The organism is Nostoc sp., assembly GCF_036917195.1.
GTDB lineage: Bacteria > Cyanobacteriota > Cyanobacteriia > Cyanobacteriales > Nostocaceae > Nostoc.
The window spans coordinates 230,686-288,356 of sequence record NZ_JBALDG010000073.1; the positions used below are offsets into that span (position 1 = coordinate 230,686).

The 57,671-nt window shown below is 42.4% G+C and carries 49 protein-coding genes, 4 tRNA genes and 1 pseudogene (2 of these 54 only partly in view); 29 read left to right on the plus strand and 25 right to left on the minus strand.

The window, feature by feature from the left end; all coding sequences use genetic code 11:
• Window positions 1–646, minus strand: the 5' portion of a protein-coding gene (locus tag V7K40_RS25005) for a hypothetical protein (RefSeq protein ID WP_334964507.1). 83 nt of this gene lie to the left of the window's left edge; only the first 646 of its 729 coding nucleotides appear in the window; it begins with the start codon at window positions 644–646; the stop codon falls past the left edge of the window.
• Between the two features lie 398 nt (window positions 647–1,044).
• Here V7K40_RS25005 and V7K40_RS25010 point away from each other — a divergent pair.
• The 7 genes from V7K40_RS25010 (at window position 1,045) to gorA (ending at window position 7,600) form a co-directional block, all read left to right on the plus strand.
• A tRNA-OTHER gene (locus V7K40_RS25010) sits at window positions 1,045–1,177 on the plus strand.
• A 62-nt stretch (window positions 1,178–1,239) separates the two neighbouring features.
• Window positions 1,240–1,366, plus strand: a tRNA-OTHER gene (locus tag V7K40_RS25015).
• Between the two features lie 155 nt (window positions 1,367–1,521).
• Window positions 1,522–1,648: transfer RNA gene (locus tag V7K40_RS25020), tRNA-OTHER, on the plus strand.
• A gap of 46 nt (window positions 1,649–1,694) precedes the next feature.
• Window positions 1,695–1,820: transfer RNA gene (locus V7K40_RS25025), tRNA-OTHER, on the plus strand.
• A 37-nt stretch (window positions 1,821–1,857) separates the two neighbouring features.
• Window positions 1,858–3,459: a TROVE domain-containing protein gene (locus tag V7K40_RS25030; RefSeq protein ID WP_334964509.1), complete on the plus strand. Its 1,602-nt coding sequence runs from the start codon at window positions 1,858–1,860 to the stop codon at window positions 3,457–3,459.
• Between the two features lie 454 nt (window positions 3,460–3,913).
• A complete protein-coding gene (locus V7K40_RS25035) occupies window positions 3,914–5,704 on the plus strand; it encodes a bifunctional serine/threonine-protein kinase/formylglycine-generating enzyme family protein (RefSeq protein ID WP_334964627.1) in 1,791 nt (596 codons plus the stop codon).
• 549 nt (window positions 5,705–6,253) lie between these two features.
• A complete protein-coding gene (gorA, locus tag V7K40_RS25040; RefSeq protein ID WP_334964511.1) occupies window positions 6,254–7,600 on the plus strand; it encodes a glutathione-disulfide reductase in 1,347 nt (448 codons plus the stop codon).
• A 207-nt stretch (window positions 7,601–7,807) separates the two neighbouring features.
• Here gorA and V7K40_RS25045 read toward each other — a convergent pair whose 3' ends face one another.
• Window positions 7,808–10,177 carry a CHASE2 domain-containing protein gene (locus V7K40_RS25045; RefSeq protein WP_334964513.1) on the minus strand — a complete coding sequence of 790 codons (2,370 nt, stop codon included), beginning with the start codon at window positions 10,175–10,177 and terminating at the stop codon, window positions 7,808–7,810.
• Window positions 10,178–10,915: 738 nt separating this feature from the next.
• Here V7K40_RS25045 and V7K40_RS25050 point away from each other — a divergent pair.
• From V7K40_RS25050 to V7K40_RS25060, 3 genes are all read left to right on the plus strand, one after another.
• Window positions 10,916–11,437 carry an NYN domain-containing protein gene (locus V7K40_RS25050; protein ID WP_273766051.1) on the plus strand — a complete coding sequence of 174 codons (522 nt, stop codon included), beginning with the start codon at window positions 10,916–10,918 and terminating at the stop codon, window positions 11,435–11,437.
• 95 nt (window positions 11,438–11,532) lie between these two features.
• Window positions 11,533–13,137: a 2-isopropylmalate synthase gene (locus V7K40_RS25055; RefSeq protein WP_334964515.1), complete on the plus strand. Its 1,605-nt coding sequence runs from the start codon at window positions 11,533–11,535 to the stop codon at window positions 13,135–13,137.
• 187 nt (window positions 13,138–13,324) lie between these two features.
• The gene (locus tag V7K40_RS25060; protein WP_334964517.1) at window positions 13,325–14,005 is read left to right on the plus strand and encodes a SnoaL-like polyketide cyclase; all 681 of its coding nucleotides are present in this window, start codon (window positions 13,325–13,327) and stop codon (window positions 14,003–14,005) included.
• A gap of 244 nt (window positions 14,006–14,249) precedes the next feature.
• On the opposite strand, the gene V7K40_RS25065 is transcribed toward V7K40_RS25060, so the two are convergent.
• A complete protein-coding gene (locus V7K40_RS25065) occupies window positions 14,250–14,687 on the minus strand; it encodes a GNAT family N-acetyltransferase (protein WP_334964519.1) in 438 nt (145 codons plus the stop codon).
• A gap of 163 nt (window positions 14,688–14,850) precedes the next feature.
• Here V7K40_RS25065 and V7K40_RS25070 point away from each other — a divergent pair, with 163 nt between their 5' ends.
• Entirely contained in the window at window positions 14,851–16,296 is a 1,446-nt protein-coding gene (locus V7K40_RS25070) for an ATP-dependent DNA helicase RecQ (RefSeq protein ID WP_334964521.1), read from the plus strand.
• 120 nt (window positions 16,297–16,416) lie between these two features.
• Here the strand turns inward: V7K40_RS25070 and V7K40_RS25075 are convergent, their stop codons facing one another.
• A complete protein-coding gene (locus tag V7K40_RS25075) occupies window positions 16,417–16,692 on the minus strand; it encodes a hypothetical protein (protein WP_334964523.1) in 276 nt (91 codons plus the stop codon).
• Between the two features lie 252 nt (window positions 16,693–16,944).
• Here V7K40_RS25075 and V7K40_RS25080 point away from each other — a divergent pair, with 252 nt between their 5' ends.
• Window positions 16,945–18,834: a S9 family peptidase gene (locus V7K40_RS25080; protein WP_334964525.1), complete on the plus strand. Its 1,890-nt coding sequence runs from the start codon at window positions 16,945–16,947 to the stop codon at window positions 18,832–18,834.
• A 77-nt stretch (window positions 18,835–18,911) separates the two neighbouring features.
• Here V7K40_RS25080 and V7K40_RS25085 read toward each other — a convergent pair whose 3' ends face one another.
• The 4 genes from V7K40_RS25085 to pheS form a co-directional block, all read right to left on the minus strand.
• The gene (locus tag V7K40_RS25085) at window positions 18,912–19,568 is read right to left on the minus strand and encodes a hypothetical protein (RefSeq protein ID WP_334964527.1); all 657 of its coding nucleotides are present in this window, start codon (window positions 19,566–19,568) and stop codon (window positions 18,912–18,914) included.
• A 191-nt stretch (window positions 19,569–19,759) separates the two neighbouring features.
• Window positions 19,760–20,101 carry a DUF4926 domain-containing protein gene (locus tag V7K40_RS25090; protein ID WP_334964529.1) on the minus strand — a complete coding sequence of 114 codons (342 nt, stop codon included), beginning with the start codon at window positions 20,099–20,101 and terminating at the stop codon, window positions 19,760–19,762.
• Window positions 20,098–20,430 (minus strand): DUF6883 domain-containing protein, encoded by a 333-nt coding sequence (locus V7K40_RS25095; RefSeq protein WP_334964531.1) that lies wholly within the window; start codon window positions 20,428–20,430, stop codon window positions 20,098–20,100. The genes V7K40_RS25090 and V7K40_RS25095 overlap by 4 nt, the downstream gene beginning before the upstream one ends.
• A gap of 269 nt (window positions 20,431–20,699) precedes the next feature.
• Window positions 20,700–21,692: a phenylalanine--tRNA ligase subunit alpha gene (pheS, locus tag V7K40_RS25100; protein WP_298906140.1), complete on the minus strand. Its 993-nt coding sequence runs from the start codon at window positions 21,690–21,692 to the stop codon at window positions 20,700–20,702.
• 463 nt (window positions 21,693–22,155) lie between these two features.
• Here pheS and surE point away from each other — a divergent pair, with 463 nt between their 5' ends.
• The 6 genes from surE (at window position 22,156) to V7K40_RS25130 (ending at window position 29,306) form a co-directional block, all read left to right on the plus strand.
• Entirely contained in the window at window positions 22,156–22,953 is a 798-nt protein-coding gene (surE, locus tag V7K40_RS25105) for a 5'/3'-nucleotidase SurE (RefSeq protein ID WP_334964534.1), read from the plus strand.
• A 286-nt stretch (window positions 22,954–23,239) separates the two neighbouring features.
• A complete protein-coding gene (locus V7K40_RS25110) occupies window positions 23,240–24,136 on the plus strand; it encodes an MBL fold metallo-hydrolase (protein ID WP_334964536.1) in 897 nt (298 codons plus the stop codon).
• A gap of 978 nt (window positions 24,137–25,114) precedes the next feature.
• Window positions 25,115–26,215, plus strand: coding sequence for a bifunctional riboflavin kinase/FAD synthetase (locus V7K40_RS25115; protein ID WP_334964538.1), 1,101 nt, complete (start codon window positions 25,115–25,117; stop codon window positions 26,213–26,215).
• Between the two features lie 187 nt (window positions 26,216–26,402).
• Window positions 26,403–27,311, plus strand: coding sequence for a MoxR family ATPase (locus tag V7K40_RS25120; RefSeq protein WP_334964628.1), 909 nt, complete (start codon window positions 26,403–26,405; stop codon window positions 27,309–27,311).
• 649 nt (window positions 27,312–27,960) lie between these two features.
• Window positions 27,961–28,617: a DUF2301 domain-containing membrane protein gene (locus V7K40_RS25125; protein WP_334964540.1), complete on the plus strand. Its 657-nt coding sequence runs from the start codon at window positions 27,961–27,963 to the stop codon at window positions 28,615–28,617.
• Window positions 28,617–29,306, plus strand: a complete 690-nt coding sequence (locus tag V7K40_RS25130) for a YdcF family protein (RefSeq protein ID WP_334964542.1) — start codon at window positions 28,617–28,619, stop codon at window positions 29,304–29,306. Before V7K40_RS25125 ends, V7K40_RS25130 begins: the two co-directional genes overlap by 1 nt.
• Before the next feature lie 128 nt (window positions 29,307–29,434).
• Here the strand turns inward: V7K40_RS25130 and V7K40_RS25135 are convergent, their stop codons facing one another.
• Window positions 29,435–30,619 carry an alpha/beta hydrolase gene (locus V7K40_RS25135; protein ID WP_334964543.1) on the minus strand — a complete coding sequence of 395 codons (1,185 nt, stop codon included), beginning with the start codon at window positions 30,617–30,619 and terminating at the stop codon, window positions 29,435–29,437.
• A 217-nt stretch (window positions 30,620–30,836) separates the two neighbouring features.
• Between V7K40_RS25135 and dprA the strand changes: the two genes are divergently transcribed.
• A complete protein-coding gene (gene dprA, locus V7K40_RS25140; protein WP_334964545.1) occupies window positions 30,837–31,952 on the plus strand; it encodes a DNA-processing protein DprA in 1,116 nt (371 codons plus the stop codon).
• Between the two features lie 223 nt (window positions 31,953–32,175).
• Here the strand turns inward: dprA and V7K40_RS25145 are convergent, their stop codons facing one another.
• Window positions 32,176–33,009 carry a DeoR/GlpR family DNA-binding transcription regulator gene (locus V7K40_RS25145; RefSeq protein ID WP_334964547.1) on the minus strand — a complete coding sequence of 278 codons (834 nt, stop codon included), beginning with the start codon at window positions 33,007–33,009 and terminating at the stop codon, window positions 32,176–32,178.
• Window positions 33,010–33,320: 311 nt separating this feature from the next.
• On the opposite strand from V7K40_RS25145, the gene V7K40_RS25150 reads away from it, so the two are divergent.
• Window positions 33,321–35,234 (plus strand): transketolase C-terminal domain-containing protein, encoded by a 1,914-nt coding sequence (locus V7K40_RS25150; RefSeq protein WP_334964549.1) that lies wholly within the window; start codon window positions 33,321–33,323, stop codon window positions 35,232–35,234.
• Window positions 35,235–35,485: 251 nt separating this feature from the next.
• Here the strand turns inward: V7K40_RS25150 and V7K40_RS25155 are convergent, their stop codons facing one another.
• From V7K40_RS25155 to V7K40_RS25165, 3 genes are all read right to left on the minus strand, one after another.
• Window positions 35,486–37,048: a serine hydrolase gene (locus tag V7K40_RS25155; RefSeq protein WP_334964551.1), complete on the minus strand. Its 1,563-nt coding sequence runs from the start codon at window positions 37,046–37,048 to the stop codon at window positions 35,486–35,488.
• A 173-nt stretch (window positions 37,049–37,221) separates the two neighbouring features.
• Window positions 37,222–37,962: an RNA methyltransferase gene (locus tag V7K40_RS25160; protein ID WP_334964553.1), complete on the minus strand. Its 741-nt coding sequence runs from the start codon at window positions 37,960–37,962 to the stop codon at window positions 37,222–37,224.
• A gap of 319 nt (window positions 37,963–38,281) precedes the next feature.
• Window positions 38,282–39,214 carry an alpha/beta fold hydrolase gene (locus V7K40_RS25165; protein WP_334964555.1) on the minus strand — a complete coding sequence of 311 codons (933 nt, stop codon included), beginning with the start codon at window positions 39,212–39,214 and terminating at the stop codon, window positions 38,282–38,284.
• An 83-nt stretch (window positions 39,215–39,297) separates the two neighbouring features.
• On the opposite strand from V7K40_RS25165, the gene V7K40_RS25170 reads away from it, so the two are divergent.
• Window positions 39,298–40,185, plus strand: a complete 888-nt coding sequence (locus tag V7K40_RS25170; RefSeq protein ID WP_334964556.1) for a shikimate dehydrogenase — start codon at window positions 39,298–39,300, stop codon at window positions 40,183–40,185.
• A gap of 231 nt (window positions 40,186–40,416) precedes the next feature.
• Entirely contained in the window at window positions 40,417–41,619 is a 1,203-nt protein-coding gene (locus V7K40_RS25175) for an alpha/beta hydrolase (protein WP_334964558.1), read from the plus strand.
• An 84-nt stretch (window positions 41,620–41,703) separates the two neighbouring features.
• Here the strand turns inward: V7K40_RS25175 and V7K40_RS25180 are convergent, their stop codons facing one another.
• Together V7K40_RS25180 and V7K40_RS25185 are read right to left on the minus strand one after the other, a co-directional pair.
• Entirely contained in the window at window positions 41,704–42,009 is a 306-nt protein-coding gene (locus tag V7K40_RS25180; RefSeq protein WP_334964560.1) for a hypothetical protein, read from the minus strand.
• Between the two features lie 203 nt (window positions 42,010–42,212).
• Window positions 42,213–42,821: a hypothetical protein gene (locus V7K40_RS25185; protein ID WP_334964562.1), complete on the minus strand. Its 609-nt coding sequence runs from the start codon at window positions 42,819–42,821 to the stop codon at window positions 42,213–42,215.
• A 136-nt stretch (window positions 42,822–42,957) separates the two neighbouring features.
• On the opposite strand from V7K40_RS25185, the gene V7K40_RS25190 reads away from it, so the two are divergent.
• Window positions 42,958–43,389 carry a biotin carboxylase gene (locus tag V7K40_RS25190; protein ID WP_334964564.1) on the plus strand — a complete coding sequence of 144 codons (432 nt, stop codon included), beginning with the start codon at window positions 42,958–42,960 and terminating at the stop codon, window positions 43,387–43,389.
• A gap of 82 nt (window positions 43,390–43,471) precedes the next feature.
• On the opposite strand, the gene V7K40_RS25195 is transcribed toward V7K40_RS25190, so the two are convergent.
• The 3 genes from V7K40_RS25195 to upp all read right to left on the minus strand — a co-directional run bounded on the left by V7K40_RS25195 (window position 43,472) and on the right by upp (window position 44,942).
• A complete protein-coding gene (locus V7K40_RS25195; protein ID WP_334964566.1) occupies window positions 43,472–43,735 on the minus strand; it encodes a YggT family protein in 264 nt (87 codons plus the stop codon).
• Between the two features lie 127 nt (window positions 43,736–43,862).
• Entirely contained in the window at window positions 43,863–44,216 is a 354-nt protein-coding gene (locus tag V7K40_RS25200; RefSeq protein WP_334964630.1) for a hypothetical protein, read from the minus strand.
• 75 nt (window positions 44,217–44,291) lie between these two features.
• Complete coding sequence (gene upp / locus V7K40_RS25205) at window positions 44,292–44,942, minus strand: uracil phosphoribosyltransferase (RefSeq protein WP_334964568.1); 651 nt, start codon at window positions 44,940–44,942, stop codon at window positions 44,292–44,294.
• 277 nt (window positions 44,943–45,219) lie between these two features.
• Between upp and crtH the strand changes: the two genes are divergently transcribed.
• A complete protein-coding gene (gene crtH / locus V7K40_RS25210; protein ID WP_334964570.1) occupies window positions 45,220–46,713 on the plus strand; it encodes a carotenoid isomerase in 1,494 nt (497 codons plus the stop codon).
• 386 nt (window positions 46,714–47,099) lie between these two features.
• On the opposite strand, the gene V7K40_RS25215 is transcribed toward crtH, so the two are convergent.
• Complete coding sequence (locus V7K40_RS25215) at window positions 47,100–47,558, minus strand: hypothetical protein (protein ID WP_334964572.1); 459 nt, start codon at window positions 47,556–47,558, stop codon at window positions 47,100–47,102.
• Window positions 47,559–47,934: 376 nt separating this feature from the next.
• On the opposite strand from V7K40_RS25215, the gene V7K40_RS25220 reads away from it, so the two are divergent.
• The 3 genes from V7K40_RS25220 (at window position 47,935) to V7K40_RS25230 (ending at window position 49,852) form a co-directional block, all read left to right on the plus strand.
• Window positions 47,935–48,129 carry a hypothetical protein gene (locus V7K40_RS25220; protein ID WP_334964574.1) on the plus strand — a complete coding sequence of 65 codons (195 nt, stop codon included), beginning with the start codon at window positions 47,935–47,937 and terminating at the stop codon, window positions 48,127–48,129.
• 63 nt (window positions 48,130–48,192) lie between these two features.
• Window positions 48,193–48,369: a hypothetical protein gene (locus V7K40_RS25225; RefSeq protein ID WP_334964576.1), complete on the plus strand. Its 177-nt coding sequence runs from the start codon at window positions 48,193–48,195 to the stop codon at window positions 48,367–48,369.
• Between the two features lie 145 nt (window positions 48,370–48,514).
• Window positions 48,515–49,852 carry a serine hydrolase gene (locus V7K40_RS25230; protein ID WP_334964578.1) on the plus strand — a complete coding sequence of 446 codons (1,338 nt, stop codon included), beginning with the start codon at window positions 48,515–48,517 and terminating at the stop codon, window positions 49,850–49,852.
• 52 nt (window positions 49,853–49,904) lie between these two features.
• Here V7K40_RS25230 and purT read toward each other — a convergent pair whose 3' ends face one another.
• The 4 genes and pseudogenes from purT to V7K40_RS25250 all read right to left on the minus strand — a co-directional run bounded on the left by purT (window position 49,905) and on the right by V7K40_RS25250 (window position 54,631).
• On the minus strand, window positions 49,905–51,068 hold the full coding sequence (purT, locus tag V7K40_RS25235) for a formate-dependent phosphoribosylglycinamide formyltransferase (RefSeq protein ID WP_334964580.1): 1,164 nt from the start codon (window positions 51,066–51,068) through the stop codon (window positions 49,905–49,907).
• Between the two features lie 65 nt (window positions 51,069–51,133).
• Window positions 51,134–51,717: pseudogene (locus V7K40_RS25240) on the minus strand (pentapeptide repeat-containing protein).
• A 152-nt stretch (window positions 51,718–51,869) separates the two neighbouring features.
• Window positions 51,870–53,636: an ABC transporter permease gene (locus V7K40_RS25245; RefSeq protein ID WP_334964582.1), complete on the minus strand. Its 1,767-nt coding sequence runs from the start codon at window positions 53,634–53,636 to the stop codon at window positions 51,870–51,872.
• Window positions 53,637–53,680: 44 nt separating this feature from the next.
• Complete coding sequence (locus V7K40_RS25250) at window positions 53,681–54,631, minus strand: ABC transporter ATP-binding protein (protein WP_334964631.1); 951 nt, start codon at window positions 54,629–54,631, stop codon at window positions 53,681–53,683.
• 233 nt (window positions 54,632–54,864) lie between these two features.
• Between V7K40_RS25250 and V7K40_RS25255 the strand changes: the two genes are divergently transcribed.
• A complete protein-coding gene (locus V7K40_RS25255; RefSeq protein WP_334964584.1) occupies window positions 54,865–55,002 on the plus strand; it encodes a hypothetical protein in 138 nt (45 codons plus the stop codon).
• 114 nt (window positions 55,003–55,116) lie between these two features.
• Here the strand turns inward: V7K40_RS25255 and V7K40_RS25260 are convergent, their stop codons facing one another.
• Entirely contained in the window at window positions 55,117–55,368 is a 252-nt protein-coding gene (locus V7K40_RS25260) for a hypothetical protein (RefSeq protein ID WP_334964586.1), read from the minus strand.
• A gap of 269 nt (window positions 55,369–55,637) precedes the next feature.
• Window positions 55,638–56,558, minus strand: a complete 921-nt coding sequence (locus V7K40_RS25265) for an NADP-dependent oxidoreductase (protein ID WP_334964588.1) — start codon at window positions 56,556–56,558, stop codon at window positions 55,638–55,640.
• A 122-nt stretch (window positions 56,559–56,680) separates the two neighbouring features.
• Between V7K40_RS25265 and V7K40_RS25270 the strand changes: the two genes are divergently transcribed.
• Window positions 56,681–57,671, plus strand: the 5' portion of a protein-coding gene (locus V7K40_RS25270; RefSeq protein WP_334964590.1) for an APC family permease. It continues 284 nt past the right edge of the window; only the first 991 of its 1,275 coding nucleotides appear in the window; its start codon is at window positions 56,681–56,683; its stop codon lies off the right edge, out of view.

Genomic DNA, 57,671 nt, shown 5'->3' on the forward strand with positions numbered 1-57,671 from the left:
TCCACTCTGGAAACTCTGGATCATTTCGCCGTTTATAAACCGTACTGGAATAGACATTTAGCCGTTTGGCAAGTTCAGACTGGATCAGAGAGCCAAAAACTAACTGTTTTTCCAGCGATCGTTTAGCTGATTCAGGGTTTGGCTGAGGGAGTGATTCGGTTTCTACTTCTTCCTCCTGTGGGATTGGTGGTAGTGGTGCTAGGAGCGAACGCGCAGTTTTAGTAACTGGTTGAGTAGGAAGTTCTTTGACAGGCTCACTACTATCAAGAATATTCCCAAGAATGCTGGCAGTTATAAAGTAATAAGACTGCCCCGCTTCTTCAGAGTTGAGTATACTGGCACCAAATTCCGAGGCTTTACTATCCAAGTAGCGTTTTGCCGTTGTTCCAGGAAAATTGCCCCTGATCGCCAAGTCCATTGGCGTAAGTCTGCCCTGATTTTCGCGAACCAATTGATGAAAAATTGGGTTAACTCGCACAGTCCACTGTTGCCATTGATATTCCTGCCAAAGCTTGAAGCCAATTACCAGGAAAATTACCGCCAGTAAAATTCTCCAAGTAGCAACCAGGAAAATAATCAAAAACGAGATGGGCAAAAGTAGAACGAGAAAAGCCTTGCCGTTATCTTCTATGGGTTTTTCACTCATGCCGATTTTTGCCAAGTGAATTTTGGGAAATAATATTATTATCTTGGCAAAAATTGGGACACTTTTTTGTATATTTTGGCCAAGTTGTGGCAAATATGCCGGCAAAACCTTTATTTACTGGGTGTTATAACCTTCTGATCCTGCAACTTATCTAATATTGGTCTGCGATCAGGCAAAAGTTTTTTCCAGAGAAAATAAGCAAGTTTTGACCAGAGCGATCGCAATCCAGTGTGGATAATATTCCCCCAAAATTCTGAGTAGCAGCTTGCTTGTGCTGCTCAGACCTCTCTTTCCAAAGTAATAATTCTAAATTAGCTTTCTAGCCCCTTGACAACAAATAATACATATACTACATTAATAATACAAGTCAACTTTCATTAGGGAGTTAGCTTTCACCAGTAGCGGATAGCTCAAATGACAGAGCGCCCACCTTGCCCGGAAAGGCCGACATATCGAGGGTTATCGTATATAACTAAAACACCCTTGATAAACTTCTGGAGGTGCAGGTAAAAATCCTGTTCCGCTACACCAAACTAATTTCAGATAATGGAATTGAATCTAAAATCTAAAATTTAAAATCTAAAATTTTTCATGTGGTGGGTAGCTCAGTGGTTAGAGCGCCTAAACCTTATTCACCCCTTGCCTGAAAAGGCCGACGAATTGAGGGTTATCGCCTGCCAAGCGGGAGGTCGCGGGTTCGATTCCCGCTCCACTACACCAATTAATTTTAGATTTTGGACTTCGGCTCCTTTCGGCAACTCTTGGAGACGCTGCGCGTAGCTTGCTTAAGAGCAGGGGTAGGCTCAAGGCAAGTCGCTTAGTCGAACGATTTTGGATTTTGGATTTAATTTAAAATCTCAAATCCAAAATTTTATGTGGCGGGTAGCTCAGTGGTAGAGCGCTAAACATCCTTGTTCACCCCTTGCCTGAAAAGGCCGACGAATTAGGGTTATCGAATCGGGTTCGAGAGGTCGCGGGTTCAAATCCCGCTCCGCTACACCAAATAGTTTTGGATTAAATTTAAAATCCAAAATCCAAAATTTTCATGTGGCAGATAGCTCAGTTGGTAGAGCGCCGAAAAACATCCTTGTTCACACCTTGCCTGAGAAGGCCGACGAATTAGGGTTATCGCCTCTTAAGCCGGATGTCGCGGGTTCGATTCCTGCTCTGCCACCTTTCATTTTTGCCCGCAAGGGCCGGGAGATGAAGCGATGAATTACAATTTTTTCACTAAAAAGAAAACAACTACACCACAAAATCAACCTATCCCCGGACGAGAAGCAGAAATGGTTCAGGGACGTTCCGGCGGCTTTATGTTTGATGCTGGTATTTGGAAGATGCTGCGCCGTTGTTTGTTGGTTGGCACAGCAAAAAGCACTTACTACGCTGGTAAACAGGAATTAACTGAAGATTTTGTGACAGTTGTCAGACAAGCTGTTGCCGAAAATCCCAGCCGTGCAGCAGAAGAAATTCTGTATGCTAGCGATGGACGCGCCATCAATAACAGTGCGCCTATCTTAGCTTTGGTGCTGTTGTCGATGGGTGAAGCACCAGAAGCAAAACAAGCTTTTGGTGAAATCTTCCCGCAAGTTGTCCGCACTGGTAGCCACTTCTACGAATGGTTGAACTACACCAAATCTCTGCGGGGATTTGGCAAGGTGGTGCGGGAAGCTGGTAAAACTTGGCTATCGCGGGAAGATGTCAAGGGTTTAGCTTATCAACTGTTGAAATATCAACAGCGTCAAGGCTTCTCCCACCGAGATGCGTTGCGGTTATTTCATGTCAAACCGCCTACAGAAAATCACCGTCAACTATTTGAGTGGGTAGTTAGAGGCTGGGAAGAATTGCCAGCAGACATCCCCTCGGAGGCGTTGGCGCAGATTTGCTGGTATGAGTGGCTGAAGCGAAATCCAACCCAAACCCATGAAGCTATTTCCGAAGGACGTTTAACCCACGAAATGGCTGCACCTGTGGGCAAAATGGACGAGCTTGCTTGGCAGTTATTATTTCAGGAAATGCCAATAGGTGCAATGCTGCGTAACTTGGGTTCTTTAACTGAACTAGGTGTGTTGCGAGCTGATGAAAGCGCCAATTTGCTGCAAGTGGAAGCAGTTCTTAATCGCAGAGAACATCTGCGTAAAGGTCGCATCCATCCGATTGATGTTTTGAAAGCACTCAAAACTTATCAATCTGGTGGAACATTAGGACGCAGTAAGAAAACTTGGAACCCAGTTCCTCGGATTGTGGACATTTTAGAAAAGGCGGTTGAACTGTCTTTTGATGTTGTGCAACCCACAGGTAAAGTGTTCATGCACGCTGTAGATGTTTCTGGTTCTATGGGTAGCTTGGTTGCAGATATGGGACTAAGTTGTTGTGAAATTGCCACTACAATGGCACTGGTAACAGCAAAAGCAGAGAAAAACTACATGATTCGCGGCTTTGCTACGGAATTCCGTGAATTAGGTATCACCGCCAAAGATAGTTTTAGTTCTGCGGTTCGCAAAGCTAGCAACCAAAACTTCGGTGGAACTGATGCATCTGTGGCTTACGACTGGATGATTAAGAATAAGTTCAAGGCAGATGTAGTCTGCTTTTGGACTGACTCGGAAAGCTGGACGGGATATAAGCATCCAAGTCAAGCGCTGAAGGAGTACCGCAAAAAGGTAAATCCTAACGTTAAGGCGGTGTATGTCACGTTGACACCTTACCAGATTACTTTGGTAGATCCTGAAGATTCACTGTCTTGGGATTTGGCAGGGTTTGATCCGGGTACGCCTCGGATCATCCAGATGCTGGCTACGGATGAATTGTAGATATTACTGAAGGGTAATGGATGAACACTTTATCCTTCATGCTTCATGGCGGGTTATCCCTGTTCGCAACTTGCCTTTCGGGGCCGAAGAATTTAGGGTTATCGGTTACGTCTCCACCATTGTGGGGATTAGCGGGTTCAATCCCCGCACCCGCCTTTGTTTTTGATTTTTACCTGACGGAAAGAAGAAGGCGATTTAATTTTTGAATGGTCGTTTTTCTATTTCAGCGATGGGTAAGAATAGGGTGTCTTCGATGTGCGTAGGCGCAGCCCGTTGTAGACATCGCAGTTTTTTAGAAGTACAACACCAACATTGGGTACACAATAACATAGTTAATAAATTGGTGAGGAATGGAACTATTGTTTTCGCTCTGATCACACGAATGTATTATATATTGTCCTATAGGTGGGAAATTTGGGAGAATTAACTTAATCCATCTTCCTGTCGGGTAAAACTGATGCTGATAGGCGAAATTCTCCGAAATCGCTACAAAATTATCAAACTCTTAGGAAGCGGAGGGTTTAGTAACACATACCTAGCAGAAGATTTGGATTTACCGAACCATCCAGTGTGTGTTGTCAAACACCTGAAGCCAAAAGATTCTTCTCCAAGAGTTTTGCAAATTTCCAGACGATTATTTGATAGTGAAGCACAAACTTTATACCGATTAGGCAATAACCAAGACCAGATTCCGCGACTGTTCGCTCACTTTGAAGAAAAGGGTGAATTCTATCTAGTGCAGGAATTTATTGATGGAGAAGACTTAAGTCGGGAAATTATTCCTGGTAAGCGTTTCAGTGAAAGTGAAGTAACTAAGCTCTTACAGGATATTTTAGAAGTTTTAGCAGTTGTTCATCAACAGAATATCATTCACCGAGATATTAAACCCCAAAATTTAATGCGTCGTCTTGACGGCAAAATTGTACTAATTGACTTTGGTGCGGTTAAGGAAATTAGTACTTTGGTGATGAATACTCAAGGACAAAGTAGCTTCACCGTTGCAATTGGTACTCCTGGTTATATGCCAAGTGAACAGGCAAATAGCGACCCCAAATTCTCCAGCGATATCTACGCTGTTGGGATGTTAGGAATTCAAGCCCTAACTGGTCTACAGCCTCACGAACTGCCTAAAGACCCCACTAATGGTGAAATCATTTGGCGTAATTGGACAAATGTTAGCAGCAAACTGGCAAAGATTTTAACCAAGATGGTGAGTTATCACTTCAACCAGCGCTATCGCACAGCAGCAGAAGCGTTGCAAGCATTTCCACCGCCAGCACAACAGCAACGACAACCACGAAAACCAGCACCAGCAGCGACACCACAACAATCATCAGCACCTAATTTGTCAAGACGACGGGTGATTCAAACTATCGGGTGGACAGTTGCGGGGTTTAGTTTGGCAATTGTAGGAGAACGTCTATTTTTTAAATCTAGTACGGAAGAAAATCCAACTCTTTCACAAAGAATAAATTTACAAACCTTTCAATTTGAAACTGTCACGGTCGATGGGCAGGGAAATATCGCCAACCGCAGTAACTGTGAAACGAAATTTTTTGTTGAAGACTTAGGAAATGGCGTCACTCTGGAAATGGTGCAGATACCAGAGGGAACCTTTACGATGGGTTCACCAGCAGGGGAAGCGCAACGAGAATCAAATGAAAGTCCCCAGCATCAAGTAAAAGTACCTGGGTTCTTCATGGGGAAATATGAAGTCACTCAGGCACAGTATCAAGCAATTATGGGTAATAATCCTTCCAACTTCAAAGGTGAGAAACGACCTGTAGAACAGGTGAGTTGGAATAAAGCAGTAAAATTTTGTCAAAAGTTGAGCCAGAAGACAGGAAAAACCTATCGGCTACCCAGCGAAGCAGAATGGGAATATGCTTGTCGGGCTGGAACCAAGACCACATTTTATTTTGGTGAAACGATTACCACTGAGTTAGTAAATTTTGGCGGTAAAGAAACAAAACCAGTCGGTAGTTTTCCACCCAACGCCTTTGGTTTATACGATATGCACGGTAATGTTTATGAGTGGTGTCAAGATTACTTGCATGACAATTACAACGGCGCACCCACTGATGGCAGTGCTTGGTTAACTGCTGGAGATAATACTCGTCGGCTGCTGCGCGGTGGCTCTTGGCTCGTCAATCTAGGGAACTGTCGTTGTGCTATTCGCCTCAATAGGCTCCCTGCGTTCCGCAACCTCACTCTTGGGTTTCGGGTGGTTGGGGTGGTTGCGTGAGCACTCCCAAAAGTCAGAGCTGATAAATGGGAATTTATCGGGCGTACATCAGGGAGTCCAGACCTGTTCCGGCGACGGGGGCGACTCTGTTCAAAAATTAAACCGAGTCGGATAGCTTGGTAGGTAGAAGTTTAGCGTAATGCTCATGGGTGTCAACTTAAGCCCAAACCGATTTAAAACCTCGTTTCCAGCCTCTGGCCACCGCAACCAAGGTAATTCTCTGTCTAATACAAAATTACCTTGCCAAAATCATGCTGAACATTTGGCTGTTATTTATATGCTTTGCATCAAAAGTGCGATCGCAAACATTTACCTTTTGTAGGATAGACAAGATCCTTTTTTGGCAAGATAATGTAATACAACTTAGCAATATTCGAGCGATCGCTGTTCCTTTTGGATGTAATTGCTATTAAGGCGGCAATCTGCTACATATTAGCCTGATTTCATCCTAAATTGTCCACCCAAAGACAGTAGATGAAGTCTTGTCTGAGTAACTATAAGGGATGAAATAGCTCTGCTTTCCAAAAAGTGAAAAAGGAACAGATTTTTATGACATATGATTACGACCTGTTTGTCATTGGTGCTGGGCCTGGAGGATTGGCAGCAGCTAAAAAAGCAGCTAGTTACGGTGTCCGTGTAGCTGTTGCTGAACAAGAAGCTATCGGTGGAACCTGTGTAAATCGCGGTTGCGTTCCCAAAAAACTGATTGTTTACGCCGCTGACTTCGCCCTGCAAAATCAAATAGCGCAGAGTTATGGGTGGAGTGACTGTCAAACATACTTTGACTGGACATTATTTATTAAGTCAGTACACCAGCATATTGACAAGATTAACCAATCCTATTTTCAGCAATTGCACAAAGCTGGAATTGAACTAATTTCTCAATATGCCACTTTCATCGATACCCATACTATCAATATTGATGGACGCAAAGTTACAGCAGACAAAATTTTAATTGCTGTGGGAGGACAATCCCTCAAGCCCCAAATCCCAGGTATAGAATACGCCATCACATCTCGCGAGATGTTTCAGCTACCTTATCTGCCAAAACGTTTAGCAGTCATTGGCGGCGGCTACATTGGCGTAGAATTTTCCAGCATGATGCACGCTTTTGGCTGCGAGGTGACGCTAATTGAAAAAGACGAGATGATTTTATCGGGGTTTGATAATGACATTCGCTCTGCGGTACAACAAGGTTTGAGCAAACGCGGAATTAAGTTGTTCACCAATAGCACCGTTCAAGAAATCAAATTCTCCGAAGAAGGTTTGTTGTTAATTATTGCTGGTGAGAACCGAGAAATAATTACAGCAGATACCATCTTAGTTGCCACAGGTTACGCTCCAAATACCAAGAATCTTGGTTTGGAAAATGCCCATGTTGAACTTGGTGAAGATGGTGCAATTAAAGTAGATGAATACAGCCGCACCAGCCAAGAAAACATTTTTGCTGTAGGTGACTGCACCAGCCGCCTGCAATTGTCTCCAGTGGCTAAGGCAGAAGGTATTGCCTTTGCCAATACAGTTTTTGGGAACAAGCCACAAAAACTGAATTATGATTATGTGCCCACTGCTGTTTTTTGCCGTCCAGAAGCGGCTAGTGTGGGAATGACAGAAGCGAAAGCACGGGAAAAATTTGGTGAATCTGTACAATGCTACTCCACCCAGTTCCAATCACTGTTGTATCAGTTAATCGAACAGGATGAGCCAACTACTATGAAGATAGTCTTAAATGCTGATTCTGGGCAAGTTTTGGGTGCTCATATGGTGGGTGAACACGCAGCAGATATCATTCAAAGTCTCGGCGTGGCAATTCGCAAGGGCATTACCAAAGAAGATTTGGATGAAACAATAGCCATTCATCCGACGACAGGAGAAGAATTCTTGTCCTTAAATTAAAATCACGTGCAGGATTGAGTGAAGAAGACACGAACAGAGAAGGGGGCGGGGTGTATGGGAGAAAATTCTTCTCTGCTCCCCGCCTTTATGCCTAATTATTCTTAGGGAACTCCAAAAATTAAATTATCCAAATCCTTATATCCAATACAACTATCAGATTCTACTTCCCCTGCTCAAGAACAGCTTCCACAGCAATTGGATATTTTTTTATTTGTCAGTCTCTTGTCCTTCTGAATAAGATTTTGTGGGAGTGCCTAAATCGTCTAAAGTATTCATTAATGAGTCATCCTGTGGCATGGGGTATCTGCTTTGGGAATTTACAACATCATTAAAAGCTTCAAGAGCTTCAAAATCCTTAAGAGCCTCTGATGCAGACTGATATCGCTGTTTAAAGTCCTCCAACACCATTTTACTGAGAATCTGAGCTAGGGAGTGGCTCACTTGGGAGCGTAGTTTACCGCCGTAGGCATCGCTCCATTTTATCTCTCCATCACCATCTCTATCTAACTCACGGGGTGCTATACCAGTCAAGGCTTTAATTCCAACCATGCCGACTGCATAGATATCACTACTGTAGTGTGGCCGCCCAAAACATTGCTCACTTGGTGCGTAACCCTGAGTACCAATGCCAATGGTCAAGGGGATTTGCTCTTGATGATCAAGCTGTTTTGTGCTGACTTCTTTGACAGCTCCAAAGTCAATCAGTACTAGTTTACCGTCTGAATGTCGCCGGATGATATTGCTGGGTTTAATATCCCGGTGAATCACGTTGTTTTTATGGACAAATATTAATGTTTGCAATAAGTCCCTGACAATTTTGATAACTGCAACTTCTTCAATTGCTCTACCTGTTGGAAGTTCCTGATTTAAAGGATGACCAATTATCTGTTCTTGTACTAAATAAAATTCTTCATCTTCTTCAAAATACGCTAAAAGTTGAGGGATTTGACTATGCGTTCCCAATTTTTCTAGTGTTTGCGCCTCTGAGTTAAATAAACGTCTGGCAAGTCGCAAGGCTTCTGGTTTGGTGCTGGCTGGTTTTAGTTGCTTGACAACACATCGCGGATTACCAGGACGTTGGGTATCTACGGCAATGTAGGTTTCGCTGAATCCACCGGAACCGAGAACTTTGACAATTTTGTAGCGTTGAGCCAGGAATTTCCCTGATAAGGCTAAATCTCGTTGCTGGATTAGGTCTTGTAAGTCATCTTGTTGGCTAATGATCTCTTGGACAACGGGGGAAGTTTTATACTTCTGAAATATATCTAATAATTGGCGTTTTCTGATACTTTCCCTTACCAATGAGGTTGTCAGATAACAAAGTCCGGTCATCGCGATCGCGATCATTGGTAAAGTAGTAGGGAAAATTAACTGACCATAGACAAATAACCCATAACTAACTCCTACCCAAGTGCCAGAAAGGGCGAGGCTATATAGAAATCTATTGATACTACGTTTGCGTCTACTAATCATCAAGGCTGTACTGCCAACTAGAATTAGCACAAACAAACCTCGTAATGGTGCACTGTTAATTCCTGGGGCGATCGCTTTACCTTGCATCAAAGTTGCGATCGCATTGGCGTGAATTTCTACGCCCGACATGGGTTGAGTGCTGTTGCTAGCAGCAACTGGATAATAATCATTGTTTAACTTATCTGTCGCACCAATCAGCACTATTTTGTCTTTGAAGACCTTTCCCTGTTGTAAATAGGTGTTCCAGTTTTCCGGGTCGAGTACATGCCAAAAGGGTATTTGCTCAAATGTACCCGCAGGTCCCCAAAAATAAATGTGATCGCCCTTTGGTTGAGGATAATTTACTTGTGCTGCCCTAAGCACTGCTTCATCAAAAGAAGGTAGCTTCTCGAGCAAATTATCTTCAGCTAGCAACTTAGAAAACTCACTCGCCAATCGATCAACTTTACCATCTACCTCTACCGGGAAATTAACTGAGCCAATGGACACTGACCCTTTACGAAACATCTGTTGTGGGTCTATGAGTTGTATAAAAGACCCTTGGTGCGTCTGGGAATTTTCGTAGACCGCCGCTAAAGTAACTTTGCTGCCATATTTTTGTAATACTACCTGGAGTTGGCGATCATCAGTAACTCCATAACTACTTTGCGTGTCAAAAAGGACATCCACTGCTACAGAGCGGACACCGGCTTTGATTAACTTTGTGATTACCTGAGCATATGCAGCACGTTTAAAAGGATAAGATTTCAGTGTTTCTAGGTAGGCATACTGTTTCGGATTTGTTTTATAGTACTGTTCGGGAACTGATATTGACTGATCGTCTATTGCTAAAATTACGATGTCTTCTGGAGGCACAATCGACCCACGCAGTTGAAAAAAGCCAGAAAGCGCCTTATTTTCCATCACTTGAACCAAGTCCCCACCAGAAGCACTCAGCGCTCCTGCACTGATTGCCCAAGCACCAGCCAGGAGATGACCTAAGCGAACCATCCACCTAGATTGGCGAGCCGATGCTGTTGAGGTTACTTTTGTCGGTTTACTTGAATGTCTATTGGCAGCAGAGACATAGTTTTTAGTTAAGGTAGATGTAGGTTCTTCTGCCATATCGTGTTACTGATTGATTTAAGTCCAACACTTTTATTTATTCAGACCACGTTTTAGTACAAGTACATTGAAATAAGACTTAAATGACAATCTTATACATTTGTAAAGTATCTTCTATTGATCAACAAACTTTTATTGGCACTAGTCCCCAAGAGATTCCTACTCAGGTAGTGCTTAAGTTATTCTTTTCCTGTTGAGTGAGTTACAAGTAGTAATTGTCTCACAGATCAGACCCGGATATACTTCGCCTCTGCACTTGGTTGCGGCAAGATTTTACCCTCGCCTAACCAACAACTACGCTCTTAACTGGGTGTTTTACCAGAAGCTGTCCCAAGTCCGTCTTCTGTCTTTAGCGCAATATTGGTACTTCCCACAAAGCGTGTCTTGATACTGAAAGCTTTACTTATAGATAGGCATTAATTTATATCCTACCCTAAGCCTATGCTATACCTCTTTAGGAGTAAACTTTAATGTTATACAGCGATGAATGCTGTTACTGGTTCAATTTTATTGGTAGATTTTGATCACAGGGTGGCTCTTGCAGTGCCGGAGGTGAATAAGGTTTAGCACCCAGGATCTTAACTCCAATTGTTGCATCTGTTTTTATGCCTTGAAAGAGGTAGGATAAAACCTATAGATGAAGAGCTACTTTATAGATATTAGCAAACTTGCTATTTGAAAATTGCTATAATCTATTGTTCCATCTAAATTCATTTATATTATTAGGTGTAAATTTGTATGGGTTCTCCAATGAATCGTCTGTCTATTTTTGTAGACGGAAACAATATGTTCTATGCTCAACAAAAAAATGGCTGGTTTTTTGACCCGCGGCGAGTCTTAGAATACTTAAAACATGAGCAATCAGAAACAACCTTAATTAATGCATTCTGGTACACTGGTTTAAAAGACCCACAAGATCAGCGAGGTTTTAGAGATGCTCTAATTAGTCTGGGATATACAGTCCGAACTAAAATTCTTAAAGAATACTATGATGATACTTCTGGTCGGTACTCGCAAAAAGCGAATTTAGATATTGAAATTGTTGTAGATATGTTTAATACAGTAGACCAGTATGACCGAGTAGTATTATTCAGTGGCGATGGAGATTTTGAAAGAGCAATCGAATTATTACGCTCAAAAAATACACATATTACGGTAGTATCAACAGAAGGAATGATAGCTAGAGAGCTACGCAATGCTACTGACAGATATATAGATTTAAATGATATCAGAGATCAAATAGAAAAAACCGAAGGTTAGTAGCCTTAGCAATTATTTACAAAAGTAAGAGTAAAAGAAAAACTAAGGTTGAAGATATTTTGAGCTACAAGTAACAACTAAACAACAAACGGCAAATGACAAACAAAACTGATCGAATCATCATTTTTGATACTACACTGCGAGATGGAGAGCAATGTCCCGGAGCGACTCTGAATATAGACGAAAAGCTAGTTATTGCCAAGCAATTAGCGCGTCTGGGCGTGGATATAATTGAGGCAGGCTTTGCCTTTGCTAGTCCTGGAGATTTTGAAGCAGTTAAGAAAATTTCCCAAATTGTGGGGACAGAAAATGGCCCAGTAATTTGCAGTTTGGCAAGAGCGATTAAAGCAGATATTGAAGCAGCCGCAGAAGCGTTAAAACCAGCAGTTAACGCCAGAATTCACACATTTATTTCGACTTCTGATATTCATTTAGAGTATCAGTTGCGGAAGTCACGGGCAGAAGTGCTAGCGATCGCCGAGGAAATGGTAGCATATGCCAAATGCTTCATGACAGATATAGAATTTTCACCAATGGATGCGGCTCGTACCGATCCAGAATTTCTTTACCAAGTGTTAGAGCGAGCGATCGCAGCTGGTGCAACAACAGTTAACATTCCCGATACTGTGGGTTACACCACACCTAGCGAATTTGGAGCCATAATTAAGGGCATTATTGAAAATGTCCCCAACATCGACCAAGCGATTATTTCCGTTCACGGTCATAATGATTTAGGCTTGGCAGTTGCTAACTTCTTAGAAGCCGTTAAAAATGGCGCACGGCAACTAGAATGTACGATCAATGGAATTGGTGAACGCGCCGGAAATGCGTCACTAGAAGAATTGGTGATGGCGCTGCATGTGCGGCGACAATATTTTAATCCCTATCTCGGAAGACCAGCAGATTCTCAAGAATCCCTGACAAATATCGACACGAAGCAAATTTACAAAACCTCACGCTTAGTTTCCAATTTGACGGGAATGTTAGTACAACCAAATAAAGCGATCGTCGGGACGAATGCCTTTGCTCATGAGTCTGGGATTCACCAAGATGGTGTGTTAAAAAACAAACTCACTTATGAAATTATGGATGCCCAATTGATTGGCTTAACAGACAATCAAATAGTTTTGGGCAAACATTCAGGTAGAAATGCTTTCCGCACTCGGTTGAAAGAATTGGGCTTTGAACTGTCGGATACTGAGTTAAATAAAGCATTCATCAGATTCAAAGAGGTAGCAGATAAAAAGAAAGAAATTTCTGATTGGGATTTAGAAGCGATCGTTAACGATGAAATTCAACAAGCACCTGATTTGTTCCGGGTAGAGTTGGTGCAAGTTTCCTGTGGTAGTAATGCCAAACCCACCGCTACAGTCACCCTCCGCACCCCAGAAGGTGAAGAATTAACCGATGCTGCTATCGGGACTGGCCCAGTGGATGCAGTTTACAAAGCCATCAACCGGGTGGTGAATGTGCCTAACGAGTTGATTGAGTTTTCTGTGCAGTCAGTAACAGCTGGTATTGATGCCATTGGAGAAGTGACAATTCGTTTACGTTATGAATCTAGAGTGTTTTCTGGTCATGCAGCGAACACAGATATCATCGTGGCATCTGCACAAGCTTATGTAAATGCCCTGAACAGGTTGTATTCTGCATTGCAAACTCAAGAAAAGCAACAGCAAGTAACTGCACAGAAAGTGTAAAAACAATCGAACCACAGATAAACATCAATGTTTATCTGTGGTTCTTTTTGCTCATATTCGGATTTTTGCAAAAAGTCAAGTCTATTGAGTTCATTATGAATATTGTTTACTTTTTTAGATTTTTTGATTTACCTTATATCCATAAAACTTTATTCTGAGAAATGATGTTTATAGTCAGTCAGTTTGTATGAGTAGCGAAAAAACTACAGAATTACCGCTTTGGGTACAAGATAGAGATATAGTCATTGCTCATGATGAAGAAGTACAGTGGCGAGAAGGAATACGCCCGGATTATTCTTACACCAATGAATTTCTTCATCAAGAGAGTAAATTTCAGCATCCTGAAGGTTCTTTAGAAGCGATCGCCCAAAATTTAGTCCGCACTTTTGAGATGGAAGCTTCTAATAAATCTAATCCTCAACAGTGGCTTTCGATTGTTACTGATAAGTTTAGGATGAGTAGCAATGGCGAAGAAAAATACACTGCTGAAGATGTTGCAGTTCAAGGTACTTATAACTTATTTCTGGGTGAAAGTGAGCAGTACAGCTCAAAATCAGAAACCCTTGAATCTTCAGTTAAAATTTTTCATAATACTTTTCGTAATGGCTTTCTTTGGGAATTAACAGAAGTGCTTTCGGGCCCGCCTAATGTTACTTTTAAGTGGCGACATTGGGGAACATTTAATGGTTCCTATAAAGACTATGCACCTACGGGAGAAACAGTAGAAGTAGTGGGAGTTAGTATTGCTCGCGTGACTAAAGATTTAAAAATTGAATCTTTAGAGCATTATTTTGATAGGAGTACCTTTCTTCAGAAATTAACCGCAGGTGGTTGTCCCTTCCATTCCCAAAATCAGAACAGTCATTAATTTTTATATAGCTCACTCCATCAGTGCTTTAAGTAAACAACCAAGAGTGGTTATAGCGCTTCTGTGTTGAGTCCAAGAGACCTAACAAGAACAGCCCCTTCCATACAGAAGGGGAGTAAGATTCAAAGCCTCTCTCCTTTTAGGAGAGAGGTTTGGAGAGAGGTCAAAGTGCATTGCATACAAGCAAGAAGCGCTATATCAAGTGAAACTAGTTTACATAGGCTTTGCCCAATTTAGACATTGCTTATGCTTGATCAGAATTATAATTTAGACGCATCATGATTTTTTCTGGCTCTGTCAAATTTTTAAAACCATAACGGCGATAAAGTCCATGAGCATCTTTTGTGCCTAACATCCACCTTTGAACGTCTTGCAATTCTGGATATTCCAAAATATATTCTACAAACCATTTTCCTAAACCTTGTCCTCGAAAAGGCTCCAAAATAAAAACATCTTTTAACAATGCAGAAGTTGCATAATCAGTTATGACTCTTGCAAAGCCAACTTGCTGATTATCTTCATAAAGTCCAAAACATAAAGAATTTTTTATTGCCTTTTCCACAGTGGCTAATGGTATGTTTTCAGCCCAATAGGAACTTTGTAAAAAATCATGAATCATTTGAACATCTAATTTAGATTTATCGGTGTTGATGTAAAATTTATGTTTTAATTCTTCGTTCATTTGCCTGAATCTTTTATTTAATATATTAATGCGTAATAATTAATTCTAATTCATTCTTGTAGTCAGTGGATTGCAGCCTAAGATGATGAAATTACTGAACCATTAGCTAGATAACAAAGGCTATATTCAGTGTTCAAGTATATGGGTGCATCTACTATTGATTATGAATCAGCCGACAACAAAATCTTGGCAAGAAGTTCGCACAGCTTTTAAAAAAATTTGGGGTTATGAAGATTTTCGTCCACCACAAGGAGAAATTGTCAGCAGTTTATTAGCACAAAAAGATGCGCTGATTATTATGCCTACAGGTGGTGGTAAGTCGATTTGTTTTCAACTTCCTGCACTGCTACAAACAGGATTAACCTTGGTAGTTTCGCCCTTAGTGGCGTTGATGGAAAATCAAGTACAGGAACTACGACAAAGCCATCAGAAAGCAGCGCTTTTACATAGTGAATTATCTTCATCTCAACGCCGTGCAACTCTGCAAGCTTTAGAACATCAACAGCTAAGATTACTTTATTTATCGCCAGAAACTTTGCTAAGTGCGCCAGTCTGGGAAAGATTATGTCAGCCGCAATTGCAAATTAATGGCTTAATTTTGGATGAAGCCCATTGTTTAGTGCAGTGGGGTGATACTTTTCGCCCAGCTTATCGCAGATTAGGGGCGGTGCGTCCTACACTACTAAAATCAAAACCACCAGGAACAAAAATTAGCATTGCTGCTTTTACCGCTACTGCTGACCCCTTAGCCCAAAAGATTATTCAAACAGTTTTACAATTACAGCAACCAGAGATTTTCCGTTTGAATCCCTACCGTCCTAACTTGCATCCCAGCGTTCGCATTGCTTGGACACCACGAGGTAGGAAACAACAATTATTAAAGTTTATTCAAAATAGACCGCAACAATCTGGATTAGTTTATGTTCGCACTCGGAGAGATAGTGAAGATTTAGCCCAATGGTTAGCAGACATGGGTTATGCGACAGCTAGTTATCATGCGGGATTGGGTGCAACAGAACGTCGTGCGGTAGAAGCAAGTTGGTTAGGTGGCAAAATACCCTTTGTTGTGTGTACCTGTGCGTTTGGTATGGGGATAAATAAATCTGATGTGCGTTGGGTAATTCACTTTCACGCACCACATCTGCTTTCGGAATATGTGCAAGAAATTGGCCGGGCTGGAAGGGATGGGAAACCGGCCCAGGCTTTAACATTGGTGAGTGAACCTACGGGGTGGTTAGATCCAGAGGATAAGCAAAGACAACAGTTTTTTCAAGAACAAATGCGATCGCAACAACAAATAGCGCAGCAACTTGTGAAAAAATTACCAAAACAGGGAGAAGTGAATGCAGTAACCCGACAATTTCCCGAAGGTGCTACGGCGCTGGCTTTACTCCACAGCAATGGTCAGTTAAACTGGCTTGACCCTTTTCATTACACCATTGAGCAAAAAGCCGGAAATCAGCCACCGACGCAATTACATGCTGCTAAACAAATGCATCAGTATCTGACTACAAAGCAGTGTCGTTGGCAGTTTTTATTAAACGCCTTTGGTTTTGACAAAGAAGCTGCTAACTTGCGTTGTGGACATTGCGACAATTGCCGTCAATAGGTCACGCCGGGGACTACTCCCCAATCTGCTTGGGTTAACGATTGTTTGTAGTTGGCGCTGTCTTTGCTAAAGCGCCAACTACGAACTATTAAATCAAACTTGACAAATTAGTAGAACACTTCAGAGTGTAGGAAATAAAATATTCCATACAATAACTCCGTTCATGAGTATAAAAGACTCGTTCACGAGTATCAAAGACTCGTCGGCGAGTATAAAAGACTCATTGGCGAGTATAAAAGACTCATTGGCGAGTATCAAAGACTCGTCGGCGAGTATAAAAGACTCATTGGCGAGTATAAAAGACTCGTCGGCGAGTATAAAAGACTCGTCGGCGAGTATAAAAGACTCATTGGCGAGTATCAAAGACTCGTCGGCGAGTATAAAAGATTCGTTCACCAGTATTACTCCCTTCTCGCTGGTTCGCTGTTGGGCGTTCTTGCTAGAATACCTAAATTTTTTTAACCAACCGCAAAGGACGCAAAGGACGCAAAGGAAAAGACAAGTAATCTTATCGGGGGAAGGGAGTAAGATAAAGCTTTTTTCTTTCCCCTGCTCCCCTATGTATTCTCTAGCTAGGTTCATCCAATAGGATGAATTGTCATTTTCACCACTAAGTAACAATAAAGAGGTTAAGTAGAGGATGAAAATATGTCATCTGCTCAAGCGCCCTCGCTAGTACCGCTGATTCCGCGCGAAATTCTGTTTGGGAATCCCGAAAAAACCAGCCCACAACTCTCACCTGATGGCAAGTACTTGGCATATATTGCCCCCGATGAGAAAAATGTCTTGCAGGTTTGGTTGCGAACTGTAGGACAACAAGACGACCAGATACTAACTGCCGACAAAAAGCGCGGTATCCGCATTTTCTTCTGGACTTATAACGCTGACCAGTTGATTTATATGCAGGACTCAGATGGCGACGAGAACTTTCACCTCCACTTGGTTAATATTCACTCCAAGATTGTGCGTGACTTAACGCCATTCCAGGGTGTAAAAGCTGAACTCGTGGAACTGGAACCGAAATTTCCAGAGCAAATGCTGGTAGCGTTGAACTTAAACAATCCCCAAAAGTTTGACGTTTACCGCATCAACCTAAAAAATGGTGCTGTGGAGTTCGACACTGATAACCCCGGTAACATTATCAGTTGGACATCTGATGCCGATTTCCAAGTACGTGCAGCCACAGCTAGTACACCTGATGGTGGTTACGACCTCTTATTACAAAAAACGCCAGATAAACAGTGGGAAATTCTCCGCCACTGGGGGCCAGAGGAGGAAGGGAATTCTATTAGCTTCTCGGCTGATGGTAAAACCCTTTATATTCAAGGGAATCACGATGCTAACGCCAAACGTCTGCTATCTGTTGACCTAGACACCCGTCAAGAAACTGTCATTGCTGAAGACCAACAGTATGATGTTGTGGGGATAATCATTCAGCCCCTGACGCGAGTTATCCAAGCAGTTTCTTTCTACAAAGATAAACAGGAATGGCAAGTAATTGACCAGAGTATCGCCGCTGATTTTGAGGAAATCGCCAAGGTGCGTCCTGGAGAATTCTCTATAATTAGCCGTGACTTAGAAGATAAAACCTGGTTAGTAGCTTATAGAACTGACAATGGGCCAGTTTACTACTATGCCTACAACCGAGACTCCAAAACTAGCACTTTCCTTTTTAGCAACCAACCCAAACTCGAAGCGTTGCAATTGGCATCAATGCAACCGATTTCTTACCAAGCGCGGGATGGCTTGACTATCCACAGTTACCTGACAACTCCTGTAGGAATACTTACCCAGAATCTACCAACAGTACTGCTGGTTCACGGCGGCCCTTGGGCGCGGGATATTTGGGGTTTCTCTCCCACAGCGCAATGGCTAGCTAACCGGGGTTATGCTGTTCTGCAAGTTAACTTTCGCGGTTCCACGGGCTACGGCAAAGCATTTTTGAATGCTGGTAATCGGGAATGGGGTGGCACAATGCACAACGACTTGATTGACAGCGTGAACTGGCTGGTAGAAGAAGGCATTTCTGATCCGGAAAAGATTGCGATTATGGGCGGTTCTTATGGAGGTTACGCCACCCTAGCGGGGTTGACTTTTACACCCGAAATCTTTGCTGCTGGTGTGGATATTGTGGGGCCAAGTAACTTGATTACCCTAATAGAAACTATACCGCCTTATTGGGAACCGATCAAAGCAATGCTTTATCATCGCGTTGGTAATTTAGAGAAAGAAGAGGAGTTTCTCAAATCGCGATCGCCTTTATTTTTCGCTGACCGAATTCAAAAACCTTTACTCATCGGTCAAGGTGCAAACGATCCACGGGTGAAACAATCAGAAAGCGATCAAATTGTCAACGCAATGCAACAGGCTGGTTTACCAGTGCAATATGTACTTTATACAGATGAAGGACATGGTTTTGCCAGACCAGAAAATCGCTTGCACTTTTTTGCGATCGCTGAAGAGTTTCTCGCCAAATACATAGGTGGCAGATTTGAACCTTTGGCAGATATCCCAGGTCATTCAGGAATAGTTAAATAAAATTTCACGCATGGTGGTTAGTGTAATTCATTAACCACCTTAATATTTTTAATTCAGTAAGCATAGATTCATGGAAACTATTTTATCCATTTTCGCCAATCAACATTTGACTCTTCACAAGGGTTGTAGATATTTGGATCGCCTGTAACAAGAACTTTGGCAATCATTTGCATTGACTTAGCATCACTCGGTTGAAAATGCCTATCAGCTTGATAATTACATCCGAAAACATCTGGATGATGCCAATTGTCTAGTTGGATGACTTGTAATAAATCATTCGACGCAATTAACTGTAGCTCTTTTTCAGTAGCTAACATTTTAGTGCGGTACTCAGGTAGTAGATGAACGAGGAGATCAAAACCAAAATTGTGATGTCGTTGGATTGATTGGGTATCTAAGGTCAAAGGTTCGCCACGAATTGTCAAATGTATTGCATTTGTATGCTTCCAGTCGTCCTCATTCTCAATTTCTACCGGGAATAAAGTCTCAACCAGTCCATTTTCTAAGTCTGAACGATTGCTGAAAGCATAGATTGCTAATACAGGTTGGATGCCTGCAAGACTATACCAACTTACGAGTTCCTCGAATACAATAATCCAGTGAGAATCACTGCGAAAGCCTGTCAATCGAGCAGATACCATGTGAAGATTGATGTTATCGAAACCTGGAAAGTCAAGATTTCTATGAGCTTTATCTAAACACTTTAGGATTTGATCAACGGTGTAAGTTACCATACAGCACCTAAAAACAAACCATCAAATTCAATGGGATTTTAGCAAAAGTAAATGTGGGGTTAGTCCTCATAATTATTTGATTTCACAAAGCTTAAGTATTGCTTTCTCCAGGGTTGAGTACTTGCTCTGCGGTTAACTGTAATTCTGGGAAGATAGTAGAAGCGATCGCAGAGAATTTTCTTGCCAAATACTTAGGTGGGAGATTTGAACCTACTCTGATGCTCAGACTCTTCTTTTTGCAAGAGAAAATCGAGATAATCTTGTAATTGCAACAGCCTCGCTCCCGATAGCTGGCGTAACTTAGCTAAAATCATTTCTTCTTGCTGCCACTGGACAATGGGTATAATTTGAGATGCTGGTACTTCGATCGTTACATTGGGCAGATCAAAACCTTCCAGACTATACCCGTCCTCTTCCCCTTCAGGCATGGGGTAATGTTCCACAATTGTTGCAACACTCCCTCGCTTCAGGTTGTATTCTGGTAAGTCCTGCGTTAAGGCAACTTGGGAGAATAGGGGGTACTGTATCTTCATGAGTTGGCTCCTTGATCTGGCACTAAGGTGACAAATTTGGTTGTATCGTTTGCAACTATCCAAATGGTTAATATATTGAGTTCAACGCCATTAATCCCTCGCATACACGCACGAATGACATACTTTTCACCATAGCGAGTTGTTTCGATCGCCTCGGCAGGTTGCGTTAAAACTTGAGCGCGTAGATCCCTTTCCAGTTGTTGCCAATTGTCTAGTGTGTACCCAGCCCTAGCCAGAAATTTAGATTTATCGTCTTTGGGCAATGGCACAAGCAGATACTTGGTTAGCTTTTCTTCTGCAATTATTGTATCCTGCGGTAAAAAGGCCATCGGCTCATGGCATGAATTTTGAGTAGGAATTATTAACTACCTTTTACTGTTTGAGATGACGAAAGTTTGAAAAGCGATCGCACTTCTCAAATCATTTCGTCTGTCTTCCTTTATCCAGCGTTGAGTACTTGCTCTGTGGTTAGCTGTAATTCTGGAAAAATATTAAAACCACAGATAATTCATGAGTGTTTATCTGTGGTTCCATTTTCATCAAATTGACTTTTGCAAGAGATTTAATAAACGCTTGATTATTTAAAGCGATCGCTTCCCTAAAATTGCTGCAAAAACCGCAAATCGCTAGCATACAAACGACGAATATCATCGATTTGATGTAACACCATTGCAAAGCGTTCTACACCAAAACCGGCAGCAAACCCTGTATAAATTTCTGGGTCATAACCCACAGACTTAAGTACATTTGGATCGACCATACCGCAGCCCATCACCTCCAGCCAGCGCCCATTCCACTGCAAATCCACCTCAGCAGAAGGTTCGGTAAACGGGAAATAACTGGCGCGGAAGCGAATTGGTAACTCGCCAAATATTGCTTGTAAAAATACCTTAATTGTGCCCTTGAGGTCTGTAAAAGTTAGTCCCTCATCAATGGCTAAAAGTTCTATTTGATGGAAAACTGCTGAGTGAGTCGCGTCTACATTATCTCGCCGATAGACTCGCCCTGGAGCCACAACCCGAATCGGTGGTTCCTCTCTTTCCATGTAACGAATTTGCACTGATGAAGTATGAGTCCGTAAAAGATTACCATCTGGGAGGTAGAAGGTATCCTGCATATCACGGGCGGGGTGGTCAGGCGGGGTATTCAGAGCCTCGAAATTGTAGTAATCTGTTTCCATCTCTGGCCCTTGAGCCACGGTGTAGCCCATGCCGACAAAGATATCCAGCGCCCGGTCGATAATACCATTGAGGGGATGAATGCGACCTTGGGGACTGTAAATTCCCGGCATAGTTACATCCAGAGTTTCCGCCTCTAGCAAAGCTTGAATTTGCGCGGCTTCCAAGGCGGCGCGTTGCTGGTCTAGACTAGTTTGCAAGGATTCTTTGACTGTATTGGCGATCGCTCCAATTTTCGGTCGTTCCTCTGCACTCATTTGCCCCATACTTCGCAACAGTGCGCCCAGTTCCCCTTTCTTACCCAGATAGTTAACTCTGAGTTCCTCCAGACGTTCTAGGGTATCAGCGGCTGCGATCGCTTTTTCTCCTTCTTGCCGCAGTGCTAAAAGTTGAGCTTCTAAATTGCTAGTCATTAGTTATTAGTCATTGGTCATTAGTCATTAGTCTATAGTCAAAAGCTGTGAACTGCTCGATAAATAAACTTCCAGCTATGCCATTAACATCAGCTAAAGGTGAGGATCGAAACCAAACTTCTGTTTATCAGTTAGAGACGATTGGGCTAGTACCGCAAGGCGGAAGTCATGCATTCAAAAGTCAAAAGTCAAAATGAATACAGCGTAAGTGTTTCGTTGATTTGGAATGAGTTGTTTATTTCCGCCGCGCTGTACTAGTACAGCGAGCGCATAAATCCAGCTAACATCTCAATTAACTAGACAAGATACCAGACAAGTTGCTCAGAGCAACTTGTTAAAGGTAGGCAAACTGACGCCACAGTGTACTAGTGAGTATAGATGTTTTTTTGCTGCCTGTGACCTCCGACATTGACAAATGGCTAATAACAAATAACAAATAACTAATGACCAATGACCAATGACTATGAAATTACTAATTAGCAACGATGACGGTATTTCTGCCTTGGGTATCCGTACCCTAGCCAACTACTTGGCAGAGGCAGGTCATGATGTTAGTGTAGTTTGCCCAGATCGAGAGCGATCGGCAACTGGACATGGCTTAACTCTACACCAACCAATTCGCGCCGAAATTGTTGAAGAGATTTTTCATCCCGCTGTCAAAGCTTGGGCTTGCGATGGTACACCTTCAGATTGCGTCAAATTGGCGCTGTGGGCTTTGCTAGATACTCCGCCTGATTTGGTTCTCTCTGGCATTAATCAAGGTGGGAATTTAGGAACTGAAATTTTGTATTCCGGCACTGTTTCGGCGGCAATGGAAGGTCTAATTGAAGGCATTCCCAGTGTAGCGCTAAGTCTTATTAGTCACACATCTAAAGACTTTCAACCTGCTGCTAAGTTTGCCAAAATTCTCGTAGACCAGTTAGCCCAAAAACCGCTGCCAGATTTGATGCTACTCAATGTCAATATTCCTGCTGTTAAGTGGGAAGAAATTGCCGGAGTTACTCTTACCCGTCAAGGGGTGCGGCGTTACATTGATGTATTTGATAAACGAGTTGATCCTCGTGGAAAAACGTACTACTGGTTAACCGGAGAGGTAATTGAGGAAGTAGAACCTCCAACCGGATTAAATCTGCCTCAAAATGTACCTACAGACGTGTACGTTGTACGTAAAAACTATATCAGTATTACCCCGTTACAATATAATCTTACTTACGTAACTGGACTAGATAAATTGTCTGAGTTGGAATTCAAGTTTTCGTGAATCATTTGATTAATCAGGATAAAACTGGGGTTATTCAAATGCATCACAGAAAAATGTAGGCTATAACGTAGGGGCGCTCTTGAAATAACTGATACACATCCATCCCAAAAAATTGAGAATTTTAGTTGAGAGTATTTTATCCACATTTACACAATTAGCCAGAAACAGGGTATGCTGTTTTACCAAGAAATCCTTCCTCTATCAAAATCGGTGAGACAGCATAAACTTAGACAAAATAAGTAGCAATTTTTCATTTATCGCCCGCTCAGTCCAGCAAGCAACACCCATGTCTAGGATAGAGAACCAGTTTACCGTACAATTTTGGGGCGTTCGCGGCAGCATCCCCAGTCCAGGGCCACACACCGTTCGTTACGGCGGTAATACCCCTTGCATATCAATGCAAGCGGGCGATAAACGCTTAATTTTCGATGCTGGCACAGGACTACATGTTTTGGGGCAATCTTTGTTGTGCCAAATGCCGTTAGAAGCTCATATATTTTTTACCCACTCTCACTGGGATCACATGCAGGGTTTTCCCTTCTTTACCCCAGGATTTGTAAAGGGGAATAACTTTCATATCTACGGCGCGATCGCTCCTGATGGCTCTACCATAGAACAGCGCCTCAATGACCAGATGTTGCACCCGAACTTTCCTGTACCCTTGCAGATTATGCAAGCCAATTTAAATTTTTACGACATTCGACCGGGGCAACCAATACACATGGATGACGTTACTGTAGAAACAGCACCTTTAAACCATCCAGGTGAAGCCGTAGGATACCGCGTCAACTGGCATGGTGGTGCTGCTGCTTATATTACCGATACCGAACATTTTCCCGACCGACTCGATGACAATGTGTTGTGGCTAGCTCGTAATGCTGACATTCTGATTTACGATTCTACCTATACAGACGAAGAATACCATAGCCCAAAAACTCCAAAAATTGGCTGGGGACATTCTACCTGGCAAGAAGCAGTAAAAGTGGCACAAGCTGCTAACGTCAAAACTCTGGCGATTTACCACCACGACCCCGCGCACAATGACGACTTTTTAGATCATGTAGGGAAACAAGCATCTGCGGAATTTCCTGGGGCTATGATGGCACGGGAAGGAATGGTACTCCAGGTTCCCACCTCAGTTTCTTTATCAGAATCTTTTCCTGTTAGTAAGTTTTCTACCTAAAGATTGCGATCGGAGGAATTGGAGATTTTAGATTAGATTGGTGATCAGAAGCTTTCAGCGCGAGAGCGTACTTGTTGGCTGCACGGTGAGACAGCGCTGCCCAGAGTTGTCACGCCGACCACAGAATAGGAGCGACAACAGGAGGACACACTTTATAGATTCACCAACACAGCCCAGATACCCACAGACGCTCTCTCTTGCGGCTGATGGGAGGGTAAAACCTTGTTGCAGTCTCAACACGAAACTAGAGCCTTTTTAGCTCTCGTATTTGAGGTTATCTGGACTTAGCAATTAGCTGTCAACCAATTTTGGATTTTGGACTTCGACTGAGCGTAGCCGAAGGATTTTAGATTTTGTGAAGCAGCACGGTAAACTAGGCGCGAACAAGTCGGGAAACCGCAAGGGCGCACTGCTTTCTTTATGCCTCTTAACCCGTCCACCGCAGTGGCTCCCCATGAGCGACTGCACCAAGCCGTTCGCGCAGCGTCTCCCCTTGGGAGAAGGGATTAAAAGAAACCAATGTCTTCTTTGCGAGAGGCTTTGCGAACGTAGCAAAACGAAGTCTGGTTGGCTCTGATAGCGCAGCGTTAGCGTTAGCGAAGCGGTAGCGATAGCGCAGCGTTAGCGAGGAACGAGCGTCGGAACGAGCGTCCGTAGGAGCGTCAGATTTTAAATTGAGGATTTTGGATTTGTTTTGCCCTAACATGGCGGGGCATGAACCAAAAAATCTAAAATCTAAAATCTAAAATTCGTAGTTAAGCTAATCGCACAAGAAACCATCTTGGGTGACTTGCCGTGGCTTAGGCTTTTGGCTGATAGTTAAAAGGAGTGACATTAACACCCTGGCTGATAGCATAAGACCTCATGGGCAGTTGGTGGAAGTTCAGACCGTCTACAAAAGCTGTCCTCCTCAAGGCGGTTTACCATAAGGTAGCTTCCTGCTGATAGCTAAAATAAACCTAAAATCTCAGAATCCACGTGCTAAATTTGTCTAAAAATGGGTGTTCTATGTGGGTTGCTTCTTCGAGCGAAGGGCTGCTAATGCCTACTGCTGTTGCCCTTGGCAAGTTTGATGGTGTTCATCTTGGTCATCAAAGGGTAATTCAACCAGTCTTGCACGCTGGTGGTCACTCGTCAGTAGCCACTAGTCCGCAGTCAAAGGAAAATCAACAACTAACAACTGACAACGGGCAATTGACAAATAAAGAATATACTTACTCAACAGTTGTCACCTTTGACCCCCATCCACAAGAGTTTTTTACGGGGCAACTCCGGACTTTGTTAACACCACTGGATGAAAAAGTCCAACAATTGCGATCGCTTGGGGTAGAACAACTGGTACTACTACCCTTTGACAAAGAATTATCTGCCTTGACACCCGAAGAATTCGTACAAAGAATTCTCGTGCAACAACTGCGATGCCAGCAAATTAGTATAGGGGAAGATTTTTGTTTTGGCGAAAAGCGTAGTGGTACTGCCAAGGATTTGCAATTAATCGCCGCCAAGCACAATATCCCCGTTACCATTGTTCCCTTACAAACTTATACAGGTGACTCGCCCACCCAAAGTAATTGCGTCACTACTACTCCGACTCAGAATGCCCGCATTAGCACTTCATTGATCCGCCAAACCCTTGAGCACGGCGACATCGAAAACGCAAATCTTCTACTAGGACGCCCCTACACTCTCATTGGTGTTGTCGTTCAAGGTCAACAATTAGGCAGAACCATTGGCTTTCCCACTGCCAACCTCCAACTACCAAAAGAAAAGTTCTTGCCCCACCAAGGAGTTTACGCTGTCCGCGTTTTCACTCTCAGTGAAACATCAGATGCTACTCCTAGTAAGAGCTTAGGCATAATGAATCTCGGTAACCGCCCAACTGTAAACGGTACTTATTCATCTGCAGAAGTACATTTATTCGATTGGTCTGGTGATTTATATGGTAAAAAACTGGCTGTGCAACTAGTTAAATTTTTGCGCCCTGAACAAAAATTTTCTTCTTTAGAAGCTCTGAAAACACAAATTCAACTTGACTGCATTGTTGCTAAAGAAGTTTTGAGTGCTGGGGCGCAAAGTTAAAAGTTAGGAGACGCGATTAATCGCGTCTGTACAGGAGTTAGGAGCAGACGCGATTAATCGCGTCTGTACAGGAGTTAGGAGTTAGGAGTGGGAACAATGTATTTAGGGAAATTGGGCATTGGAAATAATCCAATTCCCAGTCCCCAGTCCCCATTACCCATTCCCTATTCCCCACTCCCCGCACTGCATGAGAGAAAAAATTGACGTTTTAACACAAAATCTGGCTCTTACCATCGTTGGTAAAACTGAGGCAATACGCTTGGTGCTAGTCGCCCTGCTAGGTGGTGGTCATGCCCTCTTAGAAGATGTCCCTGGCGTTGGTAAAACCCTGCTCGCTAAATCCCTAGCTCGTTCTCTGGATGGCAAGTTTCAACGGCTACAATGTACCCCTGATTTATTGCCAACTGATATCACTGGCACCAACATCTGGAACCCAAAAAGCGGTGAATTTACTTTTCTTCCTGGGCCAGTCTTTGCGAATATCCTCCTAACTGACGAAATCAACCGTGCTACACCCCGCACTCAGTCAGCTTTACTGGAAGTCATGGAAGAGCATCAGGTAACAGTCGATGGTGTCTCTCGTGCAGTTCCCCAGCCCTTCTTTGTTATTGCCACTCAAAACCCTATCGAGTATCAAGGTACTTTTCCCCTGCCGGAAGCGCAAATGGATCGGTTTATGTTGTCGCTGAGTTTGGGCTATCCTTCTGAGGCAGAAGAACTCCAGATGCTGCAAAATCTGCAAAATGGTGTAAAAGTTACTGATTTGCAGCCTTGTATTACCTTGGCAGAAGTACAGGAATTGCGTTACTTCTGCTCTCAAGTAAAAGTGGCAACCTCCTTGCAACAGTACATCCTTGAATTGGTGCGGGCAACACGCCAAGATGAGGAAATAGCCCTTGGTGTCAGTCCGCGTGGCACATTAGCATTACAACGGGCTGCCCAAGCGCTAGCTTTTCTATTAGGGCGTGATTATGCCATTCCCGACGATGTGAAATTTCTCGTCCCTCACGTTCTTTGCCATCGCCTCATCCCTAGAGGAGGACGCAACGCGAGAACTGTTGTTGAGCGGTTATTGCGATCGGTTTCTATTCCTTAAGACCTGAGTTCGACGTGAGAAAAAGTCTCTTAAACAGGTAGAAACGGGAGCAATGCTCCAAAGTTAGATCAGGTTTTAATTCTCAGTTATATAGCTATATTATCAATAAAAATAGCTATTTGGCTGCGATGCCTGCGGTGGTTACTGAGCGGCTGGTGAATGCACTTGTACTGAGCGCGAAGTAGTCGAACCATGCCGTACCCCTACGGGGATCTTGCTAGCAAGAGCGTCTCGTAGAGAAGTGTGGGCTATTCGGCGTCGCACTATTAAATAGGTGATTTATACCCCTAATTATTTAGCACCTGACTTTGGAGCACTGCTCTCGGCAGAAACTGAGTTTTATTCAGTGCGGGTTAGATGACAACGATCGCCAAGGTTTCATCTCTTAAGAAATGTGTCTCTTGTAGTGAATCTAAAGCGTAGAGAGTGCATCTGGGGTTTCCCTAACTAGAGCAACTGGCGTTGGGCACTGCACATAACCTAAAAATAAGGGTTTGAGCGCACGGTAGGCAGTGCCCACCCGACAAAAATTGCCTAAAAATTTAGGGATTGTGACACTAAGTTAGTTTTATTACCCATAATAAAAAGAGTAACTCTTGAGCAATTTCTTAGTGTACTCTACTAGAGAATCATAACTATATTCTTGAATATGACTACGCAAACACTATCTGTACCAAAACTTTATCAAGGTCAGTTTGGGGAATTTACAATTACTCAGAGCGATCGCACTGGTGTAATTATCTATCGGGCTGGGTTATTAGTAGCAGCACTGAGCTTTGCCATAGGCAGTGCTTTAGTTTTGCTCAACAATAACCCGACTGTTTTTACCGCACTTACACCTCTATATGCTTGTTTTAGTCTCGCTCTTGGTGTAAGTTTATTTACCATTCATATTTACATGGCATCACTGCACCGAATGTTGCAAGTTTTTTGGGCGATCGGTAGTATAGCATCAGTGATTCTGGCAATCTCTAGTAGTGAACCTTTGGCTCTCACTATTTACAATCAGCCTGTTACCTTATTTGGAGTTGGTTTTATCTTCGTTGCTTTGACAGGTATTTATTTTAAAGAGGCTTTTTGCTTCAATCGCCTGGAAACCAAAGTATTAACCCTAACAGTACCGCTACTGTTGTTAGGACATTTGGTGGGAATTCTACCAACTCAGGGGGAAAATGTTTTATTAGGAATTTGGGCGACGTTGTTTTTGGTGTTTGCGCTGCGAAAGACAGTGCAAGCAATTCCTGCTGATATTGGAGATAAGTCTGTATTTACTTACTTGAAAGAACAACGTTTAGCTAAAGTTTAATGCAGACAAAAAATCGTCGGCGTCAAAAATTTCAAAAAATCAAACTAATAAAACGCCAAGAAATGTGGACACTTACGGCTCAGGGGTGGGCGATTGCGATCGCTTTGATTGCTTATTTAATATTTTTCACTATTACTCATGTACACTCATTTCTCGCCGTGACTTCCCCTATGAAATCAGCAGAAGTATTAGTCGTTGAAGGATGGCTGCCTGATTACGCAATAGAAGAAGCTTTGACTGAATTTAAAACCGGTTCTTATCGTCTAGTAATTACCACGGGAGGCACAATAGAAAAAGGAAATTATCTTAGTGAATACAAGAACTTTGCAGAAGTGTCAGCCGCCACCTTCAAGAAACTCGGTTTAGAATCAGACAAGGTGGTAGCTGTTCCGACACCTGTGGTAATTAAGGATCGTAGTTATGCATCTGCTCTCGAATTTAAGCGCTGGCTATCTAATTCAAATTTACAGCTACAATCAATTAATATTTTTTCCTTAGATGTTCACACCCGTAGGAGTTGGTTGTTGTTCAAAAAACTACTTAACCCTAATATTAAAGTTGGTGCGATTGCTGCCAAAACACAAGATTATGATCCAAACGAATGGTGGGGTTATAGCCAAGGCGTGCGGACAATTCTTGATGAAGGGATCGCTTATATTTATGCGCGGTTTTTGAATTGGAAAGCCTAAAAGTGATAATTAGTAATTCGTAATTTGTAATTTTTATTTACGAATTACGAATTACTAAATTATGTTGGATAAAACGTAACTTTGGTGGGGTGGTGTAATTTTATCTGGGCAATTTGACGGACATCATATTACTTTTGCAAGATTTGTAATAATGCTTGTCGATAAATTTTTAGACCCTCTGCATTCAGATGGTCACCATCGCTCGTCAAATTCTCTTTAAGAACATTATTTTCATACAATGGTGCTAGTCCTGCTGCTGCAACTGGTACTTTTTCTGTTTCAGAAACTTGATTAATTAGAACATTAATTTGTTCAACTCTAGAAAGTGGGGCTGCTACAGTTGGATCTAAGCTTGCTGCAACTGTTGAATAAAAAGCCGGAATCAGAAAAATCTCTTTAGTTTCCATTGTGCGGATAAGTGCGATCGCCTCTTGCAAATTTTTGCTAAATAACTCATCACTAATTCCATACCAAGCATCATTTCCACCTATGGCAATAATCGCCTTTTCGCATTTAAGCTTGGTAGGAATTAAACTTTTTAGTTGTTCCAGTAATGAGATTGTACTCAGACCATTTAACCCAAAATTAAAAGTACCATTCCCAAGAGTATTACCAAGTTCAGCCGAAATAGAATCACCAAATAAGCAACCTGAGAACTGTTTACCTTGGGCGGCGAGTATCTGATATTGCAGTGCAATTTGCCCTAACGGTGAAGAACTTACATTGTCCTTTGGTGGTGCATTAGCAGAACCAGAAGATGAATTTGCCATGCTGAGTAGCTTGGAAATTTTTGACACGTCAAAGACTAGTTGATTACTGGGATAGGCTTCTAGAAAGCTGGTTATTCCTAAACCTTCTGGTGATTTTGCTCCTAAGATAATAGCAGCTCGTAGGGCTTGTATACTGCCTTGATCACGACGGGCGATCGGGGAGCGTGTCGGAAAGACAGTTGCTTGGGAAGCAAAAGATAAAATTTGCTTGCCTATTCCTGTATTTATCAGCTTATCTAAAGCCGCAATATCAAGAGACATTTTCACCTGAAGAGCATCTTGGAACTTCTGTTTATCCTTAGCGCTGAGGTAACCTAAGAAAGATTGTAAATCGCCAGAAACCTTTTGGGTCTCGGCATACTTGCGTATATCTGCCACCGGGAGTGATTGCTCAAACAATCCGTACCTGGCAACAATCTTTTCGGCGGCCAAACTCGGCAACAAACCAAAGCCACTATGCAGCAGTAAAAATATTAAGCACCCAGATAGGCATATTAAAAGACGATAGAAATATTTCATCACAGAAGATAGTGGAATAGTCAACAGTTAATAGTCAATGGTCAAGAGTCAAGAGTCAAGAGCCAAGAGTCAATATTTAATAGTCAAAGGCTGAACTTCCACCCTCAAAGGCTGAACTTTCACCCTCAAAGGTTCAACTTCCATGTTTTAAGAAACTTCCCCATCTTCCCCACTCCCTTTTTATATCAACAGCTAAACCTAATTTGGGAATACTCAATCAAGTAGGCGTGAGGATAGAACCGTGGTAGAGGAAGGTGCATATTGGCTAGCTTGGACGCAAATTTCTGGAATTGGCCCGGTATTACTGCGACGGTTGCAACAGCATTTTGGCACGTTGGCAATAGCTTGGAACGCTACCAAGGTACAGTTAGGAGAGGTAGAGGGTTTTGGTTTTCAAACACTAGAAAAAGTAGTACAACAGCGATCGCGTTTGCACCCAGAACAACTATTCACCAAGCACCAGCAGGAAAATTCTCATTTCTGGACACCAGCAGATGCAGATTATCCCCGCTTACTGCTGGAAACTCCGAGTCCACCGCCGATTTTATACTATCGCGGTGAAGTCGAACTCCAAGAAAATCTTGCACAAAAACCGATGGTTGGAATTGTCGGAACACGCCAACCCTCAGAATACGGCATTCGTTGGACTCGCCAAATTAGTACAGCTTTGGCTAAAAATGGCTTTACAGTTGTTTCTGGTATGGCAGAGGGAATTGACACAGAAAGCCACATCGCCGCCATGAAAGCAGGTGGACGCACGATAGCAGTTTTGGGAACTGGTGTAGATGTCATCTATCCACATAAAAATCGGGATTTGTACAAGCAAATTTTGACGGCTGGGTTAGTCGTGAGTGAGTACCCCACGAAAACCCCACCCGATCGCACGCACTTTCCCCGCCGCAACCGAATTATTGCAGGTTTAAGCCGCGCCATCCTGGTAATGGAAGCCCCGTTAAAATCTGGTGCTTTAATAACAGCTACCTACGCAAATGAATTTGGTAGAGATGTCTATGCACTGCCTGGGAGACTGGATGATCATCCATCCCAAGGGTGTTTAAAGTTACTGAATCAGGGAGCAACTTTCATTCTCAAAGAACTAGATGAACTGTTAACAATGTTAGGAGCGATACCACAAATTGATGGGATCGAGGCTTCCACAGCACCAGAACAGTTAATACCAACTTTGTCGCCAGAATTGCAAACGGTAATGGATGCACTCGCTAGTGGTGCTTTACCCTTCGATTTTATTGTCCAACAAACCGGCATGGCTGCTGGCTCAGTTTCCGGTGCCTTATTAGAGTTGGAACTTATGGGTTTAATTTCGCAGCTACCAGGAATGCGGTATCAAAAAAGTTAAGAGTTAAAGGAGAACAGCAGAATTGAGCTTTTTAATTTTGGGCGTTGTATAAATGCGGGATGAATAGGGGGTTGAAACCATTGACAATTCGTTCCAAATTGGGCGAAATCATCCCATAATTCAGCAACGCCTAATTTTATTTTTAACGATTTAACCCTGAGATTTATGGGATTAGCCAAGTTTTTGTAATAGCATAGCTTGTATTGATTGACTGATAAAGCTTCTAGAGATTCCCCTCCCGGAGAGTGACACAACAGGGGTAAGTACTATCACTGGATTCATCCTGAACGATCGTTAAACCCAAAGCTTTATAAGCAGTTAACATCTTATTGGATACTGTTGGTGCAGTTACCAGATAAGTTAGTGCATGAATCGACTCGACTACATAAGGAGCAGCTGTATCTAACTTCTCTGCTGTCGCTAATCCAACTACTTCCGCTGCTCCAGCAATCATTGCTCGTTTAACATAGGCTTCTTCTAAATTTGGCACGCTAATACCAACTTCTGGATGCAGACTACATACGCCCAACATGCACAAATCTGCACGAATCATCCGTAATGCCTCAATTGTAGCTGCACCGACGTTTACCAAAGCTTTTTTGTAGAGTTGTCCGCCCAACATCACAACTTGAATGTGAGGATGCTCTGCTAACGCAATGGCAATTGGAGGACTATTTGTAACGATTGTCGCTTGTAAATCCAAGGGTAAATGATGGGCTACTTGGAGAGTTGTCGTACCGCCATTTAAAATTACTACTTGCCCGGTACAAATCAATTTTGCAGCCGCACGAGCGATCGCTTCTTTCTCTTTTGGTGCTTGTTTTTGCCGATCTGCATAACTGGCGATCGCCGGAGAAGCCAAAAGCGCTCCTCCATGAACGCGCTGCAAAAAACCAGATTCGGCTAATTCCCGCAAATCCCGACGAATCGTATCCTCGGAAACCTTTAGCACAGCACTAAGTTCCGATGACAGCACTTTTTTATCACGACGCAGAATTTCTAAGATGAATTGTCGTCGCTCTGCCGTTAGCATAGAAGATTTTTCTGGAATTTGCATATTTGCCCTTGAAATTGCACGTTTGTGAGTTTATACTTATAGCTATGCGGATTGTTGCATATTTTTCCTTGGGTTCAAATAAATTCAAGCATATTCGTGCATTAGGAGAGTTCAACAATTTTAGCCGATCTCTCGTAGTAACGGAAGCCTCTAAGCTACATGATTTCTCGTAGACCACTCGCTAATAAAAAGGATGAAACAACTTAGGCAAAAACACATTTCATTTGCACGAACGCTGACGAAGATTGTTGATAGTCATCAATCATCCGTGATCATTTATCAATCAACATTTCAAATTAAAGGCATAAAACATGACACTTACTAATACGCAATTTCCCATTAATCTCGGTGCTTATAAACCTCTGGCTCTCAATCCCACAAATGCAACTCTCACAGATGAACAAAGAGAAATTCTCAGAGGAAACATTCAACTGTGCCGCGATGCGATCGTCCTGTTTACAGCTACTGGTGCTGCTAGAGGAGTAGGCGGTCACACTGGTGGTCCTTATGACACAGTACCAGAGGTGATGATTCTCGACGCATTTTTCCGGGGAGCAGCCGATGAATTTGTGCCAATCTTCTTCGATGAAGCGGGACATAGAGCCGCAACCCAGTACTTGATGGCAACCCTACAAGGTGAGTTAGATGCCGAGCAACTCCTACACTATCGTGAGGCACACTTTGCCTTACCAGGACATCCCGAACTAAAACTAACTCCTGGTGTGAAGTTTAGTACTGGACGATTAGGGCATATATGGCCTTACGTTAATGGTGTGGTCTTAGCAAATCCCGGCAAGGTCGTTTTCTGTCTTGGTTCTGATGGCTCGCAGCAAGAAGGCAACGATGCGGAAGCTGCCCGCTTGGCTGTTGCTCAACATCTCAATGTCAAGTTAATTATTGATGATAACGATGTCACCATCGCCGGACATCCATCCAAATATCTACCTGGTTTCACAGTCGCCAAAACCCTAGAAGGTCACGGGTTGAAGGTACTAGAAGGAGACGGGGAAGACTTAGACGATTTATATCGTCGCATGAGCGAAGCAGTAAATACTCCTGGCCCGATCGCTCTAATTAACAAACGCCCAATGTGTCCTGGTATTGAAGGGTTAGAAGGCTCAATTCACGGTCACGATGTCATCTCGGTAGACTTGGCGATTAAATATCTCGAATCACGCGGACATACAGCTGCTGTTGAATGTCTGAAAAACATTGAAAAACCCAAACAAAGCTATACTTTTGTTGGTTCTGGCGATAAATGGGGCGCTAACCGCAATGTATTTGGTGAAGCAGTGGTTGATGTCTTAAGCCGGATGAGTGAAGAAGAACGCAAGCAAAGCGTCAAGGTCATTGATAGCGATTTAGAAGGTTCTTGCGGACTCAAGAAAATTCACGAGACATACCCGGAAATTTTTATTTCCTCTGGAATTATGGAGCGGGGCAACTTCTCTGCTGCTGCTGGGTTTGGCATGGACAAAGGAAAGCAAGGAATTTTTGCAACTTTCAGCGCTTTCTTAGAAATGTGTATCTCAGAAATTACGATGGCACGGCTGAACTACTCGAATGTTCTTTGCCACTTTTCCCACGCAGGTATCGATGACATGGCAGATAACACCTGCCACTTCGGTATAAACAACATGTTTGCTGACAACGGCTTGGATGATGGTCAAGCAACACAACTGTTCTTTCCCGCAGATACTAATCAGATGAAAGCTTGTGTAGAGGCTGTGTTCTTTGAGCCGGGACTGCGGTTCATTTTCTCCACTCGTTCTAAAGTGCCGAATATTCTTGACAGTAATGGTAACGACTTCTTTGCTGGTGACTATAAATTTACCCCTGGTAAAGATGAGGTGATTCGAGAAGGGACGCAAGGTTATATCATTAGTTTTGGCGATGCTCTATACCGTGCCGTCGATGCAGTAGAACGTCTCAAACAGGAAGGGCTGGATATAGGTTTGATTAATAAACCAACCTTGAATGCTATTGATGAAGAAGCGATCGCAAAAATCGGTAAAGCTCCTTTCGTCCTTGTGGTAGAAGCATTCAATCGTCGAACCGGATTAGGTAGCCGTTTTGGTTCCTGGCTGTTAGAGCGCGGGTTTACTCCTAAATACGCTCACCTTGGCACTCATAAAGAAGGTTGCGGCGGTTTATGGGAACAGTATCCACATCAAGGCATCGATCCAGTAAGTATAATTAACAAGGTTAAAGACCTAGTTAAATAACAGAACTTACGCACAAAGGTTGTCTGTTGAGACTAAGTATAAGGGTGTAAGGTTTCCCTCCCCTACACCCTCACACCAGCAGTATTCTTTGTTGTAATTGCTCAAAAACTGGAAACATCTTACTTTGTCGCGTTAGGATTAAAACCATTACTCTCAATCGGGTGAGGTTGGCAGGCAATCAGCTCTAGTTCGCCGCTCATTTATGAGGGGGAGTGGATATGATGAACAATGCAAAATTCCAAAATCCCAAATTATCTTGGGGGATAATACTGCGGATTCATAACTGGAGATTGATAATCATTTGCCGGCATACCTCCCATGCTGTTGGGTACAGGACTCACAACAGGAGACTGATAAACACTCATGGGTACAATGCCTGTCGTACCGTTGGGTAAAGCTGGATTCACAACAGAGGGCTGATAACCATTTGCGGGTATGGTGCTTGTGGTACTGTTGGGTATAACAGCATTTTGGCTAAACTCTTGGTAGGCAGCACTAGAAATTGAGCTAATCAGTTTTTCGGCACGAGGGTCGTTATTAGGGCGTTGTACCATGACCGCGGCTATGTAGCGCTTGCCAGTTGGCAGAGCAACTAAACCTGTATCTGCCAACATTGTGCCAATATCGCCAGTTTTGTGGTATATTCTCGCGCCTGTTCCTAAACCCGATGGTAGCAGAGTGTCCTTCTGAGTGCGACGCAAGATATCGAGCATGATATCGCGTGATGGCATACTCACTAAATTTCCCTGACTCACAATCGCCATCAAATTCCCCAATTCCTTCGGACTAGTGGTGTTTGTCCCTTCTAAATCTGGGAGTTGATTACGAATTATTGTGTTTGTCAATCCCCAGTTCCGGAAACGCTGGTTTAAAGCTTCCATTCCTCCCAGTCGGGCAATCAGCATATTTGTCGCTGTGTTGTCGCTGATTGTAATCATTTTAGTGGCGACTTCCAAAGCGGCGTACTGGGTTCCGGCTGGTTTGTATTGCAGATTTCCAGAACCGCCAGCTATCATATCCTGTTGCATGGTCAGCATTTCATCCAGGCGAATTTTTCCAGCGTCCACATCCTGGAAAAAGGCAATTAAAATCGGCACTTTAATTGTGCTAGCTGCTGGAAAACTTGTGGAGCCATTGACATCTACATAATTACCAGTATCCAAATCTACCAAGAAAACTCCGGGTGTAAGATTTGGGTTGGTCGCCGCCAAATTTTGCACGGCATTTTTCAAAGGGATAATTTCTTGGGATAGGTATAGGCTCGAACCTGCGGCTGGGGGAGTTTGGGTAGGTTGTGGCTGCGATCGCGCCACATTACTATTAGATTGCGTCGCCGAATTTGTGCCGATGCGATTGGCCGGGTCTAATACTGATAACACTGTGCCAACAATTGCACCCATCCCCACACCTACAATTAACAACCGCACAACATACAACATGGTTTTGGCCATTGGCTTTAATCGCGTCTTCCGTGATGATCGCCGGCCTCTTTTTGGCTTTTCCATCTGCACTGTTTTGACCATCACAGCACCTGGTCGAAAGGGAGTATTCCCCTTCACACTAGGTATTGGTTTTACTGCTGCTGGCATGACTAACCCCGATTTTACCCTGCGTGTAGCAGTAGGGATTGGGGGAGGATTGCTCTGATCTTTTGGGCGTGTTTGCGCCGCTTCTTTGCCAGTAGCACCTTGCTGCTTCTGGCTCTTAACTTTCACTTTCTTCTGTACCACTTTTTGAACCTTTTGTGGACGCTGGCGGCCATTTAAGGGTTGACGCCGCGAGAAAGCTGTTAATTCGTCACTTGACTCTGACACCGTTACTCCTTGTGACCCACTTGGCTTTTTTATTGCAGACTCCTGACCCAAAACTTAATCTTTAAGCAATATTAATACTCAAATTCAACTTTGCCACTAAGTAGCATTTTTGTGTTTATATAAGCTATCTTAATTATTTTGGGAGGATGATTGCGTACATATTAAACGAATAATTACAAGTTTTCACCATCCCTCTGGTTTTTAAGCGCCCATGCTACCTGCTGCAAAATCCCTCGCAGCATGGCTACTTCCCCTGTTTTCAGGTGAGCGCGATTATATAGTTGGCGAAATTTTTCCATGCGACTAGCTGCCGTATGTGGATACACATAACCAATTTTCAGTAATAATGATTCTAATTGCTGGTAATATGCTTCCACTATATCTAAGGGTGCAAGTTCTGTTTGGGGTAAGGTCTGAGTATCTGGTTGTTCTACGCATTGTGACAATTCATAACAGCAGATTGCTACGGCGGTAGCTAAATTCAGGGCTACATAATTTGGACTTGTAGGAATGCCAACAAACCTTTGTGCATAATTTAATTCTTCATTGCTTAATCCCCGGTCTTCCCTGCCAAAAATCAGGGCTGCGGGTTTTTCTGGTTCCTCCAGTAACCAGGGTAATGCAGTGCGGGGTTTTTCTAAGGGTGTTTCCCAACTCCGAACGCGACCAGTAGTAGCGATCGCCCGTACACATCCGTGCAATGCTTCTGGTAATGTCGCCACTAATACCGCAGATTCTAAAATTTCCTTAGCATGAACAGCCATCTTCAAAGCTTCCACTGATAGCGGATCGCATTGGGGATTTACTAATACTAAATGATGTATTCCGAAATTTTTCATAACTCTAGCGATCGCCCCGACATTTATCGGCCCAGCTGGCTCTACCAACACAATTCTTAATCCAGCCAAGCCCATTTTTTGCCTCCTGCGATCGCACCAGATAATACTTACAGGCTAATTCTCAGCATTGGATTTTCTGCTGAAGAGTTTCCTTTAAATTATTTTAGCTGTGTATCTGATACATGAAATCGACTAAGGTTATAAAGTTCTCATCTACAAGGGATTAAAGTGCGAACTCAATCCTCATGGATTACCCTGTAGAAGCCAGTTATCCTCCGATTGCTCAGTTTCGACTGAACAAATCGCACTTCATTTGCGGCGTTGCTATCTCTGTGCAACTCGCATCCTATACTTAATATTTGTGGATGCGAGTTGAAAGAGATTTTTTAGCAATTTAGATAGACAAAACCCAATCGCCTAAAAGTTGGTTTACTCTATCGGGTACCTCATCATGGGGGCAATGACCGGCTGTTAAGAAATGTTCTGTGAGTTTAGGATAATATTGACGAAACTTTTGGGAACGTTCTCTAGCATTCATCCAAGGGTCAGCTTCTCCCCACAACATCAACAGAGGACAAGTTAATTGCTTTAGTAGCACATCAACTTTTTCTCCTTGAGGAGTGCTAAAGACTGACACAAATACTTCCATTGCACCCGAATCGTAAGCAGGGCGAGAAATTTCTTCTACCAATTGGTCTGTAATCGCACTCTTGTCAAGATAAACTTTTTCTAGAGTTTGTCGAATTACCCAACGTTGTCGCACGTATTGAAATAACAAAGATTGGGCTAAAGGTTGTTGAAAAATCCACTTAGCACTGTCACCGAGAAGTTTCTGCAAAGTAGCAGGTTGTTTAGGTGGCTGAATTTCTGATTGTAAAGGTTCAGGCTCAGATGTAGGTTGGCTTTCGCTAAAAGGACCGGCACTATTGAGTAACACTAAACCAGCCGCACTGTCAAGACGTTGTGCTGCAACACACAAGCTAGCATAGCCACCAAGAGAATTACCCGCTAATACTGCTTTTTGACCAATTACTTCCCTGATAAAATCATGGAGTTGATCGCGCCACAAGTCGCCGCTGTACTGCAATTTTGGTTTTGCCGATCGCCCGAATCCCAAAAGGTCGATCGCAAATACTTCAAAATTTTGACACAATCCGGTGATATTCTTGCGCCAGTGGTCTGTGGAAGCACCAAATCCATGTACCAAAAGCAAAGGCGGACGTTGCGATTGTTTTTCTCCCGCACGCACATAGTAAACGTTGTGCCCGCGCCACTGCCAATATTTACCAGGAATTGGGGTTGTAGAGGGGGCTGTAGTTGCCTGCATAATCATAAGAAATGTTAAGTAGCTTCTAATAATTGTAGGCTAGTGGAAGAAGAGAGTCGGGGGAGATAAGGCAGAAATAACTAATGACTAAAGAAAGATTAATTACAGGTAAAACTCAACTGCTGGGTGTAATTGGACATCCGGTGGAACATTCGCTATCGCCAGTGATGCATAATGCAGCGATCGCTCATTTAGGATTAGATTACGTTTATCTCCCCTTTCCTATAGCACCAGAGAATTTAGAGGTAGCGATCGCAGGTTTCGCCGCTGTTGGGGTTGTCGGCTTTAATGTGACAATACCTCATAAACAGGCAATCATGCCTTTCCTCTCAGAAATTACACCCTTGGCTCAAACTATCGGCGCAGTGAATACTGTTAGTCGCCAAAATAACAAATGGGTGGGCACAAATACAGATATAGAAGGATTTATCGCTCCTTTGCAGACAACGTATAAACAGGATTGGAGTCAGAAGGTAGCGGTAATTTTAGGCAATGGTGGCGCAGCCAGGGCAGTTGTAGCAGGTTGTCACCAGCTAGGTTTTGCCAAAATTCATGTTGTTGGGCGTAATATGCAGAGATTAGAAGAATTTGCCAAGAGTTGGAGCAATTCACCCATAAGTGAGAATTTACAAGTTGATCAATGGGAGGAACTTTCAAAGCTAATTCCCCAAGCTAATCTGCTGGTAAACACAACTCCCATAGGTATGTATCCCCAGGTTGATGAGTCGCCTTTGAGTGTAGAGGAAATAACGAAATTACCAACGGGTGCGATCGCTTACGATTTAATATATATCCCTAAACCGACGCAATTTCTAAAGCAAGCTCAAAAACAAGGTGCAATTGCGATCGATGGATTAGAAATGCTAGTCCAACAAGGGGTAGCAGCCTTAAAAATTTGGTTGCAGCAGGAAACTGTGCCTGTAGAAGTGATGCGCCAAGCATTGCAAAAGCATCTGGGTTTAGGGAAATAAGGTATTCCAAAAATAATGCACCAATTCTTTAGTATTTCTGGCTTTCAAGGCAAAGTATTCCCACAGTGTATTGAAAACTTGAATGCGATCGCCTAATCTCAGCTTTAGTGCATCCTTAAAGTAAGAATACTTATTAAAGTAATATGACTTGACATGATTTAACTATTGCCAACCGGAGCATTGGCGGATAGATTGTACTTCTTTAAAGTCGTTATTACAGCACTTTAATTTATGTTTGCTAAACCAAAAATACTTTTGTCATGGCTTGCATTATTACTCAGTTTTGCAAGTCTATTTCTTAGTTCTTGGATTTTTCTTCCGGCTCCAAATATGTTTTTACTCACCCTAGCAGTGGGAGCGCCAGAAGTCAGTCCTTGGTTATTATTATTAAATTTGCTCTCTTTATTACTTTCTTTGTTCTACATCCGTCACCGTAAACTACAACGTTTAGCTTGCATTTTCAGTTTGATAGGATTGCTAATTTGTGGATGGGTGCTAGTGAATATCCCACCAACTCAAATGCAGATGGCTAAAGCAATGAAACAAGGATTGGGAGCAAATTATCTAGAGCAAATTCCAGTCCAAGTAAGGGCTAAGATGCAAAATAATCCCTTTGATTTAGTTAATTTTTTTCGGGGTATTGCATTAGGTAAAACGCGTCATCAAAAAGATATTCTTTTTGCTACTCCTGCGGGAGTGCCTTTAAAAATAGAAGTTTACCAGCCCCCAGAGGTAGGGAAATATCCAGCAGTCGTAGTAATTTATGGTGGAGCTTGGCAATATGGCAATCCTCATGCCAATTCTGAGTTTAATCAATATATTGCTCATCATGGATATACAGTATTTGCAATTGACTATCGACACGCACCTAAATATCAGTTTCCAACTCAGTTAGATGACGTGGGTACAGCCCTAAATTTTATTCGCAAACATGCGGCTGAATATGAAGCCGATTCAGAACGTATGGTACTTTTAGGACGTTCTGCGGGAGCGCACCTAGCAATGCTAGCAGCTTATCAACCAGATGCACTACCCATTCGTGGTGTGGTGAACTATTACGGGCCTGTTAACTTAACTGAAGGATACAAAACACCGCCAGTTCCTGATCCTATCAACATCCGTGCTGTTTTAAAAGCATTTCTCGGTGGTTCTTTAGAAGAATTGCCTAATCAGTATCAAATTGCTTCACCGATAAATTATCTAACGCACCCTTTACCACCAACTTTATTAATTTACGGCAGTCATGACCATTTGGTAGAAGCGCGATTTGGTAGACAGATGTATCAACGTTTACACGACTCTGGTAATACTGTGGTTTTTTTAGAAATTCCTTGGGCAGAACACGCTTTTGATGCCGTTTTCAACGGTGTGAGCAATCAATTAGCGTTGTATTATACCGAAAGGTTTTTGGCTTGGGCGCTGTTCAAGCAATAATTTCATTAACATATATAGCGGTTCCCATTCAGATACGGTACAACATTATATCGCCAGGTGTAGGGGCACGGCACTGCCGTGCCCCTACGGGTGTACCTCACGTAAACGAGAACCGCTATAGCAGCAGTCAGAGCATAAAAACTCATTCACGAGTATCAAAGACTCATCAACGGAGTTCAAAGGTGGATGAACGAGTATCAAAGACTCATCAACGGAGTTCAAAGGTGGATGAACGAGTATCAAAGACTCATCAATGGAGTTCAAAGGTGGATGAACGAGTATCAAAGACTCATCAATGGAGTTCAAAGGTGGATGAACGAGTATCAAAGACTCATCAACGGAGTTCAAAGGTGGATGAACGAGTATCAAAGACTCATCAACGGAGTTCAAAGGTGGATGAATGGAGTTCTGAGCCTGATTAATGATAGGACTTACGCAAAAACCCTCTCAAACTCTCATTCCTCCGTGACCTCTGCGCCCTCTGTGGTTCGTTTTCCGTTACCCGCGCGTAAGTCCTAAATGAGTATTAAAGACTCATTCACGAATCTTAAAAACTCAGCACAGGCTAAACGCCCCGCTATCCATGTACAGCACTACTTCTGAGGCCAGCGCCAATTGTAGCGATTCCATTCGTAGATGCCTTGAATTTCATACTCAGCGCCGTTGAAGAAGCGAACGACGCAATTAGTAGAGGAATCATCGCCGTTGCTAATTTCCTCGACTTGAATCACCATACAGGGAAACCATTCGCGCTTACAAGGGCCATCCTCTTGCACCCATTCCCATAGTGCATTGGAAACTTCAATGCGATCGCCTACTCTTAACTTTAGTGCATCCTCAAGATAAGAATACTTATCAAAATGATATGACTCAACACGATTCAGCCACTGTAAACCATAGCGTTGCCGGATAAATTGTACTGTTCCAGAGTCATTTTCCAGTAACCAGTCGTTGAGTAATTGCACTTTCCAAGTGCGGTTAAGTTGTTCTTCATTTTTAACAAACTGTAAAAATACTTCCAACTCCTCTGGATTAAGTTCGTCTAAGGGATTAGCAATACCTGACGCCCCAGAGGTATTTCCCTGAATTTGCTCGACCACTTGCAGTAATATCTGTTTCTGCGTGTCAGTGAGAGGACAGCTTGCTGCATCACAATCATTAAAGGCTGCGAGCATAGCTGCTTCAATCTCATCTGGAGTCATAAGTTAATAGCAATTAAGGGTTTATGTCCTTAATTATTACAAAGGTTAAATTAAAGTCTTCAATCCTGTTGTACTTAAAATCAGGTAAGCTGAGGCTATAAGTTACATATTGTTGGATTAAGTCACGGGGTCTTGTATGCGGTTGCGGTCACTCACGGTCGTTTTTATTTCCTGTCTCATCACCTTTCTATCGTGGGTGATCACTCCCCCTGCTGTAGCGTTGACACAGATTAAATTATTTGATGTTTCTTATAAGGATTGTCCACCAGAACTAGCACAAGGGGCTGTGAACAGTAGTGGTAGCGCGGCTGCCAATTGCTTTATTGTCATTGGTAAAGCAGAAAATGGTACTAATAAAACAGCCTACGACGCAGATATTTTTGGACGCATCTATGATGCCAACAATGACTCGGTGATGCAAAATCGTACTCGCTTAGGTTCTATTCCTGAAGTTCCACCAGGTATTAGCGATTTTGAATTGAGAATTTCTGTGCCTGCAAATCAGCCGTTACCTTTGAAGTTGAAACAGTTTAAAGCAGCCGGATTTAGCGGTCAAGTCCGGCGTTAAAAGATAATTTAACTCAGTCTGAGCTAGTTAGCCCAGACTGAAAATCTTTTAATTGAACCTTGAGCAAACTGCAAATTCTGCTTTATGCGTAGGCTTGCAGACCACCTATCAAACCACCTACAAGTTGAAGCAGTATAATCGCTAACATTGCAGAAAAATCCATACCACCTAATGGGGGAATAATGCGGCGGAACAAATCCAGATAAGGGTCAGTTATCTGGCTCAAAGCAGAAAATGGCTGGTTATACCAGTTAATTGTCGGGAACCAGGTCAATAAAACCCGAATAATTAGCAAAACAGTATAAATCTGGATGAAAGTAGCCAGAGTGGTAATCAGAAGGTACATGGATTTGTTGGTTTCCTACTAAGTGTCAAACGTGGTCTTATCTTTTAATTTTAATTTAGTCCATGTCATGGTGTTTGCCGATTCCACATTTACCACAGAAGACATTTTCACCACGCCTGAACGAATTTCAGGACTCCTTAGTGAGGGAGCGGTCATTGGTTGCTTCCGGTGAACCACCATTCACATTACCTAGTTGCTTTCGCACTTCATCAATTGTGGCATTTAGCTGGGCAATTTTATCTTCTAGCGATCGCCGGGCCGTTTCTATGCCGATATTTTCATTTTCGGAAGCTTTCATCTGACGCCGCCTAGCTGCTATTTTCCTAGCTTCGGCTTGGCTATCTGTCAGTTCTGTGTCCTCCTGTGCGATCAATTGGGGATCGCGTCGAGAAGCAATCAGTGCCCCGATGACACCGCCAAATACACCACCGACAAACGCGCCTGCTACAAAACCACTGCCAAAACCATCTCGCTGACTCATATCTTTACCGCCTTCAACAAAGCTTGCAACTTTTACAGTAGTTATGCTATTTTCCTGCCCTAGCTGCATACTAGCTTAAGTCCCAAAGATGCGATCGCCTGCATCTCCCAATCCTGGTACAATATATCCCTTACTGTTAACTGTTTCGTCAATAGTCGCTGTGTAAACTATTAAACCTGGATAAGCTGCACTCAGTTTTTGCAAAGCTGGTGGAGCCGCCACTACACAAACAATCCGTATCAGGGCTGGATCAGCACCTCGTTGTGTCAATTCTGCCATTGCAGCCATTATCGACCCTCCTGTTGCCAACATTGGATCGGTAATTAACACTAGTGTTTCGGGGTGAAATTTTTCTGGTAACTTGTTCAGATAACAATGAGGTTGCAGTGTCTCTTCATCTCGTGCCAAGCCAAGATGGTAAATAGATGCCAAAGGTAGTAAAGTCTGCGCTCCCTCAAGTAATCCTAGTCCAGCCCGCAGAATTGGCACTACCGCTATAGGCACTTGTGGATCAATCACAGTTGCTGGACAAGTATCCAAGGGACTCTGCACCGCTGTTTCTTGGGTCGGCAACCAGTCTCGCACAGCTTCATAAGTTAGCCATCTACCCAACTCAGTCATCGCACTGCGAAATAATACTGAAGGCGTGCCTGCATCACGGGCAACTGCTAGCCAGTGTTTGATCAGGGGATGGGGTGGAACATAAACACGCAATTGTAGCGTCATAGTCAGAATTTGGCGCTTTTTTATTGTATGAGAACTGAAACACCATAATACTCTTTCCTGTATCCGGCTGACACTTAAAATTAACACTCTCAATTTTATTGATAAAATTTTTCATTAATAGTTGACATATATTGTCAATCAAGGCTATATTGTTCTACAGTGTTCTCCTCTCTTTTAAGGATCGGCAGACGGGATTAGTCAGCAGCAGCAGACTCGTCCCTCTTTTTTGTCATTGGGTATTGGAAAATAAACAAAGGACTAGTGACAAAAGACAAAAATGCAAGATATTGATGCGATCGTGATTGGGTCTGGTATTGGCGGATTAGTAACAGCGACCCAGTTAGCGGCGAAGGGAGCGAAAGTGCTGGTACTGGAACGTTATTTGATTCCAGGTGGGAGCGCCGGTTATTTTGAACGCCAAGGCTATCGATTCGATGTTGGTGCATCGATGATTTTTGGATTGGGACAGAACGGTACTACTAACTTACTCACCCGTGCATTATCAGCTGTAAATGTCAGCCAAGAAGCGATCGCAGATCCGGTGCAAATTCACTATCATCTACCCCAAGGTTTAAACCTGAAGGTTGACCGGGTTTATGAAAAATTTTTGCAAAATCTTATTGCTCATTTTCGCCACGAAGAAGAGGGAATTCGTCGCTTTTATGACGAATGCCAAAAAGTATTCAAGTGCCTCAACAGCATGGATTTGCTGTCACTGGAAGAACCTCGGTATCTAGTGCGGGTATTTTTCCAACATCCTTTGGCGTGTCTCGGTTTAGTTAAGTATCTGCCTCAAAATGCTGGAGATTTTGCCAGACGCTACATCAAAGATCCCCAATTATTGAAATTTATCGATATGGAATGTTATTGCTGGTCAGTTGTGACCGCTGACATGACACCAATGATTAATGCTGGGATGGTCTTTTCTGACAGGCATTATGGCGGAGTAAACTATCCTAAAGGCGGAGTGGGACAAATTGCCCAAAAACTGGTGGAAGGTCTAGAGAAGGCTGGAGGTAAGATTCAGTACCAAGCTAGAGTGACGAAAATTCTTACAGAACAGGGAAAAGCGGTAGGTGTGCAACTGGCTAATGGTAAACTATATCGGGGTAAACGCATAGTTTCTAATGCTACACGCTGGGATACATTTGAACAATTACTACCAGCAGAAGAAATGCCAGATAATGAGAAAAAGTGGCAACAAAATTATCAAAAATCTCCAAGCTTTTTGAGTTTGCACATCGGGGTAAAAGAGTCAGTTTTGCCTACGGGGACAGAGTGCCACCATATTTTGCTAGAAGATTGGGAAAAGATGACAGCAGCAGAAGGCACAGTTTTTGTTTCGATTCCCACATTACTTGACCCAGATTTAGCACCAAGTGGATATCATATCATTCATGCCTTCACGCCTCACTGGATTGATGATTGGCAAGAACTTTCTGTAAGCGAGTACGAAGCGAAGAAAGAAGAGGCGGCTTGGCGAATTATTGACCGTCTAGAGAAGATTTTTCCTGGCTTAGATACTGGATTGGATTATCTGGAGGTAGGCACACCCCGCACCCATCGCCGCTTTTTGGGTCGTGAGGATGGCACATATGGGCCAATTCCCCGGCGCAAGTTGTGGGGGTTATTGAACATGCCCTTTAATCGCACAGCTATTCCAGGACTTTATTGTGTAGGGGATAGTACCTTTCCGGGTCAAGGATTGAATGCAGTCGCTTTTTCTGGGTTTGCTTGCGCCCACCGCATTGCCGTAGATTTAGGATTTTAACGTGCATTAATCAAGGTGATTACACCAACAGCTAGGACTGCTATAGTAACCACTACATGATGATCAGGCGGTATCCTTTGAAGGAATCAGACTAGCACAAATTGCTAAATCTTTAACTCGTAAATGAAGCAGTCACAGCAAATTCAGAAGCACATACAATTGACTAAATGATTAAAAAAAACTTGATTTGATATAAACCGCGTCCATCTTGAAAACCGTAGTTTTTGGGAATTAGAGTAAAGCTCAAAACTCAAGCCATGAGCGAATAATATACTCTCCTTAAAAACTCCAGGTTTCAAAATAGACGGGGTTTGAATATTACTCCTTTGGATATGTCAGAGATTTAGATGGTATTTTAATTGAGATTGCAAGTCAAACCTAGACAGTTAATTTTTGGAAGTTGAAAAGTTCAATTGCTGTTGAATGCTTTGAGCGTCATTATACAGATTTGTCACTCTTAAATCATTACTTGGACAGCTAATATCTGGAGAATTTTCCCATTGATACCTGACTTGAGTTGAGGTACCGAACGAAGCAGATTTCGCACATGCTTTATATGGTAATTTTGACAAGGGTTTAGCTACTGAAATATCATTGAAAAATTTCGTAGCTGTGTTCACTTTTATTTCACCTGCACCTTTTCTGTCACAAACAGTGTAAATTGCTTTTCCGGATGGAAATACGTAAATTCTATATTTACAGGTATTTGTAGAGCCACTATTAATAATAACTGCTGGCTGTTTGGGATTTGGAGTTTGTGCAAGTATTCTCAGAGGAAAAACGCATAGGGGTGTAGCTAACAATACCAAAGCTAGACTAATTTTATATCTGTTAAGAACTTTCACTTTCACCTCAGATTAATTTTTTTAGTTACCTAAATTATATCAGAACTGCTTTGAGATATCTTATGCGACAAAAAATTCTGCAATAGCACTTGCTTGGTTAATACTTGATTAATTAATATTAAATTTGTAAGCAGCGCAATTATTAAACAGAAATTATGGTGATTTTTTAAAAGTATAGTTGATTGTATATTTTTTAGATATGTCATTAAGATGTCAATGTTGTGTCAGGATAAAACTCATTTTTTATATGGTATTCCTGTCGAATATCTACTCTGGATTTTGCAATAGAAGCCTTCAGTGACGCAATTGTGGCATTGCAGCTCGCGCCGGAGAAACAGTCATCAGCCGCGATACGCAAACGGATTCGCACATAGATGTGGAAGTTTACGCCACGCTCAAAATCGATACCATGCCTTTTCACCGCAACGGAGAGTGGGCTGCTTCGCTCTCTGGCTGCGATTGGCACTCTGACGAAATCGAATTGTTTCAGGAACTGACCAATCGAATTTTCCCGCGACTCGAACACGCCCGCGCTGAAATGGATTTACGCGAGTCGGAAGAAAAATATTGATCGCTGTTCGAGTCAATCAACGATCGCTTTTGCATCGTCCAGATGCTGTATGACAACCACAATATGCCGATCAATTATCGCTTTCTGGAAATGAGTCCATCGTTTGAGGCACAGACCAAAATCACTCAAGTCAAAGGTAAAACAGCCAGAAAAATCGATCTGAATAACGAAGCAGGATTTTCAGAGAATTACAACCGTGTTGCTGTAACGGGCGAATCCATTCATTTTTTAGCCTTGTAAGGGGTAGAGGAAAAACATAAATAAAGATCGCTTTAGAGACCAGTAAACCAGTGTTTCCATATTTACAAAACTTTTCATAATTGTGCTTTAATGGTGAGCGGTTTTTGTTTTTCAAGAATCTTCCTCACACACAAAGCGATTACCGATGCTCCTCACACACAAAGAAAATATTCTAAAATTTAGCTGGCTTCTACCCAGCTTCTTAAGCTTGTTCCTGTTTGGCTCCACTGTCAAAGCTACTGCGATCGCTAATTGGCATTTTGATAGCAATCGCAATCATCTGGATTTCACCACAGATGAGAATGTTCAACCCAAAGTAGAATTACTTACCAATCCTAGCCGTCTGGTAATTGATTTACCTGGAGTTACACTAGGATATCCACAGACTAATCAAAGAGTGGGGTTAGTAATTAAAGACATTAGCATCGGGCAGTTGAACGCAGAGACTACCCGCATGGTAGTTACTTTAGCACCCGGTTATACCTTCGACCTAGCACAGGTGAAACTGCAAGAGGAATCTGCAAATCATTGGTCTGTACAGTTACCCAAACCAGAACCATTGACTGCAACCCAGCCGAAATCTCTAGAAATAACTCCGAGTATTTTTCCAACAGTAAATGATAGCAGCACTCTGTTTGCTGGCGTGGTTCCCATGCATTTACCGATGAAAGTGCTAGAACCTCAAATTAAAGCCTTGATGAATCGCTATAGTTTTCTCAAAACAGGAATGTTTTTCCTGGATTTGGATACTGGGGATTATTTGGATATTGGAGGCGATCGCGTTTTCCCCGCTGCTAGTACGATTAAATTGCCAATTCTCATCGCCTTTTTCCAAGATTTAGATGCTGGTAAAGTCAGCCTAAATGAAATGCTCACCATGCGGCGTGACTTAGTAACTAATGGTTCTGGAACTATGCAGTATGAGCGAGTTGGCAAAAAGTACACAGCTTTGGAAACCATCACTAAGATGATAACCATCAGTGACAATACCGCCACCAACATGATTATTGATCGCTTAGGTGGAGCGGCGAAACTGAATCAGCGCTTCCATAACTGGGGACTGAAAGACACAGTAATTCGGCATCTTTTGGCTGACTTGAGAGGAACAAACACCACAAGTTCTCAAGATATGGCGCGGGTGCTGGCTTTAGTTGTGAATAACAAGCTAGTTTCTTTACAGAGTCGGGAGCAAGCCTTGGATATTCTGCGTCACACCACAATTCACACACTGCTTCCCGCAGGTTTGGGGAAAGGTGCTGTCATCGCTAACAAAACTGGAGATATCGGATTTCTCATCGGCGATGCAGGATTTGTGACTATGCCAAATGGTAAGCGTTACTTGGCCGCAATCTTCGTCACACGTCCCTATAAGGACACTAGGGGGAGAGACTTTATCCGTCAGGTTTCCCAGCTTGTTTACGATTACCTGAATCAACTGAATCCAGTTGCTGCGGTTAATTCGCCTAATAGTGCTACGAGATAACAGTTCAAAATAGATATTGGTAGGGACGCACAACTGTGCGTCTCTACGGTAATTAAATAATTTTAATTTTACTTGCTGCTTTCGTAGCTTTTTCCCTAGCCTCTTGGACATTCACACCTTTCGCTAAAGCTACTCCCATTCGCCGATGTGGATGAGCATTAGGTTTACCAAATAATCTAATATCTACATCTTTTTCTGATAAAGCATCGGCTACACCGCCAAAAGTAATAGAATCAGATTTTTCTGAAGCTAAAATTACCGTACTAGCTGATGCTCCTAGCTGTTCTATATGAGGAATTGGCAAGGCTAAAATAGCTCGCAGATGTAGTTCAAATTCATTAAGATTTTGTGAGATTAATGTCACCATACCCGTATCATGCGGTCTGGGAGAAAGTTCGGAAAAAATTACTTCATCTTTGGTAATGAAAAACTCAACGCCAAAAATTCCGGCTCCTCCTAAAGCATCAGTGACTTTTATGGCTATTTCTCTTGCTCTTAATATCTTGTCTTCAGAAATTAGTGCGGGTTGCCATGATTCTTGATAATCGCCTCGTTCTTGGCGATGACCAATAGGAGAACAGAAAATAGTGGGTGCATTCCACTGTTTAATTGTTAGTAAAGTTATCTCGATTTCAAAGTTAATAAATTCTTCTACAATCACCTTTTGACTGTCACCTCTAGAATTAGCGATCGCATAATTCCAAGCTTTCTCAACTTCACTTTTTTCTTGTACCACAGACTGACCTTTTCCAGAGGATGACATCACGGGTTTAACAACATTACTAAACCCAATTTCATCAGAAACTGCAATCAATTCTTCTAGAGTTATTGCATAACCATATTTAGCCGTTCTGATGCCTAATTCTTGATGTGCAAGTTCCCGAATTCTATCGCGATTCATTGTATAGTTAGTAGCAGCCGCAGTCGGTATAACTGTAATCCCTCGTTGTTCAAATTCGAGCAGTTGTTCTGTTCTGATTGCTTCAATTTCTGGTATAATAATATCTGGCTGATGTTTTGTCACTACAGCTTCTAAATCATCAGCACTGAGCATAGAAATAACTTCATAAGCATCAGCAACTTGCATCGCTGGAGCATTAGCGTAGCGGTCAACGGCAATCACATAATTACCAAGACGTTGAGCAGCGATCGCAAATTCCTTACCTAGCTCTCCTGAACCCAGCAACATCAATTTTTGGGGCAACTTAATACTCATTAACTTATCCAGGTCAATCTCAATTTAATCATCTTATAATTTTGTGTGTTTTAATTACCATCTTCTCAAGAATTAAATCTAGCTCCACGCAGTTGTAAATCTTGACGTTGTAGCTGAGTTAAACCAGTACTTACGCCAAGCTGACACTTATTTACTAAAGTCTCTAACCAAATAGTTTCATTAATAGGACTTACGCACAGGTAACGGAAAACGAACCACAGAGGACGCAGAGGTCACGGAGAAATGAGAGTTTGAGAGGGTTTTTGCGTAAGTCATAATTAAGAGTTGTACCTTGTAAATCTGCATTTCTCAAGTCGGCTTTCGTAAAATTTGCAAATAAGAGGTCTGCATTGACTAAACTATTACCTTATAGATTTGCTTCTGATAAATTTCCTCGAATCAAGTTTACCCCATCTAAAATTAAACCAGATAAATCTGCTCCTATAAGATTAGGAAACTTTAGCTGACTTGGATATTTAAAAAACCGCATCATACAGATGATGTTTGCTTCATTTAGTCGGATTTTGGTTAAAAATTCATAACGAGCTATACCCAGATTCTTAAGAATTTGTAGACGCTGTGGGGGACTTTGTTCTAAAAACTGAATAGCTGTGTAGCTTAGGTCTTGAGTCGGGAGATTTAGCGTAATTTTTAGATCGCTGTGATATTTGTGCTGATTAAAAATTTAACCGACAATTTTGGTAAATAATAGATAATATAGCAGCCTGAAATCATTCATGAAAAACAAGATCCCCGACAACTTTTACGAAGTCGGGGATCTAACATGTCTCAACTACTTACCTAACGTCCTGCCAATAATGCTTTCGTAGCAGATTCGCCTGCTAATCTCACTTGCCTTGCCAACTGGAAGTTTAACAACGCTAGAACACTTAAATCAGCTAACAGTGCCATAAAAACTGTTGTCACCCCAGCAGATTCTACAGCTGCCCAAGGAAAAGTTGTAAACATCCATACAGTAGAATGTTTCCACGAGGAGATACCGATAAATTCTAGAATCATCGGTGGTAGGAACACGGCTGCACCTAAAGTCCCAATTGCCCAGAAAGAACGCTTAGGAGTTTTCAACAAAAGTATCAATTGGGCGATGGTAGCGTAAATCATCATTAAGCTGATAGACAAAGCTATAGTTAAAAGTACTTTAAACCTGTCAATCTCGTTAACGATCCAAGTTCGGCCATCGTTTGCATCAACAACAGATGTAAGTGAAAGCCAAACTAACCAGGGGATAGTAACAATTATTAAATTAATTGCGATCGCCACGAGTGCAGGGCTTTTTTCGGCCCAAATTAAATCCTGCCAAACACTCTTGTGGCTAGAAACTCCCTGATGTCGATATCTTGCCCAATCTTGTACATCTTGACGCTGAGGGGAAAGAACGGCAATTAAACTTAAAATCAACACCAAGTTGTACAGTGCTAGCAAAACGAAATTTTCCCCAACTTGTTGATCCCATGTGTCATTATTTTTACCATTTTGTAGGGCAAATCCCCATATCATCAATTGGTAAAAAGCTACTATAAAATAACTTTGCTTCTTGCTGATTATTGAGGTTTGAGGATTACGGAAGCAACGTTTAAGAGCTTCTAAAATTCCGTAACTGCACAATCCAAAATTTAATAAATGGAAGCCAACAACATTAACAAAACTTGTCCCTAATGGTAAATAGAAAAACTGCCAGTTTTTCAGGGGAGAACCATTTGATAGATGGAACAAGTTAGGAAATAAATAATTTGTTGTATCCCAAGCACTAAAAAGTCTAAACCAAACAGTTGAATTATTTAAAGTATTGCTAGAAGACGATGCTAGCACCATCGTTGTGAACAAAAAAAGGAAAACGGCACCACTACCTAACCAAGGCTGAAAACCACTAAACCAATGACTAACTAAAGCAAAGAGAAGCGCAGCGCTATAAAATAAAATACAGCTAGCAGCAAGAATAGCGTAGTAACTCAAAATGTAACTAAAGGCAATTTTGGCAGAACAGCCAGCCCACAAATGTAAAGGAACTGCTACTAAGATAATGAGATAAATTAAACTCGGAACTCCTAGTAACTTGCCAGTCAATATACTTGTTTCTGATTGAGGACTGAGACGGATGAAATTCAGCGTACCGCGAGTTTCTTCTTTGGCTAAATCGTTGATTAGCAAATAAGTTCCTGCAACTAATAGTGTAAATACAAAAATTACACTAAATGTTAGAAATATATATTCCCAGTGGTCTCGCCACCACAACTGCCAATCAATTTCATTTTGAGGACAATAATTATTTGAAAGGAAATAATTTAAATCAGCAATTTGAAATTGATCTGATTGCCGATAAACCCCGTTTTGTTGCTGTTCGTATAGTTTACGCAAACGACAGTATGTACCAGTTAGGGAGTATTTATCATCAGGAAACTCGCGGAACTGATATAAAAAAACTACCAGTTGTAGAAGTAAAGATGTTGCAACTGCGATCGCTACATTAAAAAATTTTAGGCGTCCTTTGAGTTCCCGGAATAGTTGCGGATTCCAATGACCGATTTTGTCTATTAAATTGAGCATCATAAGAAAAAAATCTCCAAAAATGGGGAGTGATATTTATTGACTAATTAAGATGCTTGTTTGTGACCTAATTTAAGGAAAATAGTTTCTAAGTCTTCTTGTGTGCAGTGAAAATCAGTCAGGGGAATGCCTGCTTTTATAAGCGATCGCAACAACTCAGCACTATCTTCTTCTTTCCCCGAAAAATTCACCCGCACGCTGTTTTTTCCTGGAATCACCTCCGACTCTTCTACTAAAGGATGATGTTTCAATTCCCTTAAAACTGCTTCTAGGTTTCCCAAAGTTGATATCACAATTTGCTGATGGGCAAGACGTTGATAAAGTTGTTGTAACGAGGTACTTTCTACCAAGAAGCCAAGTTCCATAATTCCTACAGAAGTACATAGTTCCGCTAAATCACTGAGAACGTGAGAGGAAATGATTACAGTCATCCCAGCTTCTTGCAAAGCTTTAATGATTTCGCGAAAGTGCATCCTAGCAATGGGGTCAAGTCCTGAAACAGGCTCATCCAGTAGTAGTAAAATCGGTTCGTGGATAATGGTTCGCGCTAAACTTAAGCGCTGTTTCATCCCCCGCGACAGAGTAACTATTTGGCTATTGCGTTTATTACCAAGTTGGATTAGTTCTAAAACTTCATGCAGGCGTTGAGTACGGCGTGGTTCTCGCAAGCGATAGAGACGCGCAAAATAATCTAGGTAATCCCAGACTGTCAAATCCTCATACAGCGGATAGTCATCGGGTAAGTAGCCTAGACGACGCTTAAGTTTGGAATTACTCTTGTCACGGAGTAGGCGATCGCCATTAATATAAATCTCACCCGTAGTTGGTTCCTCAGCAGTTGCCAACATTCGGATGAGAGTTGTTTTACCCGCACCATTCGGCCCAATCAGTCCATATACTTCCCCTGCCTGAATTTCTAAATCAACATCATTGACAGCAATATGCCGGTCAAATTGCTTAGTTAGTCCACGGGTGCAAATTGCTAATTCTTTTACCATCGCTGCTGGGGTGCGGCTTGTGATTAACACTTAACCTAACCTCTTTCTACAACTTCTGTCAGGCTTGTTTCAGAAATTGAAACTGGCTTTATGTAAAGCTGCTTTGAGTGATGGGCATTATTTACCATTATCTTCAATAAAGTTTCAAATAATACCAATAATTATTTGGCTACTACTGGGAATACCAAAACTAGAAATCTCTAGGTCTTTTCAGTTAATCAGGTAAAAGCTGTATGGATTTTGAATCGATTATCAATATGCCTGTTATCGGGCAAACTATTGCTTATGCTATTGAAGATGGTAGGCAATGGGGACTAAGTTTTGCCAACAATGCAAAAGTAGGTAGGGCGTATGCCTTACCTACTTATTAATTTTTATTCTGCTATCTAGGAAATCCTTGCAAATAAAACCTTGAATTTTTGCCTTAGTGTCAAGTTATTTCCGACAGTGGTGGAATGACGTTATTAATCCGATTACCAGATGAACTAATTGCATAGCAGTTTCAGGAACGGATACCCAGCCTCGCCAAAAGTTTCACGTTTAGTTTTATTAGCATTTTTTAAGACTTTGGTGGTGTTTTCAAGACTATCTCTTTGAGTGGCTGCCCGAATTAAAATTTTAAAGATATTTTTTTGTTCACACTTACCTTGAGACTTTATTGAAATGTTTTCGGTTAAACAGTTCACCACTTCGTTCAAGGTTTTACTATCAGTTAGAACTGACATATTTGCAGTCATAGTCAAACTAAATAATTTTCTAATAGAACTTACGCAATGACTCTTTCAAACCTTATACCTTTGCGTCCTTTGCGGTTCGTTTTTTCATGATTTTGCGTAAGTCCTGTCTAAGTCAAAAATTTTGCTTTTTCACTCCAATACTTTACAAAAATTCCAAGACACAGCACCAGAACACAGCGAAGAACGAGCAGAGCTATAGGCAGTCGGGTATAGCGCTTTGTTAGGCTGTGGTTGGGTGAGTTGCCGTTGCCGCGCTTGGTGTTTCAAAATTATGTCCCAATTTGCAAAACAATTTTGCCGCGTGTACGCCCACTTTCGGAAAGTTGGAATGCCTTTTTCACTTCTACGAGCGGCAAAACGGTTGCGACGTGCGCTTTCAATCTGCCTTCGTCAACCAATGCGCTGATGGCAGCTAATTGGTCTGCGTTTGGCTTGCAGTGGACCCGCGCGGCCTTGACGCCAAATTCTTGCGCTTTTTCTTCGGACGGAAACGCTACTGACGTTACCAGAAAGCCACCTTTTTTCAAAGTTTGGAACGCTCTTTCGAACGTGTCGCTGCCGACCGCATCAAAGACAACATCAACGTCTTTAACGACTGCTTCAAAGTTTTGCTTTGTGTAATCAACGAATTCATCCGCGCCTAAATCTCTGACGAACTCTTCATTGCGTCCCGAAGCCGTACCAATGACGTATGCGCCTTTTGCTTTGGCAAGTTGAACAGCCAGCGAACCGACTCCGCCTGAGGCACCGGTGATCAAAATTCGTTGACCGCTGCTGAGATGGGCTAAATCAAAAATCGCCTGCCATGCGGTTAACGCGCCGAGTGGAACCGCTGCCGCGTTCTCGAAATCGAGACTTTGGGGTTTAGACGCAATATCACCCATTTTGGCAATCGCGTATTCGGCGAAACCTCCAGAGCTTATGATGCCGTAAACCGCATCACCTTCTTTGAAACCTCTGACATCATCGCCAATTCTTTCGATTGTTCCGGCAATCTCGCCGCCGAGCATGATGGGTAGTTTCAGACCAAGCCTTTCGCCCAAACCGTTGCGGATTTTCCAGTCAACCGGATTAACCCCCGCGACCTGAACTTTAACTAAAACTTCGTCCGCCTTCGGCTTTGGGCGTTCAACATCGGCATAATTTAGAACGTCATCGTTGCCGTATTCTTTGATTACTATTGCTTTCATTTTCCTTGCTCCTGTTTAATTCAATAAATATGGACAGAGAAGAGTGTAATAAGAATGTTCAGCTTGATTATTTGCGTGCTGGTCAACGACTATAAGACTATCTATTCTTAAAGAGGTTACAGGTGTCAAGCAAAAAAATAGGTTTTTGGTCTGTGTGGGCATTGGGTGTAGGAGGCATCGTCGGTGGACTTTTTCCAGCACTGGGAGTTGTAATTCAAATAGCTGATGCAGGCGCACCACTAGCATTTGCGATCGCAGGGACAATAGCTTTGATAACTACTTATGCTTATGCCAAACTTTCGGTAGCTCATCCATGTCGAGGTGGGACAGTAACCTTCTTAAACCAGGCTTTTGGTCTAGGGCTGTTTAGTGGGACACTGAATCTTCTACTATGGTTTAGCTATGTAGTCATGCTTTCCTTTTACTTGCAGGCTTTTGGTAGTTATGGAATTAGTTTATTCACAGAGTCTACTCAACCTATTTGGAAGCACTTACTGATTAGCTTGGCAATTTTAGGGACAACTGGACTAAATCTACTGACTGCCAATCATATTGGTAAATCTCAAATCTGGATTGTCAGCTTCAAACTGGGGATTTTGATACTGTTCATTATTATGGGGAGCAGTCATATCGACATTTCCCATCTACAACCAGCTTCAGTGTCGTCGCTACAGTCAATTTTTGCAGGAGCAATGGTGATTTTCTTGTCTTATGAAGGCTTTGAGCTAATCGCCAATACAGCAGAGGATCTTGTCAATCCCAAGCATACTTTGCCACGAGTTTATTACTCTGTAATCGGGTTCGTTATTTTGCTTTACGTTTTAATAGCACTCGTCACATTGAGAGCAGAACCAATAGAACAGATTTTGGCAGCAAAAGACTATACTTTGGCTGAGGTTGCCAAACCAATTATGGGGCAATTCGGAGCTGTTTTGATGACTATTGCGGCTCTTTTGTCAACTCTCTCAGCTAGTAACGCAACACTCTACGGTTCAGCTCGTTTTAGCTCTGTTATTGCTAAATCTAGGGGGTTTGATGGCAGCGAAATAAATGGCCGTGACCAATCTTCAATTGGCTTATTTATTACTAGTGGTATTACTTTAATAATCGCTA

Bases quoted from the DNA above. Each gene is read 5' to 3' on its own strand.
- V7K40_RS25030 (WP_334964509.1), top strand. From the start codon at position 1,858: ATGAATTACAATTTTTTCACTAAAAAGAAAACAACTACACCACAAAAT.
- gorA (WP_334964511.1), top strand. From the start codon at position 6,254: ATGACATATGATTACGACCTGTTTGTCATTGGTGCTGGGCCTGGAGGA.
- V7K40_RS25045 (WP_334964513.1), bottom strand. From the start codon at position 10,177: ATGGCAGAAGAACCTACATCTACCTTAACTAAAAACTATGTCTCTGCT.
- V7K40_RS25050 (WP_273766051.1), top strand. From the start codon at position 10,916: ATGGGTTCTCCAATGAATCGTCTGTCTATTTTTGTAGACGGAAACAAT.
- V7K40_RS25055 (WP_334964515.1), top strand. From the start codon at position 11,533: ATGACAAACAAAACTGATCGAATCATCATTTTTGATACTACACTGCGA.
- V7K40_RS25060 (WP_334964517.1), top strand. From the start codon at position 13,325: ATGAGTAGCGAAAAAACTACAGAATTACCGCTTTGGGTACAAGATAGA.
- V7K40_RS25065 (WP_334964519.1), bottom strand. From the start codon at position 14,687: ATGAACGAAGAATTAAAACATAAATTTTACATCAACACCGATAAATCT.
- V7K40_RS25070 (WP_334964521.1), top strand. From the start codon at position 14,851: ATGAATCAGCCGACAACAAAATCTTGGCAAGAAGTTCGCACAGCTTTT.
- V7K40_RS25080 (WP_334964525.1), top strand. From the start codon at position 16,945: ATGTCATCTGCTCAAGCGCCCTCGCTAGTACCGCTGATTCCGCGCGAA.
- V7K40_RS25085 (WP_334964527.1), bottom strand. From the start codon at position 19,568: ATGGTAACTTACACCGTTGATCAAATCCTAAAGTGTTTAGATAAAGCT.
- V7K40_RS25090 (WP_334964529.1), bottom strand. From the start codon at position 20,101: ATGAAGATACAGTACCCCCTATTCTCCCAAGTTGCCTTAACGCAGGAC.
- V7K40_RS25095 (WP_334964531.1), bottom strand. From the start codon at position 20,430: ATGGCCTTTTTACCGCAGGATACAATAATTGCAGAAGAAAAGCTAACC.
- pheS (WP_298906140.1), bottom strand. From the start codon at position 21,692: ATGACTAGCAATTTAGAAGCTCAACTTTTAGCACTGCGGCAAGAAGGA.
- surE (WP_334964534.1), top strand. From the start codon at position 22,156: ATGAAATTACTAATTAGCAACGATGACGGTATTTCTGCCTTGGGTATC.
- V7K40_RS25110 (WP_334964536.1), top strand. From the start codon at position 23,240: ATGTCTAGGATAGAGAACCAGTTTACCGTACAATTTTGGGGCGTTCGC.
- V7K40_RS25120 (WP_334964628.1), top strand. From the start codon at position 26,403: ATGAGAGAAAAAATTGACGTTTTAACACAAAATCTGGCTCTTACCATC.
- V7K40_RS25125 (WP_334964540.1), top strand. From the start codon at position 27,961: ATGACTACGCAAACACTATCTGTACCAAAACTTTATCAAGGTCAGTTT.
- V7K40_RS25130 (WP_334964542.1), top strand. From the start codon at position 28,617: ATGCAGACAAAAAATCGTCGGCGTCAAAAATTTCAAAAAATCAAACTA.
- V7K40_RS25145 (WP_334964547.1), bottom strand. From the start codon at position 33,009: ATGCAAATTCCAGAAAAATCTTCTATGCTAACGGCAGAGCGACGACAA.
- V7K40_RS25150 (WP_334964549.1), top strand. From the start codon at position 33,321: ATGACACTTACTAATACGCAATTTCCCATTAATCTCGGTGCTTATAAA.
- V7K40_RS25160 (WP_334964553.1), bottom strand. From the start codon at position 37,962: ATGGGCTTGGCTGGATTAAGAATTGTGTTGGTAGAGCCAGCTGGGCCG.
- V7K40_RS25165 (WP_334964555.1), bottom strand. From the start codon at position 39,214: ATGCAGGCAACTACAGCCCCCTCTACAACCCCAATTCCTGGTAAATAT.
- V7K40_RS25170 (WP_334964556.1), top strand. From the start codon at position 39,298: ATGACTAAAGAAAGATTAATTACAGGTAAAACTCAACTGCTGGGTGTA.
- V7K40_RS25175 (WP_334964558.1), top strand. From the start codon at position 40,417: ATGTTTGCTAAACCAAAAATACTTTTGTCATGGCTTGCATTATTACTC.
- V7K40_RS25185 (WP_334964562.1), bottom strand. From the start codon at position 42,821: ATGACTCCAGATGAGATTGAAGCAGCTATGCTCGCAGCCTTTAATGAT.
- V7K40_RS25190 (WP_334964564.1), top strand. From the start codon at position 42,958: ATGCGGTTGCGGTCACTCACGGTCGTTTTTATTTCCTGTCTCATCACC.
- V7K40_RS25195 (WP_334964566.1), bottom strand. From the start codon at position 43,735: ATGTACCTTCTGATTACCACTCTGGCTACTTTCATCCAGATTTATACT.
- V7K40_RS25200 (WP_334964630.1), bottom strand. From the start codon at position 44,216: ATGAGTCAGCGAGATGGTTTTGGCAGTGGTTTTGTAGCAGGCGCGTTT.
- upp (WP_334964568.1), bottom strand. From the start codon at position 44,942: ATGACGCTACAATTGCGTGTTTATGTTCCACCCCATCCCCTGATCAAA.
- crtH (WP_334964570.1), top strand. From the start codon at position 45,220: ATGCAAGATATTGATGCGATCGTGATTGGGTCTGGTATTGGCGGATTA.
- V7K40_RS25225 (WP_334964576.1), top strand. From the start codon at position 48,193: ATGCCGATCAATTATCGCTTTCTGGAAATGAGTCCATCGTTTGAGGCA.
- V7K40_RS25230 (WP_334964578.1), top strand. From the start codon at position 48,515: ATGCTCCTCACACACAAAGAAAATATTCTAAAATTTAGCTGGCTTCTA.
- purT (WP_334964580.1), bottom strand. From the start codon at position 51,068: ATGAGTATTAAGTTGCCCCAAAAATTGATGTTGCTGGGTTCAGGAGAG.
- V7K40_RS25245 (WP_334964582.1), bottom strand. From the start codon at position 53,636: ATGATGCTCAATTTAATAGACAAAATCGGTCATTGGAATCCGCAACTA.
- V7K40_RS25250 (WP_334964631.1), bottom strand. From the start codon at position 54,631: ATGGTAAAAGAATTAGCAATTTGCACCCGTGGACTAACTAAGCAATTT.
- V7K40_RS25255 (WP_334964584.1), top strand. From the start codon at position 54,865: ATGGATTTTGAATCGATTATCAATATGCCTGTTATCGGGCAAACTATT.
- V7K40_RS25260 (WP_334964586.1), bottom strand. From the start codon at position 55,368: ATGACTGCAAATATGTCAGTTCTAACTGATAGTAAAACCTTGAACGAA.
- V7K40_RS25265 (WP_334964588.1), bottom strand. From the start codon at position 56,558: ATGAAAGCAATAGTAATCAAAGAATACGGCAACGATGACGTTCTAAAT.